The following is a 54,359-nucleotide window of genomic DNA, read 5'->3' on the forward strand; positions in this document are numbered from 1 at the left end:
CGTCCGCGGCCGTCAGGACACGAGGCCGGGACCGGGCACCGCGCGCGGCCGTCAGGCCACGTCGCCCCCACCGTCCGCGGCCGTCAGGACACGAGGCCGGGACCGGGCACCGCGCGCGGCCGTCAGGCCACGTCGCCCCCACCGTCCGCGGCCGTCAGGACACGAGACCGGGATCGGGCACCGCGCGGCTCGATCCCAGCGGCGGCGGGGACGCGTACGACGCCTCCGCCCGCCCGAACACCGGCGCGAGCACCAGCTGGGCCGCACCCTCCGCGACCCGGTAGGCACCGCCCGCGGCGGGCCCGACCCGCGCCCGGGTGCGCGAGACGAGCACGGATCGCACCCCTCGTATGAACTCCGACTCGGCCGCGGCGACGACACGTCCGCCGAGCAGCACCTGCTCGATGTCGAGCAGCTCGACCAGGTTCGCGACACCGACCCCGAGCACCCGCGCGGCCTCGGCGAGGTCGCCCCGGGCTACCGCGGCCAGGCACAGCGCCTCGATGCATCCGCGTTTGCCGCAGCCACAGGGAGGTCCGTCGAGTTGGACGATCTGGTGACCGAACTCGCCGGCGCCCGTCCGCGACCCCCGGTACAGCTCCCCGTCGAGCACGAGTCCCGCGCCTATCCCCGTCCCGAGGTGCAGATAGGCGAAGGAACCGCCCGTGCCGCGCAGGACGAGGCCGAGGGCGGCGGCATTGGTGTCCTTGTCGAGCACGACCGGGAGCCCGAGGCGGGCGGCCAGCTTGTCCCGCAGCCGGTACCCGTCCCACTCCGGATACCCGGTGACGCGGTGGGGCACCCCGGCCACATGGTCGAGCGGCCCGGGCATGGCCACCCCGACCCCGAGCACCAGCGCCCCCGGTTCCGCGTCCTCCTCCGGCTCTGCCTCTGCCTCTGCTTCCGCTCCGCTCCGCGGACCGCCGGCGTCCACCGCGTGCTCGGCCTGCTCCTTGGCCACGACCCGCGGCTCGGCCAGGCAGTCGGCCAGCAGGGTCTGCACCTGCTGCGTCGCCTGTTCGGTCACGACGTCCGGGCCCGCGCCGAGGTCCAGGGGAACCACGCGGGTGGCGACGCGCGTGCCGGCCAGGTCCAGCAGGACCGCCGTCATCTCGTCGCGGTCCAGCTGCAGCCCCACCGCGTACGCCGCCGCACGCACCAGGCGCAGCACCGTGCGGGGTTTGCCTCCGGTCGAGGCGCGGCGTCCGGCCTCCGCGGCCAGCCCCTCGTCCCGGAGCCGGGCCGTGATCTTGCTGACGGCCTGCGGGGTGAGGCCCGTGCGGTCGGCGAGCTCGAGCCGGCTGATGCCGTCCTCCCCCGCCGTGCGCAGCAGATCGAGCACCAGCGCGGCGTTGTGGTTGCGCAGCAAGGGCAGATTGACGCCCGGCCCTCCACCCACGGAGGAGCCCGCACCCGCGTCCTCTCCCGGTGCTCCGATCGCCCTGGCCCTGTTCACCCTCACTCTTCCCATTGTGCTCCCCGCTTGCCCTTTGGCAACAGCGTTGCTTAAGTAGAGGTGTGACTGGTACCGCCTCCCCCCTGCGCGTCGGACTCGTCGGCTATGGCCTGGCGGGCTCGGTTTTCCACGCCCCGCTGATCTCCTCGACCGAGGGCCTCGTCCTCGACACGATCGTGACGTCGAACGAGGAGCGCCAGAAGCAGGCCCTCGCCGAGTTCCCCGACGTCCGGTTCGCCGCCACGCCCGACGAGCTCTGGACGCGCGCCGACGAGCTCGACCTGATCGTGATCGCGTCGCCGAACAAGACCCACGTCCCGGTCGCGACCGCCGCCCTGGAGGCCGGTCTTCCGGTGGTCGTGGACAAGCCGATCGCGGGCACGGCCGCGGAGGCACGCGCCCTTGCGGCCCTCGCCGAGGAGCGCGGTCTGCTCCTCTCGGTCTTCCAGAACCGCCGCTGGGACAACGACTTCCTCACCCTCCAGGCCCTCCTCGCGAACGGCGAGCTCGGCGAGGTCCAGCGCTTCGAGTCGCGCTTCGAGCGCTGGCGCCCCCAGCTCAAGGGCGGCTGGCGCGAATCCGGCGCCCCGGAGGAGATCGGCGGCCTGCTCTTCGACCTGGGCAGCCACGTCGTCGACCAGGCCCTGGTCCTCTTCGGTCCGGCGGTCCGGGTGTACGCGGAGTCCGACGTACGCCGCCCCGGCGCCGAGACCGACGACGACACCTTCATCGCTCTCACCCACGCGAACGGTGTCCGCTCGCACCTGTACGTGAGCGCGACCACAGCCCAGCTCGGCCCCCGCTTCCGGGTCCTCGGCTCGGCCGCCGGCTATGTCAAGTACGGCCTCGACCCCCAGGAAGCCGCCCTGCGCGACGGCGAGCGCCCGTTCCCGGGCGACACCGGCTGGGGCGAGGAGCCGGAATCCCTGTGGGGCCGGATCGGCTCGGGAGAGTCCCCGCTCACGGGCGGCGGGCGCCCGGCCAGGACCCTGCCGGGCAATTACCCGGCGTACTACGCGGCGATCGCCGCCGCCCTCCGCGACGGCACGCCGCCGCCGGTCACGGCCCACGAGGCCGCCGCCGCCCTGGACGTCCTGGAGGCGGCGCGCCGCTCCGCGCACGAGGGCGTCACGGTGGAGCTCGGCTCGTGAGCGCCACCCCCGCCACCCCGGACATCGCGGAACTCGAAGCCCAGGAACGGCAGCTGACGCTGCGCCAGTTCACGTACAGCGACGCCTGGGCGCTCGGCTCGATGCTCGTCGAGCTGGCGCGCGAGCGCCACGCGCCGGTCGCGATCGACATCCGGCGGGGCACACAGCAGCTGTTCCACTCCGCGCTGCCGGGCTCGTCGGCCGACAACGACGCCTGGATCGACCGCAAGCGCCGTGTCGTGGAGCGCTACGGCGAGAGCTCGCTCCTCGTCGGCAGCCGGTTCCGCGCCAAGGGGACGACGTTCGAGGAGTCGTCCCGCCTCGATCCCGACCGGTACGCGGCCCACGGCGGATCCTTCCCGATCCGCGTCAAGGGCGCAGGCGTCATCGGCACGGTCACGGTCTCCGGCCTTCCTCAGGCCGAGGACCACGCGATGGTGGTCGAGGCGCTGACGCGCCTCATGTCCGCCTGACACCGCGGAGGGGGTGAATCCCCCGCACCCCCTCCGCGGTCTCTCACCTGACTCGCCAGGAGCCCTCGCACCGGCTCCGTGTGAGCTCTGCGCGAGGGCCGGCTGCGCGAGCCCCACGTGAGCGCTACGCGTCCTTGAGCTCCTGCCTCTGCCGCCCGAGCCCCGCGATCTCCAGCTCGACGACGTCCCCTGCCCGCAGGAACGGCTTGGGCTCCGGCTGCCCCAGCGCCACGCCCGCCGGCGTACCTGTGTTGATGACATCGCCCGGGTACAGGGTCATGAACTGGCTGACGTACCGCACCACTTCGGCCACCGGGAAAATCTGGTCGGCGGTCGAGCCGTTCTGCTTCAGCTCGCCGTTGACCCAGAGCTTCAGCGACAGCGCCTGCGGGTCGGGCACCTCGTCCCGCGTCACCAGCCAGGGGCCCAGCGGATTGAACGTCTCGCAGTTCTTGCCCTTGTCCCACGTACCGCCGCGCTCGATCTGGAACTCGCGCTCCGACACGTCGTGCGCCACCGCGTAACCCGCGACGTGCGCGAGCGCCTCCTCGGCCGACTCCACGTAGCGCGCGGTACGTCCGATGACCACCGCGAGCTCGACCTCCCAGTCCGTCTTCACACTCTTGCGCGGTACGAGCACGGTGTCGTTCGGTCCGACGACCGTGTCGGCGGCCTTGAAGAAGACGACCGGCTCCGTCGGGGTCGCGGCACCGGTCTCGGCCGCGTGATCGTGGTAGTTCAGCCCGATGCAGACGACCTTGCCGATGCGCGCCAGCGGCGGGCCGATGCGCAGCCCGCCCCCGTCGATCACGGGCAGCTCGCCGGCGTCGGCCGCCGCCCGGATCCGGCCCAGCGCGGCCTGGTCGGCCAGCAGGTCGCCATCGATGTCCGCCACCAGCCCGGACAGGTCGCGAAGGGTCGTCCCGTCCTGGTCGAGCAGCGCCGGACGCTCCGCGCCCGCCGTACCGACACGCAGCAGCTTCATGGTCTTTCTCCCTGTGCTCGAGGTGGCCCCGGCCGATGGGGTGCGACCATCGGAGAATCAGAGGTTGGTTGATCCTCCAAGACATCCGACCACCCCGCAAGACCTCGATCACACACTGGACCGTTACCGTGCGGTAGCCGGGTACAGAAGCACCCTCTCCACCGCGCCCCACGTGGCACTGGTGACGACGTACAGCGCGGCCGCCAGCGGCACAACGGCAACGGTGACGAGCGTGCCGAAGGACAGCAGCGGCAGCACCTTCGCCATCGTCCCCATGCCCGGCAGCTGCGGCTGCTCCTGCCGGCCGGTGACCGCGAGCTGCCGCCGCGTTCGCACATACGTGAACGTGGCCACCGCGCCGACGATCGCGAACAGCGCGACGTACACGAGCCCTGCCGCCCCGAACACCCCGCCGTCCCCGAGCGCATCCGCCCACCGGCCACCGAGCGGCGCCGCGAACAGATCGCCGGTGATGCTGCCGCCCGCGAACAGGTGGTACAGCAGGAAGAACGCCGGCAGTTGCATCAGGCCGGGCAGCATCCCGGACAGCGGCGACACGTTCTCCTTCGCGTGCAGCTCCAGAACCGCCTTCTGCAGCCGCTCCGGGTTCTTGCCGTGCTTCTTGCGCAGCTCGGTGATCTGCGGCGCGAGCCGCGCCCGGGCCTTCTGGCCGCGCGCCGCCGCCCTCGAGAGCGGATGAATGGCGGCCCGCACCAGCACGGTGAACAGGACGACGGCCACAGCGGCAGCGGAACCGTGAAACACGGGCTGCACAAGGTCGGCGAGCCGGTCGACCAGCTCGGCGAAGGCGGAAGTGACGGACGCGGCGGACGTGACGGATGGATCGGACGCAGAAGCGGACATGGAGGCCCTCCCGGGCTCGTCGTGCCGGAAACAAACAGAGATGTCGGCATGACGGCACCGCAAAGGGGCCCATGGATGGGGTGGATGAACTCGGGTGTGCCCCTACGCGGCCGTCGTGGAGGGGCGGCCTGGAGCCCGGGGCCTGGTACGGCCCGCGGCGTCGGGGTCACGCTGCGGCAGGAAGGCCGTGCGCTGCTCACGGTCGCGTATCGCGGTCCGTATTCGCGTGCGCGGTACGCGCGGCACCGACCGCGAAAGGACCAGCGCGCAGGCGACGAGCGCGGCACCGACCGCGGCGGTGGCGGCGAGGGCGACGGCGGTGGAGAAGCCGATCCCCTCGGCAAGGAACACCTCGACGAGGATGAAGGCCAGCAGCACCGGCGGCCGCAGCATCCGCCACGAACTTCCGGTCATTCCTGCCCCCTTCGCTCCTCGGCACGGGTGATACGAGCTTCCATTCGTTCCTTCATTCGTTATACACGAGCGAAATCGCCCCCAGGTTCCCTGTGGAAAACCCGCATCGGCAACACCCGCCCGCGTGGCACGGACCGCCGACGACGCCGACGCGACACGGACACACGCCGACGCGGTCGCCCGCACGCCGCTCCGAGCGCGCCCGAGCACTTCTGACCGCGACCGACCACGACCGACCCGTCCGAGCCCGTCCAAGCGCGCCCAAGCGCTCAGACGCGCTCCGTTTCGAGGGGTTCCAGCAACCGCCGCGGCCTCAGCAGTGCACGGCTGACCGAGTCCGCGGGATCCATGTCGAGCCCCGGCCCCGGGTGCATCTCGACGTCCCCGGGGGGCACCCCGACGCCGCAGGCCGGGCATTCGCCGTACGCGCCCAGCTCCGTACCGCACGCGGCGTGCCGGAAGATCCGCATCTGCTGGGCACCGGGCAGGCCGCGTCCCCACAGCCCGAGCGAGCGCAGGACGGGCCAGAGCTCCAGGCCGCGCTCCGTGAGTACGTACTCGTCGCGCGGCGGGGACTCCTGGTACCGGCGCTTCTCCAGCACCCCGGCGCGGGTGAGCGCCTGCAACCGCCCGGCCAGCACGGCGCGCGGGGCGCCGATGTGCACCAGCAGGTCGTTGTATCGGCGCACGCCGTAGAAGGCGTCGCGCACGATGAGGAGCGTCCACCGCTCACCGACCACCTCGAGCGCGCGGGCGATGGAGCAGTTCTGCGCCGCGTAGTCCTTGCCCAGAGCCATGGCACCAGCGTAACCCTGGACGGTTCAATCACCGAACTCACCGTGCTAAGGTCCTCGACCGAGCGCGGGTTCATTCACTGAACCCTGCCCGCCTTCGCCCGCTCGACAGATCCGAATCGATGGGGAACCCCAATGGGACACCCGGCACGGCCGGCCGATCCGCACGCAGCCCCGCACACGGCCCAGGACACCCACGCCACCACGCACCCCGGCACAGGCCCCGACACACACCCGGTGGCGGAGCCCGACAACCCCGGCGCAGGATCCGCCCTCGGAGCCCGGCCCGGCGCGACGCTCGCCGTCACCAGCGCCGCGACCACCGTCGCGCTCATGAACTACACCGCGCCGATGCTGACGCTCCCCGACATGGCGGCGGCATTCGGAACCGCACCTGCCGCCCAGGCCTGGCTCCTCAACGGCACCCCTCTGGGCCTCGCGGCCCTCCTCCTCGTCGCGGGCAGCCTCGCCGACGACTACGGACGGCGTCGTATCTTCCTCGCGGGCACGCTCGCGCTCGGCGTCACGACCGGCATCGGTGCGTTCGCCGACTCGACGCTGACCTTCACCCTCGCCCGCGTCGCCCAGGGCGCGGCGAGCGCGGCGATACTCGCGAGCAGCCTCGGCCTCCTCGTCCACGCCTTCCCCGCCGGAGCCGCGCGGATCAGGGCCACAGGCGTGTGGGGCGCATTCGTCAGCGCCGGAATCGCCCTCGGCCCGCTGCTGGCCGGCGCGCTCGGCACGGTCGACTGGCGGCTCGTCTACGAGGTACTCGCGCTCGCCGGCCTCGCGACCGGCGCGTTCGCGTTCCGTATGCTCACCGAGTCCCGCGCCCCACGCGGCGGCCGCCCGGACCTGCCGGGCGCGCTGGCCCTCGGCCTGGCGCTGACCGCGCTCCTCACGGCCCTCACGCTGGGCCGCGACGGCTGGCTGCGCGCACCCGTCGGCGTGCTGGCGGTCGCGTCCGCCGTGCTGCTCGCGGTGTTCGTGCTGGTCGAGCGCCGGAGCGCGACCCCGATGATCGACCTCGGGCTCTTCCGCCGTCCGCTCTTCCTGTCCGCGTCGTCGGGCGCGCTGTTCACGGGCCTCGCGGTCATCGGCCTGTTCAGCTACCTGCCCACGATGCTGCAGCAGCAGACGAAGATCTCTCCGCTCGGGGCCGCATGGCTGTTCCTGCTCTGGTCGGGTACGGCGTTCCTGGTCGCCCTGCAGGTGAAGCGGCTGGCCGGCCGCGTCACCGCGCGCCACCAACTGGCCCTGGGCTTCGTCCTGTCGGCGGCCGGTGTCCTCGCGATGCTCGGCGCGGTGCCCGCACCGGGCGGCGGCTGGATGCGTCTGGTGCCGGGCCTCGCCGTCGCGGGCGTGGGCAGCGGACTGCTGAACGCGGCCCTGCCCCGCCTCTCCGTCGAGTCCGTACCGCCGGAGCGCGCGGCGATGGGCTCGGGCGCCAACAACACGGCCCGCTACATCGGTTCCTCCGCGGGCGTGGCCCTCACGATCGCGGTCGCGACGGCGGGTACGAATGCGGCGCTGGCCGTCTCGGCGGGGCTGTCACTGCTGGGTGCGTTGTCGGTGCTGGTGTTCCGGCCGGGACGCGCGACCACGCCGGCCCCTCTTGGCTGACCTGGCTAGCGGGGCCGCATCGAGGCGAGCTTCCCCCACACCACGAGCCGGTACTTGGAGGTGTACTCGGGGGTGCAGGTCGTCAGCGTCACGTAATAACCGGGCTCGCTGTACCCGTACCCCGGCTTCACCACACTCCGCGGCACGGACGCGATCACCCCACCGTCGCGGGCGGACGTCTGCGGGAGCCGTTTGTCCACCTGATAGGTGAAAACGGCGTCCCGCGTCTCGATCACGACCTTGTCCCCGCTCCGCAGTCTGTTGATGTACCGGAACGGCTCGCCGTGCGTATTGCGATGCCCGGCGACCGCGAAGTTCCCGGCCTGCCCGGGCTGGGCGGTCCGCGGATAGTGCCCGACATAGCCCTTGTCCAGAACGCCCCGTTTCGCGATCCCCTGCGCGACGGGGGCGACGACCCCGAGCTTCGGGATGCGCAGCACGGCGTAGGCCTGGTCCCAGCGCGGTGCCGTCTGCCGGGCGGCCGGGGCCCGGCGGCCCGTGCCGCCTCCGCCCTCCTCGCGAGCCTCACCCTCGGAGGCATCGGGGGCCGCGGGAGCGTCCGAACCCTCGGGGGCGGCCTCGTCCCCCTCCCATTCCCGCTCCAGCGCCCGGACCTGACGCTCGGCGCCTTCCCTGGCCTCCCGGTTGGTCCACCACAGCTGGTGTACGACGAGGAGCAGGACGACCGCGCCGAGGGTCACGGCGACCTCGGCAGCAGCCCACAGCCCACGGGCGAGCGCCACCCACCCCCGGGTCCGCCCCCGCTGCACGACTACAGGCATCCGCTCCCGCACGGCCCGCACGATAAGGGCAGGCCCTCCAACTCACCAGGGCCCTGCGCGGGCCCGTACAGCAGTACGGTGTGCTCCATGCGCCCCGACACGCCTGCCGACCACACCGCCGAAGCCGAGCGCCTGCTGCGCACCGCGGAGCAGTACCCGGAGGATCGTGAGCCGCTGATGCTCCAAGCCGCGGCCCATCTCGAGCTCGCGGGCGAACGCGCCCGCGCGAGCGGCCTGTACGACGGCCTCGTCGCCGCCGGGCCCGAGAGCCCTCATCTGATCAAGGCGTTGCAGGCGGCGAACCTGTGGGAGTACGGCCACGAGGCCGAGGCCCGCGCCATCATCGACGGCGTCCGCGCGGCCGCCCCGGACGACGCGGCCCCATGGGAGATCGTCGCCGAGACCCTGGAGGCCCACGACGAGCTCGACGCGGCCCACGACACCTTCACGACGGCCGTGACCCGTCTCGTCGACCCGGACGACGAGATCCCGTACTCCTCCCTGTCCCTCCTGACCGGCCGCCACCGCGTCCGCCGCCTGCTGGCTCTCCCCCACGACTCCTGGGACTCCCTGGCGGACCGCCTCCACACCGCGGCCGTCCCCCTGGACGAGCTCCACGACCCCAAGCGCCTCTGGTCCCTGGGCTCCTCCGACCCCATCGAACTCCGCGCCGAAATCGCCCGCCTCCGCACCGAGCTGGGCACCTACCGCGCGGCCCTCTCCCGCCCCTTCCCGGTCGCGATGCTCCACTGGCCGGCCGGCGAACTCGCCGAACTCCTCGCCGCGTACCCCTCACTGGCCGCCGAGTACCCCAGCCACGAGGCCCACCTCACCTCCATCGAGTCGGCCCTCCGCGACCTCTCCACCACGGGCACGGGCAACCTCGGCATCGTCACGGGCACGGTCCCGTCCTACGAGGCCTTCGCCGCCTCCGAGGCCGCCTCCCCCGCCGACCCGAACCTTCTGCCGCAGTACGCGACGACGCTTGCGGCGCGAGGGCGGGCTGTGGCTTGGCCGCCGCAGAGGGGGGCGGGGTGCTGGTGCGGGTCGGGGCAGCCGTACCGCGAGTGTCACGGGGTGGGCCGGGACTGACGGCTCCTGGCTTGAGCGCGCGTCGCTTCCTTCCAACGCGGAGGCAACACGACCGTGCCTGAAGTCGGGCCTTCTTCCGTCTCCGTCTCGGCCGATATGAACCGGCAAGGCTGGCAACAGCGTGAGAGATTGCAATCCGCCCAGATCCCCGAGGCCCGTTCGCACGCCGTCTGCGAGCAGGCAATGCATTTCGCGATGGGTACGTGATCGAGACCGAACCGGTTGGCAACAATGGCAGCTTCGGGCATCACAGTGGGACGCCTTAGTCTGGACTCGTACCCGCTCTGCAGCACTCCGTGCGCTGTCGGGCTCCATGACGGCAGGTAACAGAGTTTCGACCTAAATTTCCCTGGCGATGAGCAAGGCAACCTCCTCAGAACCCGAGCCGTGGACTCCGCCGAAGGGGTCCTGGGCCTCCTCCGCTGCCAACCGCCGCAGCATGTTGGGCAACCGCAATCGGGACACCTCGCCCGAGAGGGCCCTGCGGTCCCTCGTGCACGCGGCCGGGCTGCGGTACCGGGTTGCCGCCAAGCCGCTTCCCGGCATGCGCCGCACCGCCGACCTCGTCTTCCGTCCGACGCGCGTCGCGGTCTTCGTTGACGGCTGCTTCTGGCACGGCTGCCCCGACCATTTCGTACCGCCGAAGACGAACCCCGACTACTGGCGCGAGAAGATCGGGCGCAACAGGCAGCGCGACCAGGACACGGACGCGCGGCTCGCTGAAGCCGACTGGCTGGTGCTGCGGTTCTGGGAGCACGAGTCTGCCGAGGAGTGCTTCCGCGCTGTACACGACGCGGTAGCGGCGCGGCGGGAAGCGGCGAGCACCAAGCCGCGAGGACCCTGGACGGGCGGCGCACCGACCTGAGTCCCCAATGTCCCGCCAATGCGGCAGTCCTCGGGACAAGCTGACCGCTTCCTCACATACCCTGTGTGCTGCGACTACGGCGGCTGGGGAGCCTCGCTGGGCTGAGGCTGCTGCCGTCGCGGCAATCGGAACGACGGACGGGAAAGCGGCTGGGCACGGCTTCCCGTTAGGGAGGGTGGGGGCACCGAGGCATGGCAGTGGAACGTTCGAACCGGGACGTCAGGACGCTCATCAGCCAGATTGCCGCCGGGGAGATCAAGCTTCCGGAGATCCAGCGCGGATATGTCTGGAAGGCGTCGCAGGTAGCGCGGCTCATTGAGTCCCTGTACCGCGGCTACCCGGCTGGATCCCTGCTGTTCTGGAAGACAGGGCACGTGGCCGAGACCAGGCAGGCGGCCATTGGCACGCCCCAGGCGCTGGCGAGCGTTATTCCTCTGTACCTCCTTGACGGACAGCAGCGGCTCACGTCGCTGTTCCGGGTACTCACCGACCATCCGGAAGCCCAGGTCGTCTTCAACATCGAGACCGAGGCCTTCCAGAACCAGAGCGCGGCTACCCGTCGCAACAAGAAATGGATCAAGGTCTACGACGTCGTAGGCCCGGATGCCGACGTCTTCACGGTGCACGGCGAGCTGAAGACGGCGGGACTCGGTATCCCTGACGTCGAGATCGGCCGTCGCCTGAGCGCACTCCAGAAGATCACTCAGCGTGACTTCCACATGGAGGTCCTTCACGACTTCGAGTACGAGGAAGTCGCGGAGATCTTCGTCCGCGTGAACAGCGGTGGCCGGGCGCTCAAGACCACTGACCTCGCCCTGGCAACGCTCTCCGCCCGGGCGCCCGGCTTCCTAGGGCAGCTGGAAGCGGAGTCGGCCCGCTGGGCCGAGCGCGGTTACGGCGCTCTCGACGTCAACTTCCTGATCAAGGCCCTGACCTTGAACTTGTCCATCTCCGGCAAGCGGCTGTCGTCTGTGGCAAAGCTGACTGCAGCAAGCACGGAGTCCGTCGAAGAGGGGTGGGCGAAGGTTCAGCGAGGGCTCTCCAAAGTCGTATCGATGCTCCAGGAGAAGCTCCTGGTTCCCACTACCTCGCTCATCCCGTCCCTCGCGGCCCTCCACCCGCTGATCGTCTATTACGGACGCCAGCCCGAGGGCGGTCAGACACCGGGCACTGTCGAGAAGGGGCTGCTGTACTGGTTCATGGCCGCCACAGCCCGGAACCGGTACGGAGGCGCGACGGACACTACTCTCACCCAGGACATCAAGGCGCTCGACTCCGAGGACCCAGTGAAGGACCTCCTGTCCAACCTAGGCATCGGCGAGAACGGCATTTCCGTCACGGCCGGCGACTTGGCCCGCCGGACCCATCAGAGCCCGTATCTCATGTTCAGCTACCTCGCGGTAGCCCATGCCGGCGCCACGGACTGGTGGGACGGTGAACCCATTTCAGCATCCGTCGACGGCTCAGGAAAGCCGCAGTACAGCCTTGTACACCCGGCCGTGACGCTGCGGGGACACCGCGGCAAGTTCTCGTCGGCTGAGATCAACGAGCTGGCGAACATCGTCTTCGTCTCTCAGGACACGGCGAAGAACATGATCGGAAGCCGTTCCCCGGCTGCCTACGTGCACGATGTCGCGGGCAGCGACCTGGCGGCGCACGCCATCCCGAACGACCCCGCGCTGCTGGTGACCGACGGCTACCGGAGCTTCCTCGCTGCCCGCAGGGAACTGCTGGCTGATCGCATAATGGCGATCCTCGACCGGTTCAAGCCAGACGTCCTTGATGGTGAAATACTTGAGGCCGGCGATCAGCCGAGCTGGTCGCTTGAACTCGGCGGCTACGTGGGCAGCGGCAGGTCTGTGCTGGTCGCTGACACTGAGCTGCAGGGTCGGCGATGGATCGGCTGGGTTCTCCGAGACGAGCTTGAAACGGCGCTCGACGCAGCGTCCGCCGGGCTTGCCAGTGACGTTTCCGTAGGCGGTGAATCAGTCGCCGTGCGCGTTGACGATGAGGGCATCGTCACCTTCGCGGTCGGTCCCTTCTTGATCCGCGGTTCGCTCGAACAGTGGCGTTCCTCGGTTAAGCAGGCATTCGATGATGCGCAGCCCTTGGACGAGTGCCCTGAGCCTACGGACGAGCCGTGGCCTGCGGAGACAGTGGAGTTTCTGCTGTCTAACGCAGGAGTGCGGATCTGAAGGCGTGGTGAAGCATTCGCCGGGTGGAATCTCGGGACGAGCCTGTCAGTCCCGAGATTCAATATGGGCGCATCAAGGCCCGGCGTGGACGGGAATTCGCTGTGCCGATCACGAACCAGCAGGTGGGTTGCATCGGCATACAGGTTCCCTGATGCGGACATGGAAGCGCTGATGACAACTGGGAGGTGGTGGCCTAACCGGGCCACCCGGCCATGCCGTCGAGCAGCTCCGAGCAGTCGCTGGTGAGCACTGGAGCAAGGCGGGGAATGCCCGGCACGGGCACATCGGGGGGCACTTCCAGGCGGCACGACTCCCAGCGGCCTTGCCGACTCTGGTCAGTTGGCGCCTGGTCTGCGATCCACTCCTTGGGGACGGTAGCGATCGCCTCGGGCTTCAGGTCCGCCGTGAGGCGGATGGCGACGAGTTCCCAGAGCGGGTCGCGCCGCATGGTCTCGTACTCGTTGCGGGAGAGAAAGACCGTGAGGCGCCCTCGGCGGGTCGTGGACTTGGCTTCGATGTGCCCTGGGTGTCGGGCGGAGTGGACGGCTATGTCGTAACCGAAGCCGTCGGACCAGGCGGCAACGTGCTCGACCCGTGCCGTCGTTGAGGTTTCCAGCAGCTCGACGAGGGCGAGTTCGCCCGCCGCTCCGATTCGCTCGCGTTCGCGCGCATCGACCTTGCCCCATACGGCGCCGAGTTGCCCGAAGGCGTCGCCTTCGTTCAGGCCCAGTGACGAGGCGGCGCGCAGGACATCGTCGGGTAGTTCGTCCGGGCCGCGGACGAGAAGGTCGGCGTCTGGGAGCCAGGGTGCGCCGCTGTGCGCGATCGCGGCGTCGAACACGCGGCGGGGCCCAGGGACGCTGCTGCGCAGGTCATCGAGGAGCCCGGTGGTCTGCAGCCACGTGTACGCGGCTTCGTACTGGTTTGGCGATATGTCGCTGTAGTCGCTGTGCGTCGTGAACAGGGCGCGGATCCGCACGGCGCCGCTGGCGGGGAGCCGTTCCAGCCAGCGGACTGCCGCGCGCAGGACCGGATCAGGAGGCACGGGCACGTAGGTGGCCCATCAGCGCTTGGAGGTCCCCTTGGTCCAGGCCGCCGCCAATGGCGGGCTCCTCTTCGAGGTCGGCGAGCTGCTGGACGGCCGGGTCGTCGAGGATCTGCCCCATGAACTGGAGCTTGTCGCTGAGCCGTTGGGCCACGACTTCGTCGATAGTGCCCTGAGAGGCGAGCACGGTGATGCGGGTCTCCGTTTCGGGCGCGAGGCCGAGGCGGTGGATCCGGTCGAGGCTCTGGAGATAACGGCCGGCGGCGAAGTCCCGATCAACGTAGAGCGCGTCGTGGCAGTGATGGTGCAGGCTAATGCCCTCGCCGAGAGTGGCCGGGTTCGAGAGCATCACCATGCAGTCGGGGTCATTCCGGAACCGGTCGATCTCAGCTTCGCGGTCCTCCGTCCCACCATGGACCATCGCGGGTGAGAATTCGCCGAGTATGCGCTCGAGGGTGTTGAGACTGCGGATGAACGTCGACCACACAAGAGTCTTGCGGCCCTGTCTAGCATTCTTGTCGACGATCGCGAGGACTTCGCGGTACTTCGGCGACAGCTCGTAGCTCGGCAGGTCCCGCATCAGCTCGAACAGAGGCGTCCCGTCGGGCACTGACAGTGGCGGTACCTGATAAGACAGCGGCTCATAGCGTGTTGTGCCGACTGCGAGCAGTGCCGGACTGGTCGCGGCCATCAACATGTAGACAATGATTTTCCCGATGGCCTGGAAGTCCCCCTCGGAGCCCGCAGCACGGGCGGAGAACCGCCCGATGAGTGCCTCGTATACCTCCTGGTGGAGGGGTGGCAGGGCCACGGGTACCACGGTCGTGGCTACGGGAGGGAGCCCGAGCTCGCCCTTTGTAGTTCGGGTGAACAGCGGACGCAGAGCACGGCTGGCCTTGGCGAGGTCTCCGCCTCCGACGGCCTGGGTGACTTTCTGTCTTCCGTGGCCGGGCCAGACAAAACCGAAGAGGTTCTCCAGGTCCCGGACGCCGTTCGGGGCCGGCGTACCCGTGAGAATGAGCCGGTGGTGGCTGCGCGGGCCGAGGGCCAGGCAGGCCGCGCCGTAGGTTCCGTCAGCTCCCAGCTTCATACGGTGCGCCTCATCGAGCAGCAGCATCGACGGCCTGGCAGCCAGCCACTGGCCGAGCTCGTTCACGGAGCCGGCGAGCCGCTCATAGTTGACGATGATCGCGTCCGCAGCAGGATCGGCGCCGCGAGAGAACACCTCCATGCGCAGCGGTTCTACCAAGCACGTCTCGTTCTCGTACTGCCATGACTCGTAGCAGGACTTCGGTCCGACGATGAGTACCCGCTCGATTCCCTTGGTCTGCCGTAGAGCTTGGAAAACCGCGAGGCCGACGCGGGTCTTTCCAGCTCCGGGGACGGAGAAGTTCGCGCCGTGGCGCAGCGACAGCAGCTTCGCGATGTCCCGCCGCTGGAACGATGTGAGGTCGGCAGTCCACTCTGGGCCGAGCAGGTCCGCGATCTGCGAGGGGTCGACAGCCGAGGTGCTGTCGGCAGCTAGGTCGAGTCGCTTGGCCACGGTCTGTGCGTCCTGAGCAGAGTCAGCTGCAAGCCGGGCCAGTTGAGAGTCCCAGACCACGCTGCCAGGCTGGGGCCAGGTCCCGAGGGCGGCAAGGTTCGTCAGAAGGTCGTCGATCTCCACCTCCATCGTCCCAGGGGAGCGCTGCACACTGCTGCGGAAACGCAGTGCGAGACGGCGAAGGTCGGTCTCGTAATCGGCCCCTGCCTGCAGCCGCGCCCTCGTAACACCGTCTCCGAAGCCGATCTGAAGGCTGGGTGCGGTGGTTGACGCCATCATTTCTCCCGTGTGGCGTCGAGCAGCCAGGCCACACCGTCGCCAGGAGAGCTGAAGGTGCGCCGGGCGTGCTTGGCCAACTGCGCGAGGCTGGTACGTAGGGTGAGGAGCGCGTCGTCGAAGGCGTCCTCATCCAGAGCGTGCTTGGCCTTGGCGTCGGCAAACTCCCTGGCGCACTGGTTCACGTAGTCCGCCGCGTCAGTGAGGCGCTCAGGGACTGCAATCTGGCGCTTTCTGAGCTCAGCATTCGCGCCGGCAAGCTTCACGGCCACGTCGAAGGTCTTGCGCGCTGTCTTGATCACCTTGTCGGCGTCAGCAACCCCGGATTCCCCCAGCTGCTTGGTCACCGATATGGCCTTAGCCTGCAGGAGCGCGTCGGTCAGTGCACGCGTGGTCTTGACGGCTGCAGAGGCGTCTTCGACCACGACGCCGGGCAGGCCGGGGACCTCCATTGCAGCGGACTCCTGGGCAGCTGGACGCAGGTCGTCGGGAAGCCGCTCATCCAGGTACCGGGCGTGGAAATCAGATTCCGCCAAGCGCACAGTCGTCTTCGGGTAGTTCAAGACGACCATGGCCAGCCGCGACTCCTTCAGCTGCTCGGCCGCTTCAGAATCGGTCTTGGCCAGCTTGGTGAAGTCGCGCTGCAGCTCGCGCAGCTTCTCCTGGTGGTCCTCGAAGTCCACCAAGCGCAGGGCAGCACCGTCTTCGGTGGCGCTGCGATCGATGGCGTCGTTGATCAACTGGTAGACCCACCGGTCCTGCTGGAGAGTAGTGGTCTTGATGTTGAAGTCGCGAGCGACGTCTTCCTCGCGGCGGCCGCTGGAAAGTTCGTCTTCGATGGCGATGAGCCGGTTGATGTACGAGTAGTCGCGCCGCTTGTCCCGACGGAGCTGCAGGGCGAGCTCAACGCTGTTGATGTCGCGGCGGGAGGTGTCCTCGGGCAGTACGCCAACCCTGATGTCCTTGATCCCCAGTTCCCTGAGGGCAGCGCACCGTGTGTTCCCGTCGACGAGGATGCCGAGCGGGCTGATGATTCCAGGCTCCTTCTGGCCGAAATCATCCAGTTCGCCCTGGAGTGCGATGTAGTCCGGGTCGGTTTGGTTCGGATTCGACGGGCTGCGGCGCAAAAGGTCGAACAGGTAGTTCTGAGCGGCCTCACCCCAGGGCTCCTCTTCCAGGATCCGGTTGCGCTGCGGGTCCAGAGTCCGCTGCGCGCGGATGCGGTGGGTGTCGGGGTTGAAGTAGAGCATGTCGACCGGCATGGAGATCACATGTAGGTGCTTCTGCTCACCCCTCCACTCGACTGTGATCTTGGCGCCCTGCTCGTCCATGGCTGCCCTGAGGCGGTCCTTGACAAGGGAGCGGATCGTTTCGCCCAGGGGTGGGACCCCGAAATTCACAGCCACAGCCAGAGCCTCCAGAAAGCCCAGATGATCTTGTAGTTCCCCCCAACGTGCATCATGGCAGGATCCGCTGACAACGGGCCTGCGATCATAGACAATCGGCTCGCTGACAATGGAGAACGGAGCAAGTGGTGCCCCTCCCTGTGTGGAACGACCCCGAACTCAAGGCCGGAACCATGGTCCGTGGAGCGCTCTGGCTAGTGCAGGTCATCGGCGAGGGGAACACGTACACAAAGGGCCAGCTCCGCGGCGCCTTTCCAGGCGTCTCCCAGGCCGACCGCCGCATCCGCGACTTGCGGGACTACGGATGGGTGCTGCGCACGAGCTCTGAAGACGCGACGCTCACAGCCGAAGACCAGCGCTTCGTCAAGGCCGGGGTCCCTGTCTGGGACCCGGCCGCCCGCCGGGCTTCAGCGCCGCAGAAGGCTGTGTCCAGCAGGGAGAAGCAGGCTTCCATGGCCCGCGATCACTACATGTGCACGCTCTGCGGCATCTCAGGGGGCGAGGAGTACATCGACGACTCGAACCAGACGGCTGTGTTGTCGGTCACCCGTCGCGAGACGGTGCTTCCAGATGGCCGGGAAGAGACCCTGTTGGTAACTGAATGCAAGCGATGTCGAGCAGGTGCTGACGACCGCCCAGCCCGGGCCGATGAAGCCGTTGCTGACATCAAGGAGCTGGATCCTCGCGACCAGCGCCGACTCCTGCGGTGGATCGAGCGCGGCAGGCGCGGCTCCACCCACCTGGACCGCGCTTGGAATACCTACCGGCGCCTTCCGGCCGCTGCTCGCGACGAGGTGCGAGCAGCGCTCGAGAACTGATCGATCCGGCCCGCGCCAGGCACATGAGGCAACTGGGATTCGGGCATACCAGTGGGGCGCCGTAGACTTCGTAACCTTGTCCGGCTCACCATCCTGATCAGCTGCCGCCGCCGAAGGTCGGTGGTTAGTGTGCTGCCGAAGGGTCCGTGTTCGGTCGGATACCTGCTGTGAACGTGCGGCCGAGCCCTACGGCCTGTGCGCTGGCCCAGCCTGCGCGTCTGGAAGGAGATTCAAATGTCAGCGTCGGAGGGCACGAAGCGCCTCGAGGTTGTCGAGATCTGCGCCGGCGCCGGAGGCCAGACGCTTGGGCTGGAGCGGGCTGGGTTCCGCCACCGCCTCGCAGTGGAGCTGGACCAGCATGCCGCCGCAACGTTGAAGCACAACCTGGTGAAGTTCCTCGGCTATAGCGAAGACGAGGTAGAGAAAACCGTACAAATCGGGGACGTAGCCGATCCCGAGGTCTGGAAGCCGGACCAGCACCCGGAAGTGGACCTGCTGGCAGGGGGGGTCCCGTGTCCGCCCTTCAGCATCGCTGGAAAGCAGCTGGGCGCGAATGACGAGCGCGATCTGTTCGCCTGGGCGGTTGAGCTCTGCGGAAGGATCAAGCCGAAGGCCCTCCTTCTTGAGAACGTGAAGGGACTCAGCGCTAACCGGTTCGCCGGCTATCGGCAGCACGTACTCGACAAGCTGCGGGACTACGGCTACATCGGTGAGTGGAAACTGCTGCATGCCAACGAGTTCGGGGTGTCGCAGCTCCGCCCCCGCTTCGTGCTTGTCGCCCTCCAGCCCGAGTACGCCGAGTACTTCAGGTGGCCGGAGCCGCTCGACGAGGAGCCCAGGACAGTGGGTGAACTCCTCAGGGACCTCATGGGCAGCAACGGTTGGGAGGAGGAGCAAGTCGACGAGTGGGTCAAGAAGGCCAACGCCATTGCCCCCACGATCGTCGGCGGCTCGAAGAGGCACGGTGGCGCCGACCTCGGCCCGACCCGCGCGAAGCGCGCATGGGCGGAACTGGGGGTGGATGCGATGGGTGTGAGGGACGCCCCGCCGGAAAGGGGTTGGCGGCCCGCAGACGGCGCTCCCGGCCCCAAGCTCACTACCGCCATGGTGGCCCGCATCCAGGGTTGGGACGATATCCGGCCGGTCAAGACTGACGGGTCCGAGGAGGTCCAGGAGTTCCGCTGGGAGTTCCCCGGCCGTAAGACCGCCGTCTACCGCCAGATCGGCAACGCCTTCCCTCCGCCCGTCGCGAAAGCGCTGGGGGACTCGATCCGGAGCGCGATCTTGAAGATCGGCGAGACGCGGCGCCTCGTGGAGACGACTGATGCCGTATTGGACCCGGTGTACAAACAGCTTCGCGGCGAGGTCCGGGCACTGACAGTCGATCAGATCATCGGCAGGCTGGCCAAACTCGGTACGCAGATGGACCAGCCAGACGTCGAGCGCCATCTGAATCATCTCGGCCACGACTTCGAGCTGACCACTGAAACGCGGTCCAACGGGGCCATCGCCTACCGCATCGGGGAGTTCAAGGCGTTCATCGGCCAAGAGAACCACCAGCGGCACGACCAGTTCGCGCAGCACCGCGCCAAGATCAGCTGAGGGGTTGAGTGAGCGGCGGGCCGAGACGCCGAGGCTACCGGGTCGGCCCGCCGTCGATCTGTCACTCTGACGGCTTGACGATCAAGCTGTGCTTGTCGGCACTGGTGAGTGCCCTGGAGTCGCGTATCACATTCTCGACAAGCTTAGGAAGCTTCGTGTTGTCGATCTGCAGGTCGACCAGCGTGTAGTACTGGTTGCCGTCCGCCTCTGACGTCACGATGTTGAACTCCAGCTCCCGGAGCTCCATCGTGTGACGCTCCGTGTGGATCTTGTCGCTGGTCGAGACTCGGAGCGGGGCGCTGTCGACCGGCTCGCCGAGGCTCCGCATGAGGACCATGAAGAGGTGTTCGTGGACCTGGTTGCCGTACAGGACCTAACCGTTCCGGGACGCGGTCGGTGTAGCGGTTGACCATCTCAACCCGGATGCGATCACGCACTTCGCTGAACTCAGGGCATACGGCAGCCTACGCCACGTCCGCCTCCTGCTCCGCCTCGAAGTGCATCTGCGCCCGGTCGAGGATGTCGTCTGGGTCCCGGCCCTGGGCCGCCAACCAGTGGAGAAGGTCGGCGATGAGATCGGTGACCGACTCTTCCATGACCGGGTACGTCGGCACCACGTTCCGGCTCCCCGCCGCCTGCCGGTATCCCTCCAGCACGGCAGCAGCGCGCTGTACCCGTACGCACTGACGCGACGGCTCCAGCGACAGCTCGCACCACACCGCCTTGCCGGTGGCCGTCATGAGCGTGCCCCACCTTGCGGCCATCCCGGCTAGGAGGTGGAGACCGCGCCCGCACTCCGCCTCACAGCCGGGGGGCGTCGGCGACGGCACCGCATGGCTCTCGTCGTGGACTTCCACCCGAATCACGTGCTGGAGCGATTCAAGGACTAGCGTCGCTGCGCTGCCCTCGCCGACGTGTTTGAGGACGTTCGTCGCGAGCTCGCTGACGGCGAGCTCCGTTTCGCCACAAGCGACAGGATCCACGCCCCACCGAACGAGCGTCGACCGCGCCGCCTTCCTGAGATTCCGCACCTCCGCCGGCGCCGCTTTGAACGGCAGGACGCTGCGGAGCCTGGGTTCAGAGATTCCGTAGTCGGCCATGTCGAGACTCTCCCTCCCGCACAACGACAGCGCTGCGCCCACCGTGTCCGTACGGCGACGCTGCGTAGTGCTTTCGCTGCGAGTATGGCAGCGAGAAGTCTTGCTGTGTAACTTCTCACGAAACCCAGTCGGGTGAATCCGCTGGTTCGTCAACGTCGTTGCCACCTAGCCTGACTGGCGCTATCCCGTCCCAGCGCGACGGGACAGTTAGGGGAGGCACCATGCCCACGAGGGCCACGACGCGACGGCGCCAACTCGGCGCGACCATGCGCAAGCTGCGTGCGCGTGCCGGCATGACGCTTGAGGAAGCCGGTGGGCGCGTCGGCGTGTCAAAGGCCACGGTCAGCCGCTACGAGACCCAGGAGGGGCCGGTCAAGTGGCTCGTCGTGGATGCACTCTGCCGCGAGTACGGAGCGAGCGAAGCGGAGCGTCAGGCTGTCGTCGCGCTTGCCAAGGACGCCAAGCAGCAGGGCTGGTGGAGCTCGTTCCACGACTCGATCCCCGAGAGCATGAACCTCCTCCTCACCCTCGAAGACGAGGCCGTACGAGAGGACCACTTCTGCTCCGTGTACGTGCCGGGCTTGCTTCAGACCCGCCCCTACGCCTGCGCACTGCAGCAGGCGAACGAGATGCGGCGCTCGCCGGTTGAGATCGAGCGGCTCGTGGACATCCGGATGAAGCGGCAGGAGATCCTCACCCGGCCGAATGCTCCCCATCTTTGGGCAGTCCTCGACGAGTCGGTCATCCGCCGTGCTGTGGGCTCGCGAGAGGTCATGCGCGAGCAGCTCAGCCATCTCGCCGAGGCCACCAAGGCGCCGAACATCACACTGCAGGTCCTGCCCTTCTCTCGCGGAGCCCATGGTGCCGCCCTCGGCAGCTTTGTCATCCTTGGCGGCGCTGAGCCGTCACTCGACGTCGTGTACGTCGACCTTCATGTGGGCTCGGTCTTCATGGAGAAGGAACACGAACTTGAGCGCTATCGGCTTGCGTTCGAATACCTGCGCGCGCAAGCGTTGGACATCGACGCATCGTCGGACGTGATCAGACGCGCTCAAGAGGAGATGTGAGATGGCGCCCTCGAACCCTGTCAGACGTGTCGAGCTGAGGTGGTTCAAGTCGTCGTACAGCGGCGCAAATGAGACTGAGTGTGTGGAGGCCGCACGCGTGCCTGAGGGAACCGCCATACGTGACAGCAAGGATCCGCTGGGGCCCCGGCTCGCGTTCACCACACGAGCCTGGCGCGACTTTGCCAGTGCCGTTGGGGCGGGACGAGTCGGCTGACGCGGCAGGTCACTTTGCCCAACTGACCGTCCGCCGGTCCGGGGTGGCCGTGATTGCCGCGCCGCCCGGTCGCCGCACTCCCCGTACCGCCCGACGACAACGCGGCGGTACGGGCGGCGAGCAGTCCGGTCAGGCGTCCTCGGCGCCGCCGAAGCGGGCACGGTAGGACTCCTGGTCCTCCTCCGTGATCTTCGCGAAGAGCACCGGCGGGACGGTGAACGCAGTGCCGGCCGGGACCGTGCTCAGGGCCTTGGCCTGCTCGGCGGTCGCCCAGGTTGCCGTGTCGCCCTGCAGCGCGAAGGCTTCGCGCATGGCAGCGGCGGAGGACGGGATGAACGGCTCTGAGACGACCGCGTACAGGTGGATCAGGTTCATCGCCGTACGAAGGGTCAGCGCGGCGCCGTCCGGGGCGGTCTTGATCTCCAGCCAGGGGGCCTTCTCCTCCAGGTAGGAGTTGCCCGCGGACCACAGGGCACGCAGCGCGGCCGCGGCCTTGCGGAACTGGAGGGCCTCCATGTGCTCCTCGTACTCGGCGAGCAGCTGCGCGATCTCCTCGCCCAGCTTGGCTTCCGCCTCGCCGGCAGCGTGGCCCGCCGGGACCTCGGCACCGAACCGCTTCCGGGAGAAGGACAGTACGCGGTTGACGAAGTTGCCGAGGGTGTCGGCCAGGTCCTTGTTGACCGTGGCGGTGAAGTGTTCCCAGGTGAAGGACGAGTCGTCGGACTCGGGGGCGTTGGCGATGAGGAAGTAGCGCCAGTAGTCGGCGGGCAGGATCTCCAGGGCGGCGTCCGTGAAGACGCCGCGCTTCTGGGATGTGGAGAACTTTCCGCCGTAGTAGGTCAGCCAGTTGAAGCCCTTGACGAAGTCGACCTTCTTCCACGGTTCACGCACACCGAGTTCGGTCGCGGGGAACATCACCGTGTGGAAGGGGACGTTGTCCTTGGCCATGAACTGGGTGTAGCGGACGGTGTCGTCGGCCTCGTACCACCACGACTTCCAGTCGCGGGTCTCGCCGTCCGGGGCGGCGTCCGCCCATTCCTTCGTTGCCCCGATGTACTCGATCGGGGCGTCGAACCAGACGTAGAAGACCTTGCCTTCAGCGGCGAGGTCCGGCCAGGTGTCGGCCGGGACCGGAACGCCCCAGTCCAGGTCGCGGGTGATCGCGCGGTCGTGCAGGCCCTCGGTCAGCCACTTGCGGGCGATGGCCGTGGACAGGTGCGGCCACTCCTCGCCGACCGCGTCGATCCATGCCTCGACCTCGTGCTGCAGCTTGGACTGCAGCAGGAAGAGGTGCTTGGTCTCGCGGACCTCCAGCTCTGTGGAGCCGCTGATAGCCGAGCGCGGGTTGATCAGGTCGGTCGGGTCGAGGACGCGGGTGCAGTTCTCGCACTGGTCGCCGCGGGCCTTGTCGTAGCCGCAGTGCGGGCAGGTGCCCTCGACGTACCGGTCGGGCAGGAAGCGGCCGTCGACAGGCGAGTAGACCTGGCGGATCGCGCGCTCCTCGATGAAGCCGTTCTCGTTCAGCTTGCGCGCGAAGTGCTGGGTGATCTCGACGTTCTGCTGCGACGAGCTGCGTCCGAAGTAGTCGAAGGCCAGCTCGAACCCGTCGTACACGGCCTTCTGCGCGTCATGGGCCTGGGCGCAGAATTCCGCGACCGACAGTCCGGCCTCCTTCGCGGCCAGCTCGGCCGGCGTGCCGTGCTCGTCGGTGGCACAGATGTAGAGGACGTCATGACCGCGCTGGCGGAGGTACCTGGAGTACACATCCGCCGGGAGCATCGACCCGACCATGTTGCCCAGGTGCTTGATCCCGTTGATGTAGGGAAGCGCGCTGGTGACCAGGTGTCGAGCCATCCTGGGATGCTCCATTTCGTGCGTACGGTGCCGGGGACGGTGACGATGCCGCGGCGGGCCAAATCGGGAGGCTGCAGCCGACGCGACCACTCGGATCGCACGCATACGTCACACACGGTAACGGGTCGGGTCGACAAGCCACCGTTATCGTATCGAACCGGGGGTTTGCCCTTCCTGCGGATTTTCGAGCCCCGTCCGGGAGGCCGACCAGGCACTCGGCCGCTCGAGACAGGCGGCCAGGCGAGTCCCGTACGGCCGAGGCATTTCCCATTTCAGGGTCCGTCAATGCCACAGATCGGCACGCACCGCCCGCCCGATACGTCTTGTCACGGGCGGTGAGCAGTCGTGACGTCGCTGTCGACGGCCGCAAAGGCCGCGTGCTCCATGGGGAGTTGGCGTTGGTCGGTGCGCATCACGGCGTGACGACGAGCCGACGATTACGTTCAGGTATGCGCGGTTCTGTGAAGCCGTGACCTGCGCAGGTGGTGAGTCCCCGGGCGCGGTCGTAGCGTCGATACAGGAGCAACCGGTGGGAGGAGGTCCGCAGCGCCCGTCCGGCGCGCGCTTCGGGTGCGCGCATTGCAGGGCGGGGCGGAGCAAGGTGTACACGGAGGGCCACGTGGGCTCGGAAAGACGCTGGGGAGCAGACATGCAGAGACACAAGCTGATGACGGCGGTCCTGGTTGCCGCCACGTCGCTCGCAGCAGCACTCGTACCGGCATCCGCGTCCGTTTCCGCGAGGTCAGAGCCGGGCGACCGCGTGGTGGTCATCGACTGCTTCATGAATCCGCAGGTGCGTCCCGGCGACTACCTGATCGCCTGCGGGGACGGCAACAACGGACTCACCGAGCTCAAGTGGTCGGAGTGGGGGCGGACCTCTGCCAAGGGCAGTGGGCTCAACTACGTGAACGACTGCATCCCCTACTGCGCCGCAGGCAAGTTCCACTCCTACCCCGTGGACGTCACGCTGCAGAGCCCGGAGCCGTGGAAGAAGGATCCCGGGCAAATGAGGTTCACCCAGTTGCGCATCGTCTTCACCACCGACAGCAAGCCGGCGCAGACAGCGCAGGACGTGACGTACCGACTCTGGCCCTGAGGCGGGTGCGCCCATAGGCGCCGAGGCGCGCCGTGCCGCGTCGGCGCCGTGCCCACGCTCCTGCGGCTCGTACGATCCGGAGGTCATGGTGCGGAAGCGCGTGGTCGTGACTGGGCGGGTCCAGGGCGTGTTCTACCGGGACACGTGCAGGCGTGTGGCTCAGGAGTACGGCGTCTCCGGGTGGGTGCGGAACCTGGAGGACGGGAGTGTGATGGCGGTGTTCGAGGGGGAGCCGGACGCCGTCGAGACCCTCGTGCGGTGGGCGCGGCAAGGGCCGCCGGCCGCAGTGGTGGAGGGCGTGGAGGTCTCGGAGGAGGAGCCCGAAGGGCTCGGCGGCGGGTTCGAGGTACGGAGTTCCTGGTCCTGACCGCGTACGTCGTGAGGGACGTCCGTCAGGGGCGGACATCGTGAGGACGTCCGTCGTGGGGTCGTCAGGGAGCCGAGGCGTGGGGTCGCCAGGGAGCCGAGGGCATGACGAAGGGGCCGGGCGTCACGCCCGGCCCCTGGTGTCTGTCGGTGTCTGTCGCTGTCGGTCACATGTCACATGGCAATGCCGGCTCACATGGAGATGTCGGCCGGCCTGTGGGTGTGGGTCTCCACGTCCGCTGCCGCCCGGCCCACGAGCTCGTGGGCCAGTTCGGAGCAGGCGCGGGCGGCGGCGAGTTCCTCGCCGATCTTGGCGTCCGGGGTGTCGCCCGGGCTCCGCCTGGCTATCCCCTTGCCCTCGACGCCGGGGGCATTGGTGCCGTTGAGGGAGGCCGTGCAGGCGGTGCGGGTCCCGTCTTCCTCGAACGACAAATCGATGTTCCAGTGCTGCGTCATGACGGATCACCTTCGCCGTACGGTTCCGTCAGCCCCGGCGCGCGGGGCCTGGGTGGGGTGGGTGGTCATCTGGCGGGATGTGCCTTCTCCACCAGGTCCTTGAACTGGTGGAGATCCTCCCGGACGGTCCGTTCGATGGCGGACGACTGGGCAAATCCCTTGGGGCCCCCGAAGGCGTCATGTGCCTCGGAGGGGTCGTACTCCATGCGTACCTGCACCCGGGTGTGGGTCGCGTCGATCGGGAGGAGCGACACGGAGCCGCTCAGGTGCGGTGTGTCCGTGGTCTTCCAGGTCATGGTCTCGTGGGGTCTGAGGTCCTTGGTGTCGGCGTCGAGTCCCTGGACCGCACCGCGGGTCTCCAGATCCATATGTACGCCCGACGCACCCTCGCGCCGGGCATCTCGGACTCCTCCGACGAAGCGTGGATAGTCCTCGACCTGATGCAGGTGGTCCCAGACCACGTCACCAGGCGCCGTGATGTCGATCTGTTCCTCGAGATTGGGCATATCGAACTCCCGTCTCCTCCTCCAGGGTGCGTTCCGCAGCTCGCCACCGCAACCAGGTACGGACGGGAAAACAGCGACATTCCCGGCAGTCGTCCACCGCAGGGGAATTGGGCGGAGCGATCACCGGGAATGCGGCGGCGCGGAGGGCCCGGGAGTCCGAGCCGGAGATGGAGACGGAGATGAATTCCTGCCGCGCAGGTTTGTGTGCGCGGCGATGATTCGCGATCAACTCATCGGAATTCCCGATCATCCCAAATGAATGGAGCGGTGAATTTCCAGGTGGCGTCAGGGCGCCTTTTTGATCAGCTTTCCGTCCGCCCCGATCACGAACCACTCGCCGTCGAGGCCCTGCCCGCTGACATCGCCCGGCGCCCTGTCGCCGACGTAGTAGTAGAGCGGCCAGTCCCCGTACGTCGCCTGCTCGGCGCCCTCCGCCGGCTTGATCTCCTTCAGCAGGGACGCGTCGGCGCCACTGCCCGCCGCGACGTCCTCGGCGGAGGTGAGGGCCGGCCAGACCGCGATGCAGTCGGCGTCGCAGGCGCTCCCGGCGCCGGGCTTGTCCTTCGTGAATCCGTACAGCGTACGGCCCGAATCGTCGACCAGGATCCTGCCGAAGGGCGAGTCCGACACCTTGACCGAGACGGCCGCGGTGCGCGGCTTCGACGGCGAGTCCGACGGCCCGCCCTCCGGCTCGGACGAGCCGCCGCATGCGCTCAGCGCGAGCACGGCGAGAGCGGCCGCGGACGCGGCGACGATCGTGGTCCTGGTACGCCTGCCGGTGTGTGTCCCGGTGCGTGTCCTGCGCATGGTGAGCCCCCCGATGTGATGTATGTGGGTACGCCAGGTAGTACGCCTGCAACTGACCCACGGTTCAATCGAATTCGAGAAATTCTACGTTGAACGAGCCCAAGTCGACGTGCGTACTCCCCGGCGAACCCGGCTCCACTCGGGCCGGGCCCAACGGGAGGACGAGAACAATGCAGAAGCGCATTCTTGCAGTGGCAGCCGTGGCAATTGTGGTCGGTGTTGCGGGTGTTGCCCCGGCGATGGCCCATGGCTCGCACGACCACGGTTCGGGCGACGGTCGCGGTTCCGGTTCCGGTTCCGGTTCCGGTGCCAGTACCGATACGAAGGCGGGCGACGCCACCACGACGTTCACCAAGCCGGCCACCGGCAGGGCGGTCGCCTTCGCCGCCGAGCTCTCCGGCGCCGACGAGGTCCCGGTCCAGGGCGGCCCAGCCGTGAACGACCCCGACGGCAAGGCCGTCGCACTGGTGAAGGTGGAGGGCGACCGGGTCACGTTCGCGCTCCGCTGGAAGGGCTTCGTACCGAGCCTCGGCCACATCCACGAGGGCGCGGCCGGCAAGAACGGCGCCGTGAAGGTGCCGCTCTTCGGCAGCGCGATGCCGGACACGGTGCACTCGGCGGCCGGGCAGGTCGCGATCACCGACGCCGAGTTCGCCAAGAGCATCGTGGCGAACCCCTCCGGTTTCTACGTCAACCTCCACAGCGCGGAGTTCCCCGGCGGGGCGGTCCGTGGCCGGCTCGAGCCGCTCAAGCAGAGCATCAACCCTTTGCACATCATCAAGGGCGGCAAGCTGCGGGCGCTCTCCAACGGCGACCAGGAGGTCCCGAAGAACGACGCGTCCAAGGTGGGCGACCCGGACGGGCATGCGGTGACGTTCCTGCACCCGATGGGCACGGCCGTCGACTACTCCTTCGCCTGGGTCGGCATCCAGAGCCCGTCGAAGGGGCACCTCCACAAGGGACGCTTCGGCAAGAACGGCGACGTCGTCTTCGACTTCTTCAACCGGCCGGTGCCCGAGGGGATCTTCGCCGTCTCCGGACGTCTCGAAGGGCAGAATCCGGACGTCGTGAAGCGGGTCCGCGACAACCCGAGCGCCTACTACTCCAACATCCACACCGCGGAGTTCCCCGACGGGGCCGTGCGCGGGCAGCTCTTCGGCTGAGCCGGCGGGCGAACCGAGCCCGGCGTCCCCCTGACCGGCACCTGCCGAAACCGCTCCTTTAGGCTCCTTCAGGCTCGAAACTCAGCCGAAGACTCAACGAAGGGCGGCACACCATGGCCAGGATTCCGGCAGGCGCAGTCGCGGCGAGCGGCCTCATCGGCGGCTACGGAGTCGCCCGCTGGACCCGCAAGCGCCCGCTCGGCGGGGTCGCGCTGGCCGCCGCGGGTGCGGTGGCCGCCCGGCAGTGGCAGCAGGAGGCAGGCGGGAAGGCCGCGGCCGGGCTGAGCGCCGCGTACGTCGCCGCCTTCGCCGGATCGCATCCGCTGGCCAAGAAGGTGGGGGCGTGGCCCGCGGTGTTCGCCGTGGCGGGTGGCGTGGCGCTGGCGTCGTGGGCCGTCACGCGCGGGGACCGCTGAGGGGCCGGCCCACCGAACCACGTCCACAGCGCCCCGGACGCCCACGTCATCCCGGACGCCCTCGGCGCCCGCCCGAAGAAACCGGGACCGCGTTGAACGGCCGCGGCATCCCGTACGTACACAAGGGCACTCCCCACGGTGGCTGGGCGCGTAACCGGACGACAGGGTCCGGTTACGCGCCCAATGCGTGGGCCACCGTGTAGATGACGAGGCCGGCCAGTGCGCCGACGACGGTGCCGTTGATCCGGATGAACTGCAGGTCACGGCCGATGTGGGCCTCGATCTTGCGGGACGTGTGCTCGGCGTCCCAGCCGGCGACCGTGTCGCTGATCAGGGACGTGATCTCCGCGCGGTACGTCGTCACGACGTACACCACGGTCTCCTCGACCCAGCCCTCCAGCTTCTGCTGCATCCGGCCGTCCGTCGCCAGGCGCGCGCCGAAGGACATGAGGGAGGTGCGGGCACGCAGCCGCAGCTCGCTGCGCTCGTCGTCCGCCGCCGAGATGATCATGGCGCGTACGGAGGACCAGGCGGAGGCGATGATGTCCTGCACCTCGGAACGGGCCAGCAGGTCCGACTTCATGCGCTCCACCCGCGCCCGGGTCTCCGTGTCCGCCTGGAGGTCGGCGGCGAAGTCGGCGAGGAAGCGGTCGAGCGCGCCGCGCGCGGGGTGCGAGGGGGAATCGCGCATCTCGGTGACGAAGCGGAGCAGCTCCTTGTAGACGCGCTCGCCGACCTTGCGGTCCACGAAGCGCGGGGTCCAGCCGGGTGCCCCGCCCTGGACCGCGTCCATGACCGAGTCGCCGTGCTCTATCAGCCAGTGCTGGGCGCGGGTGCAGATCAGGTCGACGGCGCGGTGGTGGGCGCCGTCGGCGACGACCTTGTCGAGGGTCTTGCCGATGCCGGGCGCGATCTCCGCGGCCTCGGCGCGGCGCGTGATGGCCTCGCCGACGACCGCCTGGACGTCGGAGTCGCGCAGGACGGTGAGGGCACCGCGCAGGGCGGTGGACAGCTCGGCGGTGACGCGGTCGGCGTGCGCGGGCTCGGCGAGCCAGGCGCCGAGCCTGGCGCCCAGCTGGAGGGCGCGGAGCCGGGTCCGTACGACATCGCCGGACAGGAAGTTCTCCCCGACGAAGGAGCCCAGCGAGGTGCCGAGCTGGTCCTTCTTGGTGGGGATGATCGCGGTGTGCGGGATGGGGATGCCGAGGGGGTGCTTGAAGAGCGCCGTGACCGCGAACCAGTCGGCCAGCGCACCGACCATGCCGGCCTCGGCGGCCGCGGCGACGTATCCGGGCCAGCCGTCGATGCCGGAGTTCTTCGCCCAGGTCGCGAGCACGAAGATCAGCGTCACGAGGAGGAGCAGGCCGGTGGCCGTGAGCTTCATCCGGCGCACGCCGCGGCGTTTCTCCTCGTCGTCGGCCGTGAAGGCGAAGGAGGGAGGGGGGCTGGTGCGGCCTCCGACCCCGGCGGGACCTGCGCCGGCACGGGTGCCGGTGCCCCGGCCGCGGTCACGGCCGTCGCCCGTCCCCTTCCCGGACTCCGGTGCCGCGTCCGGTTCTGAGAGGTCTGTGCGTTCCATCCGCTCCACCCGTCCCTGTACGTATCGTCCCTTCCCTACCTCAGGTACTCCCGGGACGCACGCCGAGTTCCCCCCTCACTCCAGCTCGCGCCGGCGGGCCTCCTTCAGTCTCTGCTTGTCGGCCTTGCGGAGCTTGCGCTCGACGCCGACGCCGCCCATCAGGGCGAAGCCGGTGATCGTGACGCGGGGCGAGCCGGGCGACGGCTGGGCGTCGCCCGAGCCCGTCTCGCCGAAGCCGCCCATGAAGCCGAAGCCCTTGACGTTGACATCCAGGTCCGGCGGGACCGTGATCTGGATGCCGCCCATGATCGTGACGCAGCGGATCACGATCTCCCGGTCCTCGAAGTTCGCGTCGCGCAGATCGATCTCGCCGCCCGCCTGCAGCACGACGGCGGTGAACCTGCGGCCGATCGTCCAGGTGCCCTTGCGCCCGAATCCGCCCCAGAAGGCGAACGCTCCCTTCGAGGTCGCGGGCTTTCCGATGCGGCTGGACCAGGTCGCCAGGCCGCCCGCGGAGTCCGTGGCGGCGAGCTGCGACCGGCTCCCGACCGGCCCGCCCGGCGCCGGGAGGTCCCGTACGAGCGGCTCCAGCTCCCCGTGCGTACGCGCCTTGTACGCCGAGTCCAGCCGTTCCTCGAACTCCTCCATGTCGAGCCTGCCCTCGGCCACCGCTTCGCGCAGGCGCTCGGCAATCCGCTCACGCTCGGCATCGGAGGCACGCATCTCCGGAAGATCGCTCGTCATACGAGAAGCCTAATCAACAGGGGTGGTGCACCGCCCGGGTCTCGCGCCGCCCCGTACCGGGAATTCACGGTCGCTCACGGGGTGACCACACCGGGCGGTCGACCCGCTGCGCGGCTCACAGCGCCGGCCTCTCCCCCGCGTACATCTTCGCGATCACCGCCTCGATGTCCGGCTCCCGCACCGACAGGTCCACCAGCGGATACTCCGCCGCGATCGCCGCCACGATCGGCGCCGCCGACTCCGACGCCGGGAAGGACAGCCACTGCCGCGGCCCCTCCACGCGGACCGGACGCGCCCCCGCCACCTCGATCGGCGGCAGCTCCCGGTCCAGGTCGACCACCAGCGTCCGCTCGCTCGCGCCCACCTCGTGAAGCCCGGCGAGGGCACCGTCGTACATCAGCCGGCCGTGGTCGATGACCATGACCCGCTTGCACAGCTGCTCGATGTCGGTGAGGTCGTGCGTCGTGAGCAGCACGGTCGTCGCCCGCTCGGCGTTCAGGTCCCGCAGGAACTCACGCACCTTCGCCTTCGACACGACGTCGAGCCCGATCGTCGGCTCGTCGAGATAGAGCACCTCCGGGTCGTGCAGCAGCGCCGCCGCGATGTCGCCGCGCATCCGCTGCCCGAGCGACAGCTGCCGTACGGGCACGTTCAGCAGCTCGCCGAGGTCCAGCAGCTCCACGCACCGGTCGAGGTTCGCGCGGTAGCGCGCGTCGGGGATCCGGTACATGCGGTGGACCAGGCGGTACGAGTCGATCAGCGGCAGGTCCCACCACAGCGTGGTGCGCTGACCGAAGACGACGCCGATGCGCCGCGCCAGGCGGGTCCGCTCGCGAGACGGGTCGATTCCGGCGACGCGCAGCCGCCCGCCGCTCGGCGTCAGAATGCCCGTCAGCATCTTGATGGTGGTGGACTTTCCCGCGCCGTTCGGGCCGATGTAGCCGACCATCTCGCCGCGCGGCACGCGGAAGCTGATGCCGTCGACCGCCCGCACCTGTGTCTTCTCGCGGCGCAGGAGGCCCGCTCTGCGGCGCACGTCGAAGACCTTCTCGACGGCGTCCAGCTCGATGAAGTCCTCGATGAATTCCTCGGTGATGTTCTCGGCGACGTCCTCGGTGCCGTCGTCAATCATGTCCATGGCGCGTCAGCTCCCCGTGCTCCGGTACGAACGAAGGCCCGTCCGCCATGCCAGCCCGGCGAGCCCACAGCACAACGCCGCGACGAGCGGCGGCGCGAAGGCGAGCCACGGCGGCAGATCCAGCGGATAGGGCCGCCCCAGGACGTACAGCGAGGGCAGCCAGTTGACGAAGGCCAGCGGTACGACGAAGGTCACACCCCGCACCAGGTCCTTCGCGAAGATCGTCGGCGGGTACTGGAGGAGCGTGTTCCCGCCGTACGTGAAGGAGTTCTGCACCTCGGCGGCGTCCTGGGCGACGAACTGGAACGCCCCGCCCGCCACGAACAGCGAAGCGAAGATCGCCGCCCCGCTCAGCACCATCATCGGGACCACCGCCACCCGCAGCGGCGTCCACGCGATGTCGAGCGCGACCAGCGCGTAGCCGAGGACGAACAGCCCCTGCGTGATCCGGCCGAGGCGGCGCAGCGCGAAGCGGTCCGCCGCCACCTGGGCGAGGACCGGGACCGGCCGCACCAGCAGGGTGTCCAGGGTGCCGTCGCGCACCCGCCGCCCCAGCTTGTCCATCGATCCCATCAGCAGATCGGCCAGGCCGAAGGCGGTGCCCGACACCCCGTACAGCAGCGCGATCTCGGGCAGGCTGTACCCGCCGAGCGCTTCCGTGTGCGCGAACATCAGAATGATCACGACGAAGTCGAACGAGGTCGCCGCGAAGTTCCCGAGCGCCGTCATGGCGAAGGAGGCGCGGTACGCCATCGTCGAGCGCATCCACATCATGGCGATGAGCCCGTATGCGCGCAGCCCGTCAACCACCCTGCACCACCACCCTCCTCGTGGCGACCGACTGCAGCAGCCGCCCGGCGGCCAGCAGTGCAACGGCCCAGCCCGCCTGGAAGGCGTAGGCCTCGAACAGCCCCCACCCCGTGTGCTTGCCCAGGAAGACGTCCGCCGGGACCTGGAGCAGCGCGGACCAGGGCAGGACGAGCGCCAGTTCGCCGAGGGCGCCGGGGAAGAGGGTGAGCGGAAGCAGCATCCCCGAGAAGAAGAGCCCGGCCAGCCAGGCGATCTGCAGGACGCCCGCCCCGTCGATCAGCCAGAACGCGGAGAGGGCCACGACGTACCGGACCGCGAAGCTGACGACGACGCCGAGCGCCACCGAGAGCATGAAGGCCAGCCACGTCAGCGCGTCACCAGGCAGCGCGAGCTCGAAAGCGAGCGCGCCGAACAGCATCGGTACGACGCCGCGGCCGAGCAGATGAAATGCCGCCCGGCCCAAATCGCCGGCGAGCCACCACAGTTGGAGGTCGACCGGACGGTAGAGGTCGATGGCGATGTCACCCGTCCGGATCCGCTCGATCAGCTCGTCCTCGAAGCCGCCGCCCATCATGGCGCACGTCATCAGCAGGGCCTGACCGAGCCACACATAGGTCAGCGCCTGGGAGAGGTCGTAACCCCCGAGCTGCGGACGTTCATCCCACAGGGCGGTATAGGTGTACGCCACGATGAAGCCGAAGACGGTGTTGGTGAACACCCCTGCCGCCGTTGCCACCCGGTACGTCGCATAGCGCCGGAACCCACCGGCCAGCACGACCGCATAGAGCCGCACCATAGCCCCCCTTCCGCGATCGTCGGCATCGCCGGCGCCCGCCGGCGCCAAAGCGCACGACCTTAGTCCAGCGGGATCGGCCACGCGACCGTATTCCCAGCGGCGGTCCGGGGGTTAGAAGGGCGAGAAGTGCAGTATGGGCACACCAAGCCAATCGCCCGATATGACAGCGTCTGTGACAACGGGGCCGAGGAGTCACCACCGACATGAGCGACGAGCAGCCACAGCAGCCACCGCAGCGAGGCTGGGATCCCCGGGACCTGACGAACGCGTGGCCCGCGCCCCACGGCAACGGCCACGCGGGCAACGGGAACGGCAGGGGCTACTACGGCCCCCATGGCCACCCGGGCCATCACGGCGACGAGGTCCACCGGGGACGCAAGGGCGACAGCGGCGAGGCGGCCCAGGAAGGCCCCCGGCCCGACCTCCGGCGCAGGGGCCTGCGGCGCCTCGTACCCTCGTGGCGGACGCTCCTCGGTACGTTCCTGGTCGGCGCGCTCATCCTCATGGCCGGCTTCGTCGCCGGCTACATGCTCGTCCACATCCCGCCCGCCAACGCCACCGCCACCGCCCAGTCCAACGTCTACTTCTACAAGGACGGCACCCAGATCGTCCGCGACGGCGAGGTCAACCGCGAGAACGTCGATCTCGCGCAGGTCCCGCACACCGTCCAGCACGCCGTACTCGCCGCCGAGGACCGCGACTACTACTCCGAACGGGCCATCGACCCCCTCGCGATGGTCCGCGCCGGCTGGAACACCCTCACCGGCAAGGGCAAGCAGTCCGGCTCCACCATCACCCAGCAGTACGTCAAGAACTACTACCTGGTCCAGGAGCAGACCGTCACCCGCAAGGTGAAGGAGTTCTTCATCGCGATCAAGCTCGATCGCGAGGCGAGCAAGAGCGAGATCCTCGAGGGCTACCTCAACACCAGCTACTTCGGGCGCAACGCCTACGGCATCCAGGCCGCGGCGCTGGCCTACTACTCCAAGGACGTCGGCGAACTCGGCACCGCCGAGGGCGCCTATCTCGCCGCGCTGCTCAACGCCCCCAGCGCGTACGACGTCACCACGCGCCCCGAGAACATGCGCGCCGCGCACGCCCGCTGGAACTACGTGCTCGACGGGATGGTCGAGCGGGGATGGCTCAGCACCGCCGAGCGCGCCACGATGGCGTTCCCGATGCCGCAGACCGCACGCCCCGCGACCGGTCTGTCCGGCCAGCGCGGCTACATCGTCCAGGCCGTCGAGGACTTCCTCACCAGCAACGGCATCATCGACGACAACACCCTGGCGCGCGGCGGCCATCGCATCACCACCACGCTGGAGAAGCCGAAGCAGGACGCCCTCGTCAAGGCCGTCGACGACCACGTCATGTCCCGGCGAAGCGCGAGCCGGCCGCAGGACCGCAACGTCCGGGTCGGCGGCGCCGCGATCGACCCGGCCACCGGCAAGGTCGTCGCCATGTACGGCGGCATCGACTACACCAAACAGTTCGTCAACAACGCCACCCGGCGCGACTACCAGGTCGGCTCCACCTTCAAGCCGTTCGTCTTCGCCGCCGCCGTCGAGCACGGCTCGCGGACCCTGGACGGCCGCCGCATCACCCCCCACACCGTCTACGACGGCACCGACCAGCGCGAGGTGTACGGCGCGAGCGGGCCCACCGGCTACGCCCCCGAGAACGAGAACAACCGCTCGTACGGCCCCATCACGGTCCGCAACGCCACCGACCACTCGGTCAACGCCGTGTACGCGCAGATGGCGCAGGACATCGGTCCGGGCAAGGTGAAGGAGACCGCCGTCGCGCTCGGCATCCCCGCGAACACCCCCGATCTGAACGCGTCGCCGTCCATCGCGCTCGGTGTCGCCACCGCGAGCGTCCTCGACATGGCGGAGGCGTACGCGACGCTCGCCAACCACGGCAGGCACGGCACGTACACGCTCGTCGAGACCATCACCAAGGGCAGCGAGGAGATCGAGCTGCCCGACGCGCGGACCAGGCAGGCGGTCAGCCGGGAGGCGGCCGACACGACGACGTCGATGCTGCAGAGCGTGGTCGAGGGGGGCACGGGCACCGCGGCGCAGTCCGCGGGCCGGCCGGCGGCCGGAAAGACAGGGACCGCGGAGGAGGATAAGGCGGCCTGGTTCGCGGGCTACACACCCGAACTGGCCACGGTCGTCGCCGTGATGGGCCAGGACCCGGTCACGGCGGAGCAGAAGCCGCTGTACGGGGCGCTCGGGGATCCCCGGATCAGCGGCGGCGGGCGGCCTGCCGCGATCTGGGGGCAGTTCACGGCGGCGGCGCTGGAGGGGGGCGAGGTGAAGGAGTTCGACCTGGTGCTGGAGGAGGGGGTCGACGAGGAGTGGCCTCCGGCGCCGGACTCGTCGTTCTCGCCGGACGCGTCGGAGTCGCCCGGCGAGGAGGACGAGGACGGGACGGGTGCGGTGGGCGGAGACGGGCGGACGGACGGGCCGACGCCGAGCCCGTCGGGCTCCGGCCCGGCGGCCTCCGTTCCGTCGGACGGCCCCGCGAGGACCGGCCCTGCCTCCCGCCCCGGCACCCCGGACCCCGGCCCCACCCGGGTCCCGGCCCCGGACGACGACGGTCTCAGCGTGTTCCCGCGGCGGCTCTGACCGTGGGTTTCCCCTCGGCCCGCCGCATCGGGAAAGGTCGGGCCGAGGGAAACGCGGGCACTGGTGGGAAACGCGGGCCCTGGTGGGAAGCGCAGGCCCTAGTGGCCCGACGTCGCCTTCAGGCCCACCACCGCGACCAGCAGCAGCACCACGAAGAAGATCCGCGCCGCGGTCGCCGGCTCGTTCAGCGCGACCATGCCGACCACCGCCGCACCGGCCGCGCCGATGCCGACCCACACCCCGTACGCCGTTCCGATCGGCAGGGACTTCGCGGCGTAGGACAGCAGCAACATGCTCGCGACGATCCCGGCGCCGGTGAAGACACTGGGCCACAGCCGGGTGAAACCGTCGGTGAACTTCATCCCGATCGACCAGCCGACCTCGAGCAGACCGGCGACGACAAGCAGAACCCAGGCCATGACAGGCACCTCCGAGACGCGGACTTCGTGCGGGGTGCGTCGTCTTTGCGATGCCCGGTACGGCGCGTCTCGTCGGGTTCCCCCAAAGGTAGCAAACGGATGCGAAAGGGCCTGGTGACACCGGTCACCAGGCCCTTTTCGCATCCCGTACCGGGCTCGCCCGCAGGTGTCGCCTACAGATACAGCCCCGTCGTGTCCTCGCCGCCCTCGAACCGGTCGGCGGCCACCGCGTGCAGGTCACGCTCGCGCATCAGGATGTACGCGACGCCGCGCACCTCGACCTCCGCCCTGTCCTCCGGGTCGTACAGCACCCGGTCCCCGGCCTCGACGGTGCGGACGTTCTGCCCGACCGCGACCACCTCCGCCCAGGCGAGACGGCGGCCGACCGCCGCGGTCGCCGGAATCAGAATGCCGCCGCCGGAGCGCCGCTCGCCCTCCGGGGCATCGGACCGGACCAGCACCCGGTCGTGCAGCATCTTGATCGGCAGCTTGTCGTGGTGGGTGTTCTCGCTCACGACCACGAACCTACCTGTCCGTCCTCGTCGCACGCCTCGCCGGGGTCACGCCTTCCGCTTTCTGGCGGACAGCGCCAGCACCCCCACGACCCCGACGACGACCAGGGCCACCGGCACCACGCGCTCCAGCCGGGGCGCGCCGTCGCTGTGCACGAAACGGCCCTTCATGTCCGTGACCACCCGGTTCACGGCGACGAACGCCTGCCCTGCGGTCTGGTCCACGGTCGCGGCAACCCTGGCCCTCGCGTCCCCGATGATCGTCTTCGGGTGCACCCGCACCCCGATCTCGTCGAGTGTCTCGGCGAGCCGCTCACGCCGGCGGACGATGTCCGCCTCGATCTGCGCAGGGGTCCTGGAATCCGACACTGCGCCGCCTCCGTGGTCGTATCCGTATTTCGTCGTCAACTGCTACGTCATCGACAGTCTGTCAGCTCGATGCCCGCCGCACCCCACGGCACCCCTATTACGCTCGGTGCCGTACGTCCGTACCCCTTGAGGAGAACCGAGAATGAGCGAGCGACTCCAGCCCGGCGACACCGCCCCGGACTTCACCCTGCCCGACGCGGACGGCAACGAGGTCTCGCTCGCCGCCCACAAGGGCCGCAAGGTCATCGTCTACTTCTACCCCGCGGCCATGACGCCCGGCTGCACCAAGCAGGCCTGCGACTTCACCGACAACCTCGACGTCCTGGCGGGCGCCGGCTACGACGTCATCGGCGTATCGCCGGACAAGCCGGAGAAGCTCGCCAAGTTCCGTGACAAGGAGAACCTCAAGGTCACGCTGGTCGGCGACCCGTCGAAGGCCGTCATGGAGGCGTACGGCGCCTTCGGCGAGAAGAAGCTCTACGGCAAGACGGTGACCGGCGTGATCCGGTCCACGATCGTCGTCGACGAGGACGGCAAGGTCGAGCGTGCGCTGTACAACGTGAAGGCGACCGGTCACGTCGCGAAGATCATCAAGGACCTGGGCATCTGAGCCCGTACGCCCGGCCAGTAGCATGGCCGGGCACACGCGGCCGTGGTGGAATTGGCAGTCACGCTGGGTTTAGGTCCCAGTGGGGTAACACCCGTGAGGGTTCGAGTCCCTCCGGCCGCACCACATCACTTCTGCGGTTCCGCGGTTCCGCGATTCTGCGGTTCTGCGGTTCTGCGGTTCACGCGAGCAGCTCACGCACCACCGGGACCAGCGCGCGGAACGCCTTGCCCCGGTGGCTGATCGCGTTCTTCTCCTCCGGCGTCAGCTGCGCACACGTCACGTCGTACCCCTCCGGTTGGAGGATCGGGTCGTAGCCGAAGCCGTTCGTGCCGACCGGGTCGTGGCGCAGGACGCCCCGCAGCCGCCCCTCGACGACGCGCTCCGTGCCGTCCGGAAGGGCGAGGGCCGCGGCGCAGGCGAAGTGGGCGCCGCGGTGGTCGTCGGAGATGTCGGCGAGCTGGGCCAGGAGCAGACGCAGGTTGGCGGTGTCGTCGCCGTGGGTGCCGGACCAGCGGGCGGAGAAGATGCCGGGCGCACCGCCGAGGACGTCGACGCAGAGGCCGGAGTCGTCGGCGACGGCCGGTAGGCCGGTGGCGCCGGCCAGGGCGTGGGCCTTGAGCAAGGCGTTCTCGGCGAAGGTGACGCCGGTTTCCTTGACGTCGGGGATGTCGGGGTACGCGTCCGCGCCGACGAGCTCGTGGTCGAGGCCTGCGTCGGCGAGGATCGCGTGGAGTTCGGTGATCTTCCCGGCGTTGCGGGTGGCGAGGATCAGGCGGGTCATGCGCCCAGTATCTACGGGCGATCCACCGGGGTTACGAGGTGCAGACCTTGCCGATCTCGGCGGCGGCGTCGGTCACCGGCGCGATGTCGGGGGTGGCGTCGCCGTTCTCGACGGCCGTACGGACGTTGTCGACGCCCTTGGTGAGGTCGTCGACGGCCTGGGACAGATCCGCGTTGTCGGTCGTGTCCTTGAGGTTGACGAGCTCCCTGTCGATCTCGTCGAGGGCCTCGGTCAGCTGCGTCGGGTCGTCGGCTGCCGTGGAGACGGCCCGGGAGAGCTTGTCGACGCTGGTGGCTATGGCGTCGGCGGTCCTGACGCAGTCCAGGGCCTTGTCGACGGCGCTGCAGCCGACGGCCCCGGTGAGCGCGAGAGCGGTGACGACGGCGAGTGCGATACGACGGCTGCGCATGGAACGGTCCCTCCCCGGGGTTTGCGGACGTGGGGGTCCCCCACGCCGCAGGGCGTAGGGGGAGTACGGTTCGGCCCGCACGCCCGTGTCGTCAGAGACGCCGGCAGTGGCGTCCCTGGTTGCTTCTTCACCTTCGCCGCTTCCTCACTTTTCGAGGGTGCGGGCGAGTGCCTCGGTCTGGAGCGCGGCGAGGTCGGCACAGCCGCCGGTGGCCAGGTCGAGCAGGGCGTTGAGCTCCTTGCGGTCGAAGGGCTCGGCCTCGGCGGTGCCCTGGACCTCGACGAAGCGACCGTCGCCGGTGCAGACGACGTTCATGTCGGTCTCGGCGCGCACGTCCTCCTCGTAGCAGAGGTCGAGGAGCGGCGTGCCGTCGACGATGCCGACGGAGACGGCGGCGACGGTGCCGGTGAGCGGCTTGCGGCCGGCCTTGACGAGCTTCTTGGCCTGCGCCCAGGTGACGGCGTCGGCGAGGGCGACGTACGCGCCGGTGATGGCGGCGGTGCGGGTGCCGCCGTCGGCCTGGAGGACGTCGCAGTCGAGGACGATCGTGTTCTCGCCGAGTGCCTTGTAGTCGATGACGGCGCGCAGGGAGCGGCCGATGAGGCGGGAGATCTCGTGCGTACGGCCGCCGATCTTGCCGCGTACGGACTCGCGGTCGCCGCGGGTGTTGGTCGAGCGCGGCAGCATCGAGTACTCGGCGGTGACCCAGCCTTCGCCGCTGCCCTTGCGCCAGCGCGGCACGCCTTCGGTCACGGAGGCGGTGCAGAAGACGCGGGTGTCGCCGAAGGAGACGAGGACGGAGCCCTCGGCGTGCTTGCTCCATCCGCGTTCGATGGTGACCGGGCGGAGCTGTTCGGGGGTGCGGCCGTCGATTCGAGACATGCAAAGAGCCTATCCGGCCGGAGATGGGGGCCCGGTCCGGTGTGGAACGGGCCCCTCACGGGTGAGCGGGGAGGGAGCTCACATCATGTCTTCGATGTCGGCGGCGATGGGGTCGGCGTCGGTGCCGATGACGACCTGGATCGCGGTGCCCATCTTCACGACGCCGTGGGCGCCGGCGGCCTTCAGCGCGGCTTCGTCGACCTTGCTCGGGTCCACGACCTCGGTGCGGAGGCGGGTGATGCAGCCCTCGACCTCTTCGATGTTGTCGATACCGCCGAGCCCGGCGACGATCTTCTCAGCCTTGCTGGCCATGTGTTTCTCCCTAAGTCTTCGGGCCGGGGTCCGTGGGGTGCCCCCGGAAGATGCAACGGCCGGGGACCATCGGCCGCTCATCCGTTTTGTCACGGTAACTCACGGTTGGCCCAACTTCACGGGCGAGTTGCGGCCCCGTATCGAATGATGATGATCACCGGCGCCCTGCCTGCGGTCGGGCCCGGGGGAGCCTATCGCAACTGGTCTACACCAGTGTGCAACGGCCGCCAGGAGTCGCTTGTTCCCGGGAGGACGCCGATGAGTGCCGAGAGCGCCGCCGCGCCCGCACCCCCGGAGCGGAAGTGGTGGAGCGGGCTCCTCCCCGGGCTCCAGAAGATCGGCCGGAGCCTGCAACTGCCCGTTGCCGTCCTCCCGGCGGCGGGCCTGCTCATCGGCCTGGGCCGGCTCTTCGAGGCGTATCTGCACGGGGCGTTCTGGGACAGGACGTCGAACGTCCTGCTCAAGGCGGGCCTCGGCATCCTCGATCCCGCCCTCGGCCTTCCGCTGCTCTTCTGCATCGGTGTCGCCATCGGGTTCGCGAAGAAGGCGGACGGCTCGACCGCGCTCGCCGCCGTCGCCGGCTTCCTCGTCTACTTCAACGTCCTCAAGGCGTTTCCGATCGCCGGCTCGGTGACCGAGAAGACGCCGGACGGCATTCCGCAGAACCCCGGGGTGCTCGGCGGCATTCTGATCGGCCTGCTGACGGCCACGATCTGGCAGCGCTACCACCGCACCAAACTCGTCGACTGGCTCGGCTTCTTCAACGGCCGCCGCCTCGTGCCGATCATCATGGCGTTCGTGTGCTGCGCGCTGGGTGTGGTGTTCGGGCTGCTGTGGCAGCCGGTCGGGGACGCGCTCAACGCGTTCGGCGAACAGCTGATCGGCCTCGGCGCCTGGGGCTCGGGAATCTTCGGCGTTGCGAACCGGCTGCTGATTCCCATCGGGATGCACCAGTTCCTGAACGTCTTCTTCTGGTTCCAGGTGGGCGAGTACACGACACCCGGTGGCACTGTCGTCCAGGGCGACGTCAACCGCTTCCTCAACGGGGACCCGTCCGCGGGCCAGTTCACGTCCGGCTTCTTCCCGATCATGATGTTCGCCCTCCCGGCCGCCGCGCTCGCCATCACGCACTGCGCCCGCCCCGAGCACCGCAGGCGCGTGGGGGGCCTGATGCTCTCGGCGGCGCTGACGTCGTTCGTGACCGGCGTGACCGAGCCGCTGGAGTTCTCCTTCATGTTCGTGGCGCCGCTGCTGTACGGGCTCCACGCCCTGCTCACGGGCGCCTCGATGGCGATCACCTGGGCGCTCGGCGTCCACGCCGGCTTCGGCTTCTCGGCAGGACTCATCGACTACCTCGTCTACTGGCACCTGGACACGAAGCCGTGGTTGATCATTCCCATCGGCGCCTGCTTCGCGGTCGTCTACTACGTGCTCTTCCGTGTCGCCATCACGGCGTTCGACATCCCGACCCCCGGGCGGGAACCGGAGGAGGTCCAGGAGGAGCTGGAGAAGGACGCCACCAAGCCGTAGGTGCGCCGTCTCCTCTCCCCGGCCAGGGACAGGGAGACGGCGATCGACAGGCCCTCGGATCCCGTGACCCGAGGGCCTTTGTCGGCATTGTCAGCTTATGACCCAGGCCACGGAATGCGCAGGTTCCTTATCTCAGCCTCACGTGCTACAACAGGTCTACACCTCTCAATGGTGTAGACCACGCGGTCCGAACCAACCACCGCGTTCCCCCCTGAGACGCCGCCGTCCCCCTCTTTCCCCTGGTCCAGGGCGGCGCCTTGCCCACTGGAGGAAGTTGTGTCCACGGCCACCGCCACCACGGCGACGCCCGCCAAGAAATGGGGCTCCGGCCTGTTCCAGGGCCTGCAGAAGGTCGGCCGGAGTCTGCAGCTGCCCATCGCCGTGCTGCCGGCGGCGGGCATCCTGCTGCGCCTCGGCCAACCGGATGTGTTCGGTGCCGACGGCCTCGGCTGGGACAAGGTCGCCTCGGTGTTCGCCACCGCCGGTGACGCCGTCTTCGCCAACCTGCCGCTGCTCTTCTGCATAGGTGTCGCCATCGGCTTCGCCAAGAAGTCGGACGGTTCCACCGCACTCGCGGCCCTCGTCGGCTTCTTGGTCTACAAGAACGTCCTCACCGCGTTCCCGGTCACCGAAGCCGTGGTCAACACCACCGCGAACAAGGGTGTCGACGTCGCCGCGACGTACAACAACCCGGGGGTCCTCGGCGGCATCATCATGGGTCTGCTCTCCGCGGTCCTGTGGCAGAAGTACCACCGCACCAAGCTGGTGGACTGGCTCGGCTTCTTCAACGGCCGCCGGCTCGTCCCGATCATCATGGCGTTCGTCGGCGTGATCATGGGTGTCTTCTTCGGCCTCGTGTGGGAGCCGATCGGTGACGTCATCTCCGACTTCGGCGAGTGGATGACCGGCCTGGGGGCCGCGGGCGCCGGAATCTTCGGCCTCATCAACCGCGCGCTGATCCCGATCGGCATGCACCAGTTCGTGAACACCGTCGCCTGGTTCCAGATCGGCGACTTCACGAACGCGGCCGGCGAGGTCGTCCACGGCGACCTGCACCGCTTCTTCGCGGGTGACCCGAGCGCCGGTCTGTTCATGACGGGCTTCTTCCCGATCATGATGTTCGGCCTCCCGGCCGCCGCGCTCGCCATCGCGCACACGGCACGTCCGGAGCGCCGCAAGGCCGTCACCGGCATGATGGTCTCGCTCGCGCTGACCTCGTTCGTCACCGGTGTGACCGAGCCGATCGAGTTCTCGTTCATGTTCATCGCGCCGCTGCTGTACGTGATCCACGCCGTCCTGACCGCCCTCTCCATGGCGATCACCTGGGCCCTCGGTGTCCACGCGGGCTTCACGTTCTCCGCGGGTCTGATCGACTTCGGCCTGGGCCTGAACCAGGCGACGAACCCCTGGCTGATCATCCCGATCGGTCTGGCGTTCGCGGCGGTCTACTACGTGGTCTTCCGCTTCGCGATCACCAAGTTCAACCTGCCGACGCCGGGCCGTGAGTCCGACGAGGAGCTGGCCGAGATGGAGAAGGCCGAGGCCAAGTAGCCCGGCCGGGCAAGCACGTCGGAGCCCCCGCCCTCCCTGTGGAGGCCGGGGGCTCCGGTCATTCCGCCGCCGGTACGCACAGCACCGGCACCGTCGACAGATGCAGCAGCTTGTGCGTGGTCGAGCCCAGCAGGGCGCCGCGCATCGGGCTCTCGCCGTAGCTGCCGACAATGATCAACCGCGCGTCGTGACGGGCCGCCGCGTCCAGCAGTGCCTGCGCCGGGCGCTCGTCCAGGACTTCGACGGCCGTCGGTACGCCCGCCTCGCCGGCGGCCTCGACGGCGTGGGTCAGCGCGCACCGGCCCGCCTCGCGGACGGCCTCGTGGTGTGCCCGGTACTCCTCGCCCGCCGCTCCCGGGGCCGCGGCGCCGAAGACCAGCACGAGGGGCTCGCCGAAGGCCGCCGACACCTCGATGGCGACGTCCAGCGCCCGTGCGGCGCCCGGGGACTCGTCGTATCCGAGGACCACGGACATCCCAGGCCTCCTTCGGGATTCAGGACGGCTTCCTGCCGTGTACGGCGTCGGGGTCGCACACACCGGGACGCTCACGCCAGAACTCACCGGTCGACAGGCGGCGCGCGACCATGATGACCAGGCCCACGGCGATGACGACGATGCCGATGACGAGCGGCGGGCCGACGCCGAACCACGAGACGCCGCCCGCGGAGTTCGCGGGATCGGACATGTCGCCCACCGACACGACGAGCAGCCAGGCGAGCAGCCCGGCGCCGATCAGCGGGCCCGCTCCGATCAGCAGAAAGCTGCGGACGCTCTCGGTGAGATGGCGGCGGTAGTAGACGGCGCAGGCGACGCCGGTGAGCGCGTAGTAGAAGGCGATGAGCAGCGACAGCGCCGTGAGGGAGTCGAGGAGCGCGTTCTCGCTGATCCGGCTGACAAGGAGGTACCAGGCGATGGCGACGACGGCGACGCCCCACGTACTCACATGCGGTGTGCGGAACCGCGGGTGGATGCGGGCGAACACCGACGGCAGCGCGTGCCGCCGGGCCATCGACAGGGCCGTGCGCGACGCAGGGATGATCGTCGTCTGCGTCGAGGCGAGCGCGGATGTCGAGACCGCGAACAGCACGACCCAGTCCCAGCCGCCCATCACCTGACCGGCGAGCATGGCGAAGACGAACTCCTCCTCGTCGGCGTTCTCGGCCAGGTAGGTCGGTCCCGCGTAGGCGACGACCGCGAAGGTGACGGACAAGTACGTCACGAGCAGCACGACCGTCGACCAGACACCGGCCCGGCCAGGGGCGCTCTCGGAGTGCTTGACCTCCTCGGTCAGATTGACCGCGGACTCCCAGCCCCAGTACATGAACACGGCCAGGAGCAAGCCCCCGGTCAGCGCCGCGCCGCCGGCCCCGAACGGGTCGAGCCAGGTGATCTCGGGTCTGATCGGGTCCAGCGTGCCCGTGCCCGTGTAGACGCGGTAGATCGCCACGACGGCGAAGGCCAGCAGACTGGCGATCTGCGCCAGGATGAGGACGTTCTGGACGTGGGCGGACGCCTCGGTGCCGATGACGCAGATGGCCGTCATCACGAGGATGACGGCCACGGTGAGCGACTGACGGACGAGATCGTTCGCCGCCCAGTTGTCGAGGCCGACGGTGAGCAGTCCGAAGCCGACGGCGACGTCGGCGAGCGAGCCGACCACCAGCACCCCGGTCATCATGATCGCCCAGCCGCCGAGCCACCCGAGCCAGGGCCCCATGGCCCGGGTGACCCAGGAGAAGGTCGTACCGCAGTCCTGGTCCACCCTGTTGAGATGGAAGAAGGCCGACGCGATCAGCAGCATCGGCACGAAGGACGTGAGGACCACGCCGGGGGCGTAGATGCTCACCAGCGCCACGACCGGGCCGATGACCGCGGCCAGGGAGTAGGCGGGCGAGGTGGAGTTGATACCGATGACGAGCGCGTCGACGAAGCCGATCGCGTTGTGCTTCAGCTCCCCCGGCCCCTCCTCGTGGCTGTGCGCACTGGGCGGGGGCGGGCGCGTGTCCGCGACGTCATCGGCCATATCTCCTCGCAGATCAGGACGATGTGTCCGGCTTTGAGCGATCTTACCGGGGCGAGGCGTCCGTGGCCTGGGGAGAGGAGTCCCAGCCGTCAGATCTCGTAGACCGCTCCCGCCACCGCCAGCTCGACCGGGCCGTCGTACACCGCGCGGGCGTCCGCCAGGTTGCGCTCGGCGTCCGTCCAGGGCGGGATGTGTGTGAGGAGGAGACGGCGCACCCCGGCGCTGGCGGCGTGCGCCCCGGCCTCCCGGCCGTTGAGGTGGAGGTCGGGGATGTCCTCCTTGCCGTCGGTGAAAGCGGCCTCGCAGAGGAAGAGGTCGGTGCCGTCGGCGAGGTCGACGAGCGCGTCGCAGACGCCCGTGTCGCCGGAGTACGTGAGCGACTTCCCGCCGTGCTCGATGCGGATGCCGAAGGTGTCCACAGGGTGCGCGACCTTCTCCGTACGGATGGAGAAGGGGCCGATCTCGAAGGCGCCCGGCTTGAGCGTGTGGAAGTCGAACACCTCGCTCATCGACTTGTCGGAGGGGGTGTCCGCGTAGGCGGTGGTGAGGCGCTGCTCGGCGCCCTCCGGCGCGTAGACCGGGAGGGGCTCGCAGCGGCCGCCGTCGTGGCGGTAGTAGCGGGCCACGAAGTACCCGCACATGTCGATGCAGTGGTCCGCATGCAGATGACTGAGAAAGATGGCGTCGAGGTCGTAGAGACCGATGTGGCGCTGCAGCTCGCCGAGGGCGCCGTTGCCCATGTCGAGGAGCAGCCGGAAGCCGTCGGCCTCTACGAGGTAGCTCGAGCAGGCCGATTCCGCAGACGGGAACGACCCCGAGCAGCCGACGACGGTGAGCTTCATTGAGCTTGGACCTCCGTGGACGGTCGTCCGTGGACGGGAAACGGGGAGGGCTGAGGGCAGCGCGGAAGAGCCTCGTGCGGTTTGTCGAGCGTAAGGCGCGAAAGGGTCGCCCGCTCCTTCGCGGCAGCTCGTTGTGGGGGAACTCACCTGCCCTGTCACCGGATAGGGCGAGGTACGGCGGGTGTGTGCGAGCTCGGACGGGGCGTGTGGGGGGCGGGTGGCAGAAGATGCGCCCCGGGTACGGTCGGGGTATGGACACGTCCTGGTGGCTCGCGCTCGGCGCGGTGGTGGTGATCGCGCTGGTGGCCGCGGTGGGGCGGGGGCGGCCTTCGGGCCGGCCGTCCGGGAGGCCGCGCGGGCGCGAGGAGCGGGGCCGGGGCCCGGGGCGGCCCCATGGCCGGCGCCCGGCTCCGGGTCGTCCGGCTCCCGGCCGCCCGGCCGGGAGCCGGGCGAGATCTGGTGGGCGGACGTCCCCTACGAGGACGGGCCCGGCTCCAAGGACCGGCCCTGCCTCGTCCTCCGCGTCCACGGCGGGTCGGCCCGCGTCGCCAAGATCACCAGCAAGTACCACGACGAGCGTCCCGGTGTGATCGCGTTGCCGCCGGGGGCGGTGGGGAACACGCACGGGCGCCCGAGTTTCCTGGAGACGGACGAGCTGCGGGAGGTCAGGGTGCGCGACTTCCGCCGGCGGGTGGGTGTGGTGGACCCGCTCCTGTGGGACCAGGTGCGACACCTGTCGCGGTGAGGCGACGGTCGAGGCCCCGGGCGCCCGCGGCAAGCTCTTCCCCTCCCCCGGGCCACCGGTCCCGCGCCTCTCGGTGCCGGGCACGTTCTCAGCCCGTCCGGTACTGGAGGACGGACACTCCGGCCGCCCCTCACTACCGGTACCGGGGCGCTCCCTACCCGTCCGGCACCGAGGACGGACACCACCCGGGGCGCGCCCGCGGTACCGGGGGCACATCGCGCACGGCGGTCAGGCCCAGAGCTGGCCCTGGAGGGTTTCGATCGCCGCCTCGGTGGTGGGGGCCGTGTAGACGCCGGTAGAGAGGTACTTCCAGCCGCCGTCGGCGACGACGAAGACGATGTCCGCGGACTCGCCCGCCTTCAGCGCCTTCTTGCCGACGCCGATCGCCGCGTGCAGCGCCGCGCCCGTGGAGACGCCCGCGAAGATCCCCTCCTGCTGGAGGAGCTCGCGGGTGCGGGTGACCGCGTCGGCGGAGCCGACCGAGAAGCGGGTGGTGAGGACGGAGGCGTCGTACAGCTCGGGGACGAAGCCCTCGTCGAGGTTGCGCAGACCGTAGACCAGGTCGTCGTACCGCGGCTCGGCGGCGACGATCTTCACGTCGGGCTTGTGCTCACGCAGGAAGCGGCCCACGCCCATGAGGGTGCCCGTCGTACCGAGGCCCGCCACGAAGTGGGTGACGGACGGCAGGTCGGCGAGGATCTCCGGGCCGGTCGTGGCGTAGTGGGCGCCCGCGTTGTCCGGGTTTCCGTACTGGTAGAGCATCACCCAGGACGGGTTCTGCCCGGCGATCTCCTTGGCGACGCGCACCGCCGTGTTGGAGCCGCCCGCCGCGGGGCTGGAGATGATCTCGGCGCCCCACATCGCGAGGAGCTGGCGGCGCTCCTCACTCGTGTTCTCGGGCATCACGCAGACGATGCGGTAGCCCTTGAGCTTCGCCGCCATCGCGAGCGAGATACCGGTGTTTCCGCTGGTCGGCTCCAGGATCGTGCAGCCGGGTGTGAGCCGGCCGTCCTTCTCCGCCTGCTCGATCATGTGGAGCGCGGGGCGGTCCTTGACCGAGCCGGTCGGGTTGCGGTCCTCCAGCTTGGCCCAGATGCGGACGTCCTCCGAGAGGGACAGCCGGGGCAGGCGGACCAGCGGTGTGTTGCCGACCGCTGCGAGCGGGGAGTCGTAGCGCATCCGGGATCAGACCATGCCGCCGGCCACGGCCGGCAGGATCGTGACGTTGTCGCCGTCACTGAGCTTGGTGGAGATGCCGTCCAGGAAGCGGACGTCCTCGTCGTTCAGGTAGACGTTCACGAAGCGGCGCAGCTGGTCGCCGTCGACGATGCGCGCCTGGATGCCCGCGTGCCGGCTCTCGAGGTCGGCGAAGAGGTCGGCGAGGGTGTCCCCGCTGCCCTCGACGGTCTTGGCGCCGTCGGTGTAGGTGCGGAGGATGGTCGGGATGCGGACCTCGATGGCCATGGCGTGGGCTCCTGTCGGGAGGACGTAAGTGCCTTACGTGAGTGACGTAAGGGGCGCGCGGCTCAGCCCCCGCGCGGGGGGTCGGTGCAGGGGATGGTGCGCTGGGGCCGTGGCTCAGACCGGACGGCGGTCCGCGCAGCACGTACACATGGCGCTGGCGAGGCGGCACAGGTCGACGTGCAGCCGCGCCACGAGCAGCGGCATGCCCGGCGTCTTCTCGCTCACGTCGTTCGAAACCATGCGCTCATCGTAACGATTCCCGGTCCGGCTCCCGGAATGTGATCTCGAATCGCGGACGTGATCTGTTCGCCAGACGGACGCCGTGCCCCTTCCGTGCGGCTCGGTACGCCTCAGTACGCCTCGACGACCTTGACGTCCTCCTCGGTGACCTCGCCCTCGACGATCCGGAACGACCGGAACTGGAACGGTCCCGCGTCGTCCGTGTCCGCCGTGGACACCAGGACGTAGTGCGCGCCGGGCTCGTTGGCGTACGAGATGTCGGTGCGCGAGGGGTACGCCTCGGTCGCCGTGTGGGAGTGGTAGATGATCACCGGCTCCTCGTCACGGTCGTCCATCTCGCGGTAGAGCTTGAGCAGATCCGCCGAGTCGAACTCGTAGAACGTGGGCGAGCGCGCGGCGTTGAGCATCGGGACGAAGCGCTCGGGCCGCCCCTCGCCCACCGGTCCCGCGACCACGCCGCACGCCTCGTCGGGGTGGTCCTCACGGGCGTGGGCGACGATCCGGTCGTACAGGGCCTGGGTGATGGTCAGCATGGTGACGAGAATAGGCGGACGGCACCCCGATCTGAGATCCGGGGACCGATGAGTGAGATCACGCCCGCGGCCCGGGGTCGGGGCGGGTCTCCGGCCCGTCGGGGCGGGTCTCCGGCAGGTCGGTGACGCTCTCCGGCCGGTCGGTGACGGCCAGCAGCGCGTGCACCGCGGTCTCCATCGCGCGGCGAGCGGCCTCCGGGTCGAGACCGCTGCTGCGCCAGTGGTGCCAGGCACCCCATGTGGTCACCGCGTCCAGCCCGTTGAGCAGGTCGGCCCCGCGCTCACCGGGCAGCCGGCCGAGCTCCACGGCGAAGACCTCGGTCAGCCTCCGGCGGGCGAAGTCCATGACCTGCCGAGTGGCCTCCTCGACGCGCTCGGAGGGGTTCTCCAGGCGCATCATCGTCAGCCGCGCCGGAGTGATCCACTCCAGGATCCGGGCTCGCTGCTCGGCGAGCGCCGCCACCCGCGCCTGCCGCGGCCCGTCCGTCGGCAGCGGCTTGATCTGCGCTGCGAGCTGGTCCAGTCGCCGGGCGATCGCGGTGTCCTGGAGCTGGGCCATGTCGGCGAAGTGATGGAACACCAGGCGCCGCGACACCCCGGCGCGCTCGGCGACCCGGTCCGCGGGGAACTGCGTCTCCCCCTCGTCCAGCAGCGAGAGCATCGCATCGGCGATCTTCTCGCGGGTCTGCCGCCCGCGCTCGGTGCGGCCGTCGGGCGCACCGCGGCGCGCCCGCTCCCGGGCGCCGTCGCGCTGTTCACGAGCGGCGCTCCGGGCACCATCCGGCGCCTGCGGGTGCGACTGCTTCACGTCGGGTCCTCCCATCCCTGCGTTGACATTGTTGCACTCCCGATGCAACCGTGCGGATTGCACGCCGAGTGCAATGACTTTCCGCCGGGATGCCCCTGGCGGACGACTGCGCGCGCCCGCCGCGCACGAGAGGGACGGCTTCCTGATGCTCCAGTCCGTAGGGCGCTGGTGCGCCCGCAGACCCAGACGGACCGTGGCCGCCTGGCTGTTGCTGCTCATCGCCCTGGCCGGCGCCGTAGGGGCGTTCGGAAGGGTCACCACCGAGGCCGTGACCATCCCGGGCAGCGACAGCCAGGCGGCCCGGGACGCGGCCCGGGCCTTCTCCGACGCGGCATCCGGCCGGCAGCCCGTCGTCCTGTACGCACCGCCGGGCGCCGCTCCCCTCACCGCCGCCGCGCAACGGGCGGTGGTCGAGGAGGCCGCGCGCGCCGTCGAGGACGTGGATCATGTCGTCGCCGTCACCACGCCCTACGGACCGGCGGGCCGTGGCGCCCTCAGTGCCGACGGCCGCACCGCCCGGCTCGTGGTCGAACTCGACGTCACCGGCCGGGACATCACGCCAGGCACCACCAGGAGCATCACCGACGCGGCCGCTCCGGCGACCACGGCCGGTATCGAGGTGACCCCCGGCGGCGATCTCGCCGCCGCCGCGGACAAGGGCACCACCGGCCACAGCGAGATCATCGGGCTCGCCGCCGCCTTCGTCGTCCTCGCCCTGGGCTTCGGCAGCCTGGTCGCGGCCGGGGTCCCGCTGCTCACGGGGACGATCGGCCTGGCCGTCTCCCTGTGTGCGATCGGCCTGGCGGGCCATCTGATGGACATGCCGTCCTCGGGCACCACGATCGCGGCGATGATCGGCCTCGGCGTGGGCATCGACTACACGCTCTTCTGTCTGACCCGGTTCCGTGAGCTGCGGGCGGCCGGGGTGGGGGTCGAGGACGCGGCGGCGCGCACCATGGCCGGCTCCGGCAAGGCCGTGGTGTTCGCGGGCAGCGCGGTGATCGCCGCGCTCACGGGGCTCGCGCTGGGCGGTCTGCCCCTGCTGCACGCACTGGCGCTCGCGCCGGGCATCGCCGTACTGGTCGCCATGGCCGCGACGCTCACCCTGCTGCCCGCCGCGCTCTCGCTGCTCGGGAAGCGGCTCACGCCCAGGGCGCGCGCAGCGGACACCTCGGGCGGCGAGCCGTCCGCTGCGGCGCTCGCCGGAGCGGGCCAGGACCGGCCCGGCAGCCAGAACCGGCCTCGCGGCTGGGGCCGTATCGCCGGGTTCGTCGCCTCGCGGCCGTGGCGCTGTCTGCTGGCCGCTCTCGCCCTGACCGGTGTGCTCGCCGCCCCCGCCGCACGGTTGACGTTCGGGCAGCTCGACGCGGGTGACAAGGCTGCCGGAACCGCGAGCCGCACCGCGTACGACCGGCTGGCCGACGCCTTCGGCCCCGGCGCCAACGGCCCCCTGCAGATCGTGTCCACGCTGCCCACCCCGGCATCCGGCCCGGGCGACGCCCGGATCACGGACGTCACCGCCGCCCTGCGCGCGACCCGTGGCGTCGCGGCCGTCGGGTCCGCGCAGACGGCAGCGGACGGCACAACCGTGCGCTGGCAGGTCACTCCCACCACCGCGCCCGGCGACCCGGCCACCGCCGAACTCGTGCACCGGCTGAGGGACGCGACCCTGCCCGAGGCCACCGCGGGCACCGGCCAGGTGACCCACGTGGGCGGCGTCACGGCCGCCCAGGCCGATCTGAACGAACGCCTGGCCCGGCGGATGCCGCTGGTCGTCGGCTTCGTCCTCGCCGTCGCGGCGCTGCTTCTGCTGGCGGCCTTCCGCTCCCCGGTCGTCGCGGTGAAGGCCGCCCTGATGAATCTGGTCTCCGTCGCCGCTTCCTACGGTGTGCTCACCGCGGTCTTCCAGTGGGGCTGGGGCGCGTCCCTGATCGGGCTCGAAGGTCCCGTGCCGATCCCCGGCTACGTCCCCCTGCTCATGTTCGCCGTGCTCTTCGGCCTCTCCATGGACTACGAGGTCTTCCTGCTCAGCGCCGTCCGCGCGGCCCATCTGCGCCATGCGGACAACCGGCGGGCCGTGATCGCCGGGCTCGCCGCGACCGGCCGGATCATCACCTCTGCCGCACTGATCATGGTCAGTGTCTTCCTCGGCTATCTGCTGTCCGACGACCCCGTGGTGAAGATGTTCGGCATCGGTCTGGCCACGGCCGTCGCGCTGGACGCCACGGTCGTCCGCGGCGTTCTCGTCCCGTCCACGATGGTCCTGCTCGGCCGCGCCAACTGGTGGCTGCCCCACTGGCTGGACCGGCTGCTGCCGCACATGGCCGTCGAGGACGACGGCCACGACCCGGCAGCTGCCGCTTCCGAGGCCGGCGGCACACCCCTGGCGGCCACCGGGAGCACGTCATGACCCGGGTCCTGACCCGAAGCCGCACGCGGCTGTTGTGGACGTCGCTCGCGCTGGGTGCCCTGCTCGCCGCGCTGCCGGTCGCCGACCGGATCGCCGCCGCCGTCGCCGAGAAGCGGCTGGCCGACCGGATCGCCGGGCGGCAGAGAGCCGTGGTCGGCACGCCGCGGGTGAGCATCGACGCCTTCCCGTTCCTGTTGAGCGCCTCGGAGGGAACGCTTCCCCGGGTGGTGGTACGGGCCGACGCCGTCACCGGGGAAGGGCTGCCCGTGCAGGCGTCGGTGGAGCTGCATGAAGTCGCCGAACGGTCCGGTGCGTACACGGCCGCTTCCGCCGAAGCACGGTTCACCGCTCCCTTCGGCTCCTTCGGGGCCGGTCTCGGTGAGGGCGCCTCGCTCTCCTCGGACGGGAACGGGCGCCTGCGCATCGACCGTGAGTACCTCGGCCTGCCGCTGACCGTCGTCGCCGAACTGCGGCTGGCCGGCCGCACCCTCACCGTGGTGCCCGTCGCCGCGTCGTTCGCGGGCCGTGCGGTCGACCCGGCCGGCCCTCGTATCGCCGGGGCCTTCGCCGGCCGGGAGCGGACCGTACCGGAGCTGCCTGCCGGGCTGGCACCGACCGCCGTCTCGGTCGGCGATGCGGGCGTGACGCTTCACGCCCGCGCGGACGACGTCCGGCCGGCATAGCCGCTGTCTCCGGGAGGGCGTCTCCGGAGGGGCGTGCCCGGAGCCGGACATCCGGCGGCCGGACATCCGGGCCCGGACACACGCATCGGGTCATGCCGGGCGAGGTGGCCCGGCATGACCCGATGACGTTACGAGCGAGCGCGCCGCTTGCTCGGCGGCTACTTGGCGATGTCCGCGTACTCGCGGGCCGGCGCGTCGGCGGCCTGGGGCTTGTTGCCCTTGATGACGAACCAGCCGATCGCCAGGGCAATGGCCCAACCCGCGCCCACGTAGAGGCTGATGCGGGAGTCCTTGTCGTACGCGATCAGACCGGTCACGAAGACCAGGAAGGCCAGGGCGATCCAGCTGCAGACCGTGCCACCGGGGGCCGGGAACGAGGAGGCGGGCAGCCGGCCGGCCTCGACCGCGCGGCGGTAGCGGATGTGGCTGATCAGGATCATCATCCAGGTCCAGATACCGGCCGCGGTGGCCACCGAGGTGACGTAGCCGAACGCCTTCTCCGGGACGATGTAGTTCAGCAGCACGCCGATACCCATGAGCGCGACGGAGACGGTGATGCCGATCGCCGGGGTCTTGCTGGCGGCCAGCTTGCCCAGCGCCTTCGGGGCCTCGCCGTTGGAGGCCAGGTCGCGCAGCATGCGGCCGGTGGAGTACATCCCGGAGTTGCAGGACGACAGGGCCGCGGTGAGGACGACGAAGTTGACGATGGCCGCGCCGGCCGGGATGCCGATCTTGGCGAAGGCGGCGACGAAGGGGCTCACGCCGGGGGCGAACTCGGTCCACTTGACCACGCACAGGATGACCGTGAGGGCACCGACGTAGAAGAGGGCGATCCGCCAGGGCAGCGAGTTGATGGCCTTGGGGAGGGTCTTCTCGGGGTTCTCGGACTCGCCGGCGGTGACGCCGACCAGCTCGACGGCGAGGTACGCGAACATGACGCCCTGCAGGGTCATGAGGCTGGAGCCGATGCCCTTGGGGAAGAAGCCGTCGAAGGCCCACAGATTGGAGACCTGGGCGGTGTCACCGGCGGCACTGAAGCCGAAGGTCAGCACGCCGAGGCCGATGACGATCATGCCGACGAGCGCGGTCACCTTGACCATCGAGAA

General features: G+C 69.6%; 56 protein-coding genes, 1 tRNA gene, 1 pseudogene and 1 riboswitch (1 of these 59 running past the window's edge). Of the genes and pseudogenes, 22 read left to right on the plus strand and 36 right to left on the minus strand.

What is annotated here, in order from left to right:
- Nucleotides 1–154: 154 nt before the first annotated feature.
- The gene (locus ABT078_RS29115; RefSeq protein WP_502981379.1) at nt 155–1,471 is read right to left on the minus strand and encodes an ROK family transcriptional regulator; all 1,317 of its coding nucleotides are present in this window, start codon (nt 1,469–1,471) and stop codon (nt 155–157) included.
- 47 nt (nt 1,472–1,518) lie between these two features.
- Between ABT078_RS29115 and ABT078_RS29120 the strand changes: the two genes are divergently transcribed.
- Both ABT078_RS29120 and ABT078_RS29125 read left to right on the plus strand, forming a co-directional pair.
- Entirely contained in the window at nt 1,519–2,607 is a 1,089-nt protein-coding gene (locus tag ABT078_RS29120; protein WP_351232828.1) for a Gfo/Idh/MocA family oxidoreductase, read from the plus strand.
- Nucleotides 2,604–3,080 (plus strand): heme-degrading domain-containing protein, encoded by a 477-nt coding sequence (locus ABT078_RS29125; RefSeq protein WP_351232830.1) that lies wholly within the window; start codon nt 2,604–2,606, stop codon nt 3,078–3,080. The genes ABT078_RS29120 and ABT078_RS29125 overlap by 4 nt, the downstream gene beginning before the upstream one ends.
- Before the next feature lie 124 nt (nt 3,081–3,204).
- Here ABT078_RS29125 and ABT078_RS29130 read toward each other — a convergent pair whose 3' ends face one another.
- The 4 genes from ABT078_RS29130 to ABT078_RS29145 form a co-directional block, all read right to left on the minus strand.
- On the minus strand, nt 3,205–4,065 hold the full coding sequence (locus tag ABT078_RS29130) for a fumarylacetoacetate hydrolase family protein (RefSeq protein ID WP_351232832.1): 861 nt from the start codon (nt 4,063–4,065) through the stop codon (nt 3,205–3,207).
- Between the two features lie 123 nt (nt 4,066–4,188).
- Nucleotides 4,189–4,929 carry a YidC/Oxa1 family membrane protein insertase gene (locus ABT078_RS29135; protein WP_351232834.1) on the minus strand — a complete coding sequence of 247 codons (741 nt, stop codon included), beginning with the start codon at nt 4,927–4,929 and terminating at the stop codon, nt 4,189–4,191.
- A gap of 102 nt (nt 4,930–5,031) precedes the next feature.
- On the minus strand, nt 5,032–5,343 hold the full coding sequence (locus ABT078_RS29140; RefSeq protein WP_351232836.1) for a DUF6412 domain-containing protein: 312 nt from the start codon (nt 5,341–5,343) through the stop codon (nt 5,032–5,034).
- A gap of 269 nt (nt 5,344–5,612) precedes the next feature.
- A complete protein-coding gene (locus ABT078_RS29145; protein ID WP_351232838.1) occupies nt 5,613–6,140 on the minus strand; it encodes a winged helix-turn-helix transcriptional regulator in 528 nt (175 codons plus the stop codon).
- Nucleotides 6,141–6,272: 132 nt separating this feature from the next.
- On the opposite strand from ABT078_RS29145, the gene ABT078_RS29150 reads away from it, so the two are divergent.
- Complete coding sequence (locus tag ABT078_RS29150; RefSeq protein WP_351232840.1) at nt 6,273–7,760, plus strand: MFS transporter; 1,488 nt, start codon at nt 6,273–6,275, stop codon at nt 7,758–7,760.
- A 5-nt stretch (nt 7,761–7,765) separates the two neighbouring features.
- Here the strand turns inward: ABT078_RS29150 and ABT078_RS29155 are convergent, their stop codons facing one another.
- Nucleotides 7,766–8,542, minus strand: coding sequence for a class E sortase (locus tag ABT078_RS29155; protein ID WP_351232962.1), 777 nt, complete (start codon nt 8,540–8,542; stop codon nt 7,766–7,768).
- Between the two features lie 87 nt (nt 8,543–8,629).
- Here ABT078_RS29155 and ABT078_RS29160 point away from each other — a divergent pair, with 87 nt between their 5' ends.
- The 3 genes from ABT078_RS29160 to ABT078_RS29170 all read left to right on the plus strand — a co-directional run bounded on the left by ABT078_RS29160 (nt 8,630) and on the right by ABT078_RS29170 (nt 12,694).
- The gene (locus ABT078_RS29160; protein WP_351232842.1) at nt 8,630–9,634 is read left to right on the plus strand and encodes an SEC-C metal-binding domain-containing protein; all 1,005 of its coding nucleotides are present in this window, start codon (nt 8,630–8,632) and stop codon (nt 9,632–9,634) included.
- A gap of 355 nt (nt 9,635–9,989) precedes the next feature.
- Nucleotides 9,990–10,499, plus strand: coding sequence for a very short patch repair endonuclease (locus ABT078_RS29165; protein ID WP_351232844.1), 510 nt, complete (start codon nt 9,990–9,992; stop codon nt 10,497–10,499).
- A 191-nt stretch (nt 10,500–10,690) separates the two neighbouring features.
- Nucleotides 10,691–12,694: a GmrSD restriction endonuclease domain-containing protein gene (locus ABT078_RS29170; RefSeq protein WP_351232846.1), complete on the plus strand. Its 2,004-nt coding sequence runs from the start codon at nt 10,691–10,693 to the stop codon at nt 12,692–12,694.
- A 193-nt stretch (nt 12,695–12,887) separates the two neighbouring features.
- Here ABT078_RS29170 and ABT078_RS29175 read toward each other — a convergent pair whose 3' ends face one another.
- The 3 genes from ABT078_RS29175 to ABT078_RS29185 are packed head-to-tail and all read right to left on the minus strand — an operon-like array spanning nt 12,888 to nt 16,964.
- On the minus strand, nt 12,888–13,739 hold the full coding sequence (locus ABT078_RS29175) for a protein NO VEIN domain-containing protein (protein WP_351232848.1): 852 nt from the start codon (nt 13,737–13,739) through the stop codon (nt 12,888–12,890).
- Complete coding sequence (locus ABT078_RS29180; RefSeq protein WP_351232964.1) at nt 13,729–15,558, minus strand: DEAD/DEAH box helicase; 1,830 nt, start codon at nt 15,556–15,558, stop codon at nt 13,729–13,731. The genes ABT078_RS29175 and ABT078_RS29180 overlap by 11 nt, the downstream gene beginning before the upstream one ends.
- Nucleotides 15,558–16,964, minus strand: a complete 1,407-nt coding sequence (locus ABT078_RS29185; RefSeq protein ID WP_351232850.1) for a ParB/RepB/Spo0J family partition protein — start codon at nt 16,962–16,964, stop codon at nt 15,558–15,560. The genes ABT078_RS29180 and ABT078_RS29185 overlap by 1 nt, the downstream gene beginning before the upstream one ends.
- A gap of 140 nt (nt 16,965–17,104) precedes the next feature.
- Between ABT078_RS29185 and ABT078_RS29190 the strand changes: the two genes are divergently transcribed.
- Nucleotides 17,105–17,782 carry a hypothetical protein gene (locus ABT078_RS29190; protein ID WP_351232852.1) on the plus strand — a complete coding sequence of 226 codons (678 nt, stop codon included), beginning with the start codon at nt 17,105–17,107 and terminating at the stop codon, nt 17,780–17,782.
- 234 nt (nt 17,783–18,016) lie between these two features.
- Nucleotides 18,017–19,384 carry a DNA cytosine methyltransferase gene (locus ABT078_RS29195; RefSeq protein WP_351232854.1) on the plus strand — a complete coding sequence of 456 codons (1,368 nt, stop codon included), beginning with the start codon at nt 18,017–18,019 and terminating at the stop codon, nt 19,382–19,384.
- Nucleotides 19,385–19,445: 61 nt separating this feature from the next.
- Here the strand turns inward: ABT078_RS29195 and ABT078_RS29200 are convergent, their stop codons facing one another.
- Together ABT078_RS29200 and ABT078_RS29205 are read right to left on the minus strand one after the other, a co-directional pair.
- The gene (locus ABT078_RS29200) at nt 19,446–19,721 is read right to left on the minus strand and encodes a hypothetical protein (protein WP_351232856.1); all 276 of its coding nucleotides are present in this window, start codon (nt 19,719–19,721) and stop codon (nt 19,446–19,448) included.
- Nucleotides 19,722–19,848: 127 nt separating this feature from the next.
- Nucleotides 19,849–20,484, minus strand: coding sequence for an ATP-binding protein (locus tag ABT078_RS29205; RefSeq protein ID WP_351232859.1), 636 nt, complete (start codon nt 20,482–20,484; stop codon nt 19,849–19,851).
- A gap of 221 nt (nt 20,485–20,705) precedes the next feature.
- Here ABT078_RS29205 and ABT078_RS29210 point away from each other — a divergent pair, with 221 nt between their 5' ends.
- Together ABT078_RS29210 and ABT078_RS29215 are read left to right on the plus strand one after the other, a co-directional pair.
- Complete coding sequence (locus ABT078_RS29210; protein ID WP_351232861.1) at nt 20,706–21,551, plus strand: helix-turn-helix domain-containing protein; 846 nt, start codon at nt 20,706–20,708, stop codon at nt 21,549–21,551.
- Nucleotide 21,552: 1 nt separating this feature from the next.
- Complete coding sequence (locus ABT078_RS29215; protein ID WP_351232863.1) at nt 21,553–21,765, plus strand: DUF397 domain-containing protein; 213 nt, start codon at nt 21,553–21,555, stop codon at nt 21,763–21,765.
- Nucleotides 21,766–21,894: 129 nt separating this feature from the next.
- Here the strand turns inward: ABT078_RS29215 and metG are convergent, their stop codons facing one another.
- Nucleotides 21,895–23,619 carry a methionine--tRNA ligase gene (gene metG, locus ABT078_RS29220; protein ID WP_351232865.1) on the minus strand — a complete coding sequence of 575 codons (1,725 nt, stop codon included), beginning with the start codon at nt 23,617–23,619 and terminating at the stop codon, nt 21,895–21,897.
- 649 nt (nt 23,620–24,268) lie between these two features.
- On the opposite strand from metG, the gene ABT078_RS29225 reads away from it, so the two are divergent.
- The gene (locus ABT078_RS29225) at nt 24,269–24,715 is read left to right on the plus strand and encodes a hypothetical protein (RefSeq protein WP_351232867.1); all 447 of its coding nucleotides are present in this window, start codon (nt 24,269–24,271) and stop codon (nt 24,713–24,715) included.
- 85 nt (nt 24,716–24,800) lie between these two features.
- On the plus strand, nt 24,801–25,082 hold the full coding sequence (locus ABT078_RS29230; RefSeq protein ID WP_351232869.1) for an acylphosphatase: 282 nt from the start codon (nt 24,801–24,803) through the stop codon (nt 25,080–25,082).
- Between the two features lie 191 nt (nt 25,083–25,273).
- On the opposite strand, the gene ABT078_RS29235 is transcribed toward ABT078_RS29230, so the two are convergent.
- The 3 genes from ABT078_RS29235 to ABT078_RS29245 form a co-directional block, all read right to left on the minus strand.
- Complete coding sequence (locus ABT078_RS29235; protein WP_351232871.1) at nt 25,274–25,537, minus strand: DUF1876 domain-containing protein; 264 nt, start codon at nt 25,535–25,537, stop codon at nt 25,274–25,276.
- A 65-nt stretch (nt 25,538–25,602) separates the two neighbouring features.
- Nucleotides 25,603–26,043, minus strand: coding sequence for an SRPBCC family protein (locus ABT078_RS29240; protein ID WP_351232873.1), 441 nt, complete (start codon nt 26,041–26,043; stop codon nt 25,603–25,605).
- A gap of 285 nt (nt 26,044–26,328) precedes the next feature.
- Complete coding sequence (locus ABT078_RS29245) at nt 26,329–26,850, minus strand: COG4315 family predicted lipoprotein (protein ID WP_351232875.1); 522 nt, start codon at nt 26,848–26,850, stop codon at nt 26,329–26,331.
- Nucleotides 26,851–27,050: 200 nt separating this feature from the next.
- Here ABT078_RS29245 and ABT078_RS29250 point away from each other — a divergent pair, with 200 nt between their 5' ends.
- Both ABT078_RS29250 and ABT078_RS29255 read left to right on the plus strand, forming a co-directional pair.
- On the plus strand, nt 27,051–28,013 hold the full coding sequence (locus ABT078_RS29250) for a CHRD domain-containing protein (protein WP_351232878.1): 963 nt from the start codon (nt 27,051–27,053) through the stop codon (nt 28,011–28,013).
- Nucleotides 28,014–28,126: 113 nt separating this feature from the next.
- Nucleotides 28,127–28,429: a hypothetical protein gene (locus tag ABT078_RS29255; RefSeq protein ID WP_351232880.1), complete on the plus strand. Its 303-nt coding sequence runs from the start codon at nt 28,127–28,129 to the stop codon at nt 28,427–28,429.
- Between the two features lie 172 nt (nt 28,430–28,601).
- On the opposite strand, the gene ABT078_RS29260 is transcribed toward ABT078_RS29255, so the two are convergent.
- The 5 genes from ABT078_RS29260 to ABT078_RS29280 form a co-directional block, all read right to left on the minus strand.
- Nucleotides 28,602–30,008 (minus strand): DUF445 domain-containing protein, encoded by a 1,407-nt coding sequence (locus tag ABT078_RS29260; RefSeq protein WP_351232882.1) that lies wholly within the window; start codon nt 30,006–30,008, stop codon nt 28,602–28,604.
- A gap of 75 nt (nt 30,009–30,083) precedes the next feature.
- Nucleotides 30,084–30,752 (minus strand): DUF1707 SHOCT-like domain-containing protein, encoded by a 669-nt coding sequence (locus tag ABT078_RS29265; protein ID WP_351232884.1) that lies wholly within the window; start codon nt 30,750–30,752, stop codon nt 30,084–30,086.
- 115 nt (nt 30,753–30,867) lie between these two features.
- Nucleotides 30,868–31,884 carry an ABC transporter ATP-binding protein gene (locus tag ABT078_RS29270; protein ID WP_351232966.1) on the minus strand — a complete coding sequence of 339 codons (1,017 nt, stop codon included), beginning with the start codon at nt 31,882–31,884 and terminating at the stop codon, nt 30,868–30,870.
- A 12-nt stretch (nt 31,885–31,896) separates the two neighbouring features.
- Entirely contained in the window at nt 31,897–32,763 is an 867-nt protein-coding gene (locus ABT078_RS29275; RefSeq protein ID WP_351232886.1) for an ABC transporter permease, read from the minus strand.
- Nucleotides 32,693–33,493 (minus strand): ABC transporter permease, encoded by an 801-nt coding sequence (locus ABT078_RS29280; protein WP_351232968.1) that lies wholly within the window; start codon nt 33,491–33,493, stop codon nt 32,693–32,695. Before ABT078_RS29280 ends, ABT078_RS29275 begins: the two co-directional genes overlap by 71 nt.
- A gap of 206 nt (nt 33,494–33,699) precedes the next feature.
- Between ABT078_RS29280 and ABT078_RS29285 the strand changes: the two genes are divergently transcribed.
- Nucleotides 33,700–36,129 carry a transglycosylase domain-containing protein gene (locus ABT078_RS29285; protein WP_351232888.1) on the plus strand — a complete coding sequence of 810 codons (2,430 nt, stop codon included), beginning with the start codon at nt 33,700–33,702 and terminating at the stop codon, nt 36,127–36,129.
- Nucleotides 36,130–36,227: 98 nt separating this feature from the next.
- Here ABT078_RS29285 and ABT078_RS29290 read toward each other — a convergent pair whose 3' ends face one another.
- The 3 genes from ABT078_RS29290 to ABT078_RS29300 all read right to left on the minus strand — a co-directional run bounded on the left by ABT078_RS29290 (nt 36,228) and on the right by ABT078_RS29300 (nt 37,429).
- The gene (locus tag ABT078_RS29290; protein WP_242337002.1) at nt 36,228–36,548 is read right to left on the minus strand and encodes a DMT family transporter; all 321 of its coding nucleotides are present in this window, start codon (nt 36,546–36,548) and stop codon (nt 36,228–36,230) included.
- Nucleotides 36,549–36,581: 33 nt separating this feature from the next.
- Nucleotides 36,582–36,645: riboswitch (guanidine-III (ykkC-III) riboswitch) on the minus strand.
- A 76-nt stretch (nt 36,646–36,721) separates the two neighbouring features.
- On the minus strand, nt 36,722–37,063 hold the full coding sequence (locus ABT078_RS29295; RefSeq protein ID WP_351232890.1) for a GroES family chaperonin: 342 nt from the start codon (nt 37,061–37,063) through the stop codon (nt 36,722–36,724).
- 45 nt (nt 37,064–37,108) lie between these two features.
- Nucleotides 37,109–37,429, minus strand: a complete 321-nt coding sequence (locus tag ABT078_RS29300) for a DUF3618 domain-containing protein (protein WP_351232892.1) — start codon at nt 37,427–37,429, stop codon at nt 37,109–37,111.
- Between the two features lie 142 nt (nt 37,430–37,571).
- Here ABT078_RS29300 and bcp point away from each other — a divergent pair, with 142 nt between their 5' ends.
- Together bcp and ABT078_RS29310 are read left to right on the plus strand one after the other, a co-directional pair.
- Nucleotides 37,572–38,039, plus strand: a complete 468-nt coding sequence (bcp, locus tag ABT078_RS29305) for a thioredoxin-dependent thiol peroxidase (RefSeq protein WP_351232894.1) — start codon at nt 37,572–37,574, stop codon at nt 38,037–38,039.
- 36 nt (nt 38,040–38,075) lie between these two features.
- Nucleotides 38,076–38,162: transfer RNA gene (locus ABT078_RS29310), tRNA-Leu, on the plus strand.
- A gap of 55 nt (nt 38,163–38,217) precedes the next feature.
- On the opposite strand, the gene rdgB is transcribed toward ABT078_RS29310, so the two are convergent.
- The 4 genes from rdgB to ABT078_RS29330 all read right to left on the minus strand — a co-directional run bounded on the left by rdgB (nt 38,218) and on the right by ABT078_RS29330 (nt 40,504).
- The gene (rdgB, locus tag ABT078_RS29315) at nt 38,218–38,820 is read right to left on the minus strand and encodes an RdgB/HAM1 family non-canonical purine NTP pyrophosphatase (RefSeq protein WP_351232896.1); all 603 of its coding nucleotides are present in this window, start codon (nt 38,818–38,820) and stop codon (nt 38,218–38,220) included.
- Nucleotides 38,821–38,851: 31 nt separating this feature from the next.
- Nucleotides 38,852–39,229: a hypothetical protein gene (locus ABT078_RS29320; protein ID WP_351232898.1), complete on the minus strand. Its 378-nt coding sequence runs from the start codon at nt 39,227–39,229 to the stop codon at nt 38,852–38,854.
- 144 nt (nt 39,230–39,373) lie between these two features.
- Nucleotides 39,374–40,111, minus strand: a complete 738-nt coding sequence (rph, locus tag ABT078_RS29325; protein ID WP_351232900.1) for a ribonuclease PH — start codon at nt 40,109–40,111, stop codon at nt 39,374–39,376.
- Between the two features lie 78 nt (nt 40,112–40,189).
- Complete coding sequence (locus ABT078_RS29330; RefSeq protein ID WP_351232970.1) at nt 40,190–40,504, minus strand: PTS sugar transporter subunit IIB; 315 nt, start codon at nt 40,502–40,504, stop codon at nt 40,190–40,192.
- A 177-nt stretch (nt 40,505–40,681) separates the two neighbouring features.
- On the opposite strand from ABT078_RS29330, the gene ABT078_RS29335 reads away from it, so the two are divergent.
- Together ABT078_RS29335 and ABT078_RS29340 are read left to right on the plus strand one after the other, a co-directional pair.
- Nucleotides 40,682–41,953 (plus strand): PTS transporter subunit EIIC, encoded by a 1,272-nt coding sequence (locus ABT078_RS29335; protein WP_351232902.1) that lies wholly within the window; start codon nt 40,682–40,684, stop codon nt 41,951–41,953.
- Nucleotides 41,954–42,229: 276 nt separating this feature from the next.
- Nucleotides 42,230–43,504: a PTS transporter subunit EIIC gene (locus ABT078_RS29340; protein ID WP_351232904.1), complete on the plus strand. Its 1,275-nt coding sequence runs from the start codon at nt 42,230–42,232 to the stop codon at nt 43,502–43,504.
- A 58-nt stretch (nt 43,505–43,562) separates the two neighbouring features.
- Here the strand turns inward: ABT078_RS29340 and ABT078_RS29345 are convergent, their stop codons facing one another.
- The 3 genes from ABT078_RS29345 to ABT078_RS29355 form a co-directional block, all read right to left on the minus strand.
- Nucleotides 43,563–43,979, minus strand: a complete 417-nt coding sequence (locus tag ABT078_RS29345) for a universal stress protein (RefSeq protein WP_351232906.1) — start codon at nt 43,977–43,979, stop codon at nt 43,563–43,565.
- Nucleotides 43,980–43,998: 19 nt separating this feature from the next.
- Nucleotides 43,999–45,528 (minus strand): APC family permease, encoded by a 1,530-nt coding sequence (locus ABT078_RS29350; RefSeq protein ID WP_351232908.1) that lies wholly within the window; start codon nt 45,526–45,528, stop codon nt 43,999–44,001.
- Between the two features lie 89 nt (nt 45,529–45,617).
- A complete protein-coding gene (locus ABT078_RS29355) occupies nt 45,618–46,370 on the minus strand; it encodes an MBL fold metallo-hydrolase (protein ID WP_351232910.1) in 753 nt (250 codons plus the stop codon).
- 251 nt (nt 46,371–46,621) lie between these two features.
- Here ABT078_RS29355 and ABT078_RS29360 point away from each other — a divergent pair.
- A pseudogene (locus ABT078_RS29360) lies at nt 46,622–47,115 on the plus strand (type II toxin-antitoxin system PemK/MazF family toxin).
- A 228-nt stretch (nt 47,116–47,343) separates the two neighbouring features.
- On the opposite strand, the gene ABT078_RS29365 reads toward ABT078_RS29360, so the two are convergent.
- The 5 genes from ABT078_RS29365 to ABT078_RS29385 all read right to left on the minus strand — a co-directional run bounded on the left by ABT078_RS29365 (nt 47,344) and on the right by ABT078_RS29385 (nt 50,160).
- On the minus strand, nt 47,344–48,294 hold the full coding sequence (locus tag ABT078_RS29365) for a PLP-dependent cysteine synthase family protein (protein ID WP_351232912.1): 951 nt from the start codon (nt 48,292–48,294) through the stop codon (nt 47,344–47,346).
- Nucleotides 48,295–48,300: 6 nt separating this feature from the next.
- Nucleotides 48,301–48,579: a MoaD/ThiS family protein gene (locus tag ABT078_RS29370; protein ID WP_351232914.1), complete on the minus strand. Its 279-nt coding sequence runs from the start codon at nt 48,577–48,579 to the stop codon at nt 48,301–48,303.
- A gap of 114 nt (nt 48,580–48,693) precedes the next feature.
- Nucleotides 48,694–48,819: a putative leader peptide gene (locus tag ABT078_RS29375; protein WP_351232916.1), complete on the minus strand. Its 126-nt coding sequence runs from the start codon at nt 48,817–48,819 to the stop codon at nt 48,694–48,696.
- 110 nt (nt 48,820–48,929) lie between these two features.
- Complete coding sequence (locus ABT078_RS29380; RefSeq protein ID WP_351232918.1) at nt 48,930–49,352, minus strand: M67 family metallopeptidase; 423 nt, start codon at nt 49,350–49,352, stop codon at nt 48,930–48,932.
- 58 nt (nt 49,353–49,410) lie between these two features.
- On the minus strand, nt 49,411–50,160 hold the full coding sequence (locus ABT078_RS29385) for a TetR/AcrR family transcriptional regulator (protein WP_351232920.1): 750 nt from the start codon (nt 50,158–50,160) through the stop codon (nt 49,411–49,413).
- 73 nt (nt 50,161–50,233) lie between these two features.
- Between ABT078_RS29385 and ABT078_RS29390 the strand changes: the two genes are divergently transcribed.
- Nucleotides 50,234–52,570 (plus strand): MMPL family transporter, encoded by a 2,337-nt coding sequence (locus tag ABT078_RS29390; RefSeq protein ID WP_351232922.1) that lies wholly within the window; start codon nt 50,234–50,236, stop codon nt 52,568–52,570.
- The gene (locus ABT078_RS29395; protein WP_351232924.1) at nt 52,567–53,253 is read left to right on the plus strand and encodes an LmeA family phospholipid-binding protein; all 687 of its coding nucleotides are present in this window, start codon (nt 52,567–52,569) and stop codon (nt 53,251–53,253) included. The genes ABT078_RS29390 and ABT078_RS29395 overlap by 4 nt, the downstream gene beginning before the upstream one ends.
- A gap of 158 nt (nt 53,254–53,411) precedes the next feature.
- Here the strand turns inward: ABT078_RS29395 and ABT078_RS29400 are convergent, their stop codons facing one another.
- Nucleotides 53,412–54,359, minus strand: partial view of an amino acid permease gene (locus ABT078_RS29400; protein WP_351232926.1) — the 3' portion only. It continues 498 nt past the right edge of the window; only the last 948 of its 1,446 coding nucleotides appear in the window; its start codon lies off the right edge, out of view; its stop codon occupies nt 53,412–53,414.

Source organism: Streptomyces sp. NPDC002133 (assembly GCF_040296405.1).
GTDB lineage: Bacteria > Actinomycetota > Actinomycetes > Streptomycetales > Streptomycetaceae > Streptomyces.

Excerpts from the sequence above, each read along its gene's own strand:
- ABT078_RS29290 (WP_242337002.1), bottom strand. The coding sequence starts at position 36,548 with ATGGCCTGGGTTCTGCTTGTCGTCGCCGGTCTGCTCGAGGTCGGCTGG.
- ABT078_RS29150 (WP_351232840.1), top strand. The coding sequence starts at position 6,273 with ATGGGACACCCGGCACGGCCGGCCGATCCGCACGCAGCCCCGCACACG.
- ABT078_RS29200 (WP_351232856.1), bottom strand. The coding sequence starts at position 19,721 with ATGGTCCTCATGCGGAGCCTCGGCGAGCCGGTCGACAGCGCCCCGCTC.
- ABT078_RS29355 (WP_351232910.1), bottom strand. The coding sequence starts at position 46,370 with ATGAAGCTCACCGTCGTCGGCTGCTCGGGGTCGTTCCCGTCTGCGGAA.
- ABT078_RS29255 (WP_351232880.1), top strand. The coding sequence starts at position 28,127 with ATGGCCAGGATTCCGGCAGGCGCAGTCGCGGCGAGCGGCCTCATCGGC.
- ABT078_RS29265 (WP_351232884.1), bottom strand. The coding sequence starts at position 30,752 with ATGACGAGCGATCTTCCGGAGATGCGTGCCTCCGATGCCGAGCGTGAG.
- ABT078_RS29335 (WP_351232902.1), top strand. The coding sequence starts at position 40,682 with ATGAGTGCCGAGAGCGCCGCCGCGCCCGCACCCCCGGAGCGGAAGTGG.
- ABT078_RS29345 (WP_351232906.1), bottom strand. The coding sequence starts at position 43,979 with ATGTCCGTGGTCCTCGGATACGACGAGTCCCCGGGCGCCGCACGGGCG.
- ABT078_RS29140 (WP_351232836.1), bottom strand. The coding sequence starts at position 5,343 with ATGACCGGAAGTTCGTGGCGGATGCTGCGGCCGCCGGTGCTGCTGGCC.
- ABT078_RS29160 (WP_351232842.1), top strand. The coding sequence starts at position 8,630 with ATGCGCCCCGACACGCCTGCCGACCACACCGCCGAAGCCGAGCGCCTG.
- ABT078_RS29235 (WP_351232871.1), bottom strand. The coding sequence starts at position 25,537 with ATGACGCAGCACTGGAACATCGATTTGTCGTTCGAGGAAGACGGGACC.
- ABT078_RS29155 (WP_351232962.1), bottom strand. The coding sequence starts at position 8,542 with ATGCCTGTAGTCGTGCAGCGGGGGCGGACCCGGGGGTGGGTGGCGCTC.
- ABT078_RS29320 (WP_351232898.1), bottom strand. The coding sequence starts at position 39,229 with ATGCGCAGCCGTCGTATCGCACTCGCCGTCGTCACCGCTCTCGCGCTC.
- ABT078_RS29165 (WP_351232844.1), top strand. The coding sequence starts at position 9,990 with ATGAGCAAGGCAACCTCCTCAGAACCCGAGCCGTGGACTCCGCCGAAG.
- ABT078_RS29380 (WP_351232918.1), bottom strand. The coding sequence starts at position 49,352 with ATGCTGACCATCACCCAGGCCCTGTACGACCGGATCGTCGCCCACGCC.
- ABT078_RS29365 (WP_351232912.1), bottom strand. The coding sequence starts at position 48,294 with ATGCGCTACGACTCCCCGCTCGCAGCGGTCGGCAACACACCGCTGGTC.
- ABT078_RS29240 (WP_351232873.1), bottom strand. The coding sequence starts at position 26,043 with ATGCCCAATCTCGAGGAACAGATCGACATCACGGCGCCTGGTGACGTG.
- rdgB (WP_351232896.1), bottom strand. The coding sequence starts at position 38,820 with ATGACCCGCCTGATCCTCGCCACCCGCAACGCCGGGAAGATCACCGAA.
- ABT078_RS29330 (WP_351232970.1), bottom strand. The coding sequence starts at position 40,504 with ATGAGCGGCCGATGGTCCCCGGCCGTTGCATCTTCCGGGGGCACCCCA.
- ABT078_RS29260 (WP_351232882.1), bottom strand. The coding sequence starts at position 30,008 with ATGGAACGCACAGACCTCTCAGAACCGGACGCGGCACCGGAGTCCGGG.
- ABT078_RS29350 (WP_351232908.1), bottom strand. The coding sequence starts at position 45,528 with ATGGCCGATGACGTCGCGGACACGCGCCCGCCCCCGCCCAGTGCGCAC.
- ABT078_RS29230 (WP_351232869.1), top strand. The coding sequence starts at position 24,801 with ATGGTGCGGAAGCGCGTGGTCGTGACTGGGCGGGTCCAGGGCGTGTTC.
- ABT078_RS29115 (WP_502981379.1), bottom strand. The coding sequence starts at position 1,471 with ATGGGAAGAGTGAGGGTGAACAGGGCCAGGGCGATCGGAGCACCGGGA.
- ABT078_RS29225 (WP_351232867.1), top strand. The coding sequence starts at position 24,269 with ATGCAGAGACACAAGCTGATGACGGCGGTCCTGGTTGCCGCCACGTCG.
- ABT078_RS29270 (WP_351232966.1), bottom strand. The coding sequence starts at position 31,884 with ATGATTGACGACGGCACCGAGGACGTCGCCGAGAACATCACCGAGGAA.
- ABT078_RS29130 (WP_351232832.1), bottom strand. The coding sequence starts at position 4,065 with ATGAAGCTGCTGCGTGTCGGTACGGCGGGCGCGGAGCGTCCGGCGCTG.
- ABT078_RS29135 (WP_351232834.1), bottom strand. The coding sequence starts at position 4,929 with ATGTCCGCTTCTGCGTCCGATCCATCCGTCACGTCCGCCGCGTCCGTC.
- ABT078_RS29390 (WP_351232922.1), top strand. The coding sequence starts at position 50,234 with ATGACTTTCCGCCGGGATGCCCCTGGCGGACGACTGCGCGCGCCCGCC.
- metG (WP_351232865.1), bottom strand. The coding sequence starts at position 23,619 with ATGGCTCGACACCTGGTCACCAGCGCGCTTCCCTACATCAACGGGATC.
- ABT078_RS29195 (WP_351232854.1), top strand. The coding sequence starts at position 18,017 with ATGTCAGCGTCGGAGGGCACGAAGCGCCTCGAGGTTGTCGAGATCTGC.
- ABT078_RS29205 (WP_351232859.1), bottom strand. The coding sequence starts at position 20,484 with ATGGCCGACTACGGAATCTCTGAACCCAGGCTCCGCAGCGTCCTGCCG.
- ABT078_RS29215 (WP_351232863.1), top strand. The coding sequence starts at position 21,553 with ATGGCGCCCTCGAACCCTGTCAGACGTGTCGAGCTGAGGTGGTTCAAG.
- ABT078_RS29395 (WP_351232924.1), top strand. The coding sequence starts at position 52,567 with ATGACCCGGGTCCTGACCCGAAGCCGCACGCGGCTGTTGTGGACGTCG.
- ABT078_RS29170 (WP_351232846.1), top strand. The coding sequence starts at position 10,691 with ATGGCAGTGGAACGTTCGAACCGGGACGTCAGGACGCTCATCAGCCAG.
- ABT078_RS29370 (WP_351232914.1), bottom strand. The coding sequence starts at position 48,579 with ATGGCCATCGAGGTCCGCATCCCGACCATCCTCCGCACCTACACCGAC.
- bcp (WP_351232894.1), top strand. The coding sequence starts at position 37,572 with ATGAGCGAGCGACTCCAGCCCGGCGACACCGCCCCGGACTTCACCCTG.
- rph (WP_351232900.1), bottom strand. The coding sequence starts at position 40,111 with ATGTCTCGAATCGACGGCCGCACCCCCGAACAGCTCCGCCCGGTCACC.
- ABT078_RS29180 (WP_351232964.1), bottom strand. The coding sequence starts at position 15,558 with ATGGCGTCAACCACCGCACCCAGCCTTCAGATCGGCTTCGGAGACGGT.
- ABT078_RS29245 (WP_351232875.1), bottom strand. The coding sequence starts at position 26,850 with ATGCGCAGGACACGCACCGGGACACACACCGGCAGGCGTACCAGGACC.
- ABT078_RS29375 (WP_351232916.1), bottom strand. The coding sequence starts at position 48,819 with ATGGTTTCGAACGACGTGAGCGAGAAGACGCCGGGCATGCCGCTGCTC.
- ABT078_RS29210 (WP_351232861.1), top strand. The coding sequence starts at position 20,706 with ATGCCCACGAGGGCCACGACGCGACGGCGCCAACTCGGCGCGACCATG.
- ABT078_RS29145 (WP_351232838.1), bottom strand. The coding sequence starts at position 6,140 with ATGGCTCTGGGCAAGGACTACGCGGCGCAGAACTGCTCCATCGCCCGC.
- ABT078_RS29285 (WP_351232888.1), top strand. The coding sequence starts at position 33,700 with ATGAGCGACGAGCAGCCACAGCAGCCACCGCAGCGAGGCTGGGATCCC.